Annotated in this window: 53 protein-coding genes and 1 pseudogene (1 of these 54 only partly in view); 37 read left to right on the top strand and 17 right to left on the bottom strand. The window is 56.8% G+C overall.

All coding sequences use genetic code 11. The features are described from left to right. From OKC28_RS09995 to OKC28_RS09985, 3 genes are all read right to left on the bottom strand, one after another. A protein-coding gene (locus OKC28_RS09995) for a putative selenate ABC transporter substrate-binding protein (RefSeq protein ID WP_059111909.1) crosses the window boundary here: on the bottom strand, positions 1-378 show its start. Its footprint begins 468 nt before the window's first position; 378 of the gene's 846 nt are visible here — the first part of the coding sequence; it begins with the start codon at positions 376-378; its stop codon lies off the left edge, out of view. Positions 379-502: 124 nt separating this feature from the next. Beyond that, a complete protein-coding gene (gene pncB / locus OKC28_RS09990) occupies positions 503-1,681 on the bottom strand; it encodes a nicotinate phosphoribosyltransferase (RefSeq protein ID WP_021138499.1) in 1,179 nt (392 codons plus the stop codon). Between the two features lie 101 nt (positions 1,682-1,782). Then, positions 1,783-2,418 (bottom strand): nicotinamidase, encoded by a 636-nt coding sequence (locus tag OKC28_RS09985; protein WP_256686541.1) that lies wholly within the window; start codon positions 2,416-2,418, stop codon positions 1,783-1,785. A gap of 74 nt (positions 2,419-2,492) precedes the next feature. On the opposite strand from OKC28_RS09985, the gene OKC28_RS09980 reads away from it, so the two are divergent. Both OKC28_RS09980 and OKC28_RS09975 read left to right on the top strand, forming a co-directional pair. Next, positions 2,493-3,143 (top strand): NUDIX hydrolase, encoded by a 651-nt coding sequence (locus tag OKC28_RS09980; RefSeq protein ID WP_256686543.1) that lies wholly within the window; start codon positions 2,493-2,495, stop codon positions 3,141-3,143. Next, positions 3,140-3,637, top strand: a complete 498-nt coding sequence (locus tag OKC28_RS09975; protein ID WP_256686545.1) for a DUF523 domain-containing protein — start codon at positions 3,140-3,142, stop codon at positions 3,635-3,637. The genes OKC28_RS09980 and OKC28_RS09975 overlap by 4 nt, the downstream gene beginning before the upstream one ends. Positions 3,638-3,795: 158 nt before the next feature. Here the strand turns inward: OKC28_RS09975 and OKC28_RS09970 are convergent, their stop codons facing one another. Both OKC28_RS09970 and OKC28_RS09965 read right to left on the bottom strand, forming a co-directional pair. Then, positions 3,796-4,695, bottom strand: coding sequence for an acyltransferase (locus tag OKC28_RS09970; protein WP_256686547.1), 900 nt, complete (start codon positions 4,693-4,695; stop codon positions 3,796-3,798). A 136-nt stretch (positions 4,696-4,831) separates the two neighbouring features. Further along, the gene (locus OKC28_RS09965; RefSeq protein ID WP_256686549.1) at positions 4,832-6,346 is read right to left on the bottom strand and encodes a YifB family Mg chelatase-like AAA ATPase; all 1,515 of its coding nucleotides are present in this window, start codon (positions 6,344-6,346) and stop codon (positions 4,832-4,834) included. 383 nt (positions 6,347-6,729) lie between these two features. Here OKC28_RS09965 and ilvG point away from each other — a divergent pair, with 383 nt between their 5' ends. The 6 genes from ilvG to ompA all read left to right on the top strand — a co-directional run bounded on the left by ilvG (position 6,730) and on the right by ompA (position 14,627). Beyond that, positions 6,730-8,376 carry an acetolactate synthase 2 catalytic subunit gene (gene ilvG / locus OKC28_RS09960; RefSeq protein WP_270689059.1) on the top strand — a complete coding sequence of 549 codons (1,647 nt, stop codon included), beginning with the start codon at positions 6,730-6,732 and terminating at the stop codon, positions 8,374-8,376. Beyond that, a complete protein-coding gene (gene ilvM, locus OKC28_RS09955) occupies positions 8,373-8,663 on the top strand; it encodes an acetolactate synthase 2 small subunit (RefSeq protein ID WP_005318216.1) in 291 nt (96 codons plus the stop codon). Before ilvG ends, ilvM begins: the two co-directional genes overlap by 4 nt. A gap of 12 nt (positions 8,664-8,675) precedes the next feature. Continuing rightward, a complete protein-coding gene (locus OKC28_RS09950) occupies positions 8,676-9,617 on the top strand; it encodes a branched-chain amino acid transaminase (RefSeq protein WP_059111903.1) in 942 nt (313 codons plus the stop codon). Between the two features lie 149 nt (positions 9,618-9,766). Then, complete coding sequence (ilvD, locus tag OKC28_RS09945; protein ID WP_270689056.1) at positions 9,767-11,608, top strand: dihydroxy-acid dehydratase; 1,842 nt, start codon at positions 9,767-9,769, stop codon at positions 11,606-11,608. A gap of 77 nt (positions 11,609-11,685) precedes the next feature. Further along, positions 11,686-13,206 (top strand): threonine ammonia-lyase, biosynthetic, encoded by a 1,521-nt coding sequence (gene ilvA / locus OKC28_RS09940; protein ID WP_005318222.1) that lies wholly within the window; start codon positions 11,686-11,688, stop codon positions 13,204-13,206. 314 nt (positions 13,207-13,520) lie between these two features. Beyond that, the gene (gene ompA, locus OKC28_RS09935) at positions 13,521-14,627 is read left to right on the top strand and encodes a porin OmpA (protein ID WP_155602369.1); all 1,107 of its coding nucleotides are present in this window, start codon (positions 13,521-13,523) and stop codon (positions 14,625-14,627) included. Positions 14,628-14,683: 56 nt separating this feature from the next. Here the strand turns inward: ompA and OKC28_RS09930 are convergent, their stop codons facing one another. Then, the gene (locus OKC28_RS09930; protein WP_155602370.1) at positions 14,684-15,136 is read right to left on the bottom strand and encodes an HPP family protein; all 453 of its coding nucleotides are present in this window, start codon (positions 15,134-15,136) and stop codon (positions 14,684-14,686) included. A 76-nt stretch (positions 15,137-15,212) separates the two neighbouring features. Here OKC28_RS09930 and OKC28_RS09925 point away from each other — a divergent pair, with 76 nt between their 5' ends. Both OKC28_RS09925 and OKC28_RS09920 read left to right on the top strand, forming a co-directional pair. Next, positions 15,213-15,767, top strand: coding sequence for a TetR/AcrR family transcriptional regulator (locus OKC28_RS09925; protein WP_270689053.1), 555 nt, complete (start codon positions 15,213-15,215; stop codon positions 15,765-15,767). Positions 15,768-15,819: 52 nt separating this feature from the next. Further along, the gene (locus OKC28_RS09920; RefSeq protein ID WP_270689051.1) at positions 15,820-16,935 is read left to right on the top strand and encodes a hypothetical protein; all 1,116 of its coding nucleotides are present in this window, start codon (positions 15,820-15,822) and stop codon (positions 16,933-16,935) included. A gap of 87 nt (positions 16,936-17,022) precedes the next feature. On the opposite strand, the gene priA is transcribed toward OKC28_RS09920, so the two are convergent. Then, positions 17,023-19,230, bottom strand: a complete 2,208-nt coding sequence (priA, locus tag OKC28_RS09915) for a primosomal protein N' (RefSeq protein ID WP_270689049.1) — start codon at positions 19,228-19,230, stop codon at positions 17,023-17,025. A gap of 147 nt (positions 19,231-19,377) precedes the next feature. Here priA and rpmE point away from each other — a divergent pair, with 147 nt between their 5' ends. The 3 genes from rpmE to OKC28_RS09900 all read left to right on the top strand — a co-directional run bounded on the left by rpmE (position 19,378) and on the right by OKC28_RS09900 (position 22,620). Continuing rightward, on the top strand, positions 19,378-19,593 hold the full coding sequence (gene rpmE, locus OKC28_RS09910) for a 50S ribosomal protein L31 (RefSeq protein WP_005318234.1): 216 nt from the start codon (positions 19,378-19,380) through the stop codon (positions 19,591-19,593). Between the two features lie 169 nt (positions 19,594-19,762). Continuing rightward, on the top strand, positions 19,763-21,196 hold the full coding sequence (locus OKC28_RS09905) for a DUF2867 domain-containing protein (protein ID WP_166541512.1): 1,434 nt from the start codon (positions 19,763-19,765) through the stop codon (positions 21,194-21,196). A gap of 179 nt (positions 21,197-21,375) precedes the next feature. Continuing rightward, positions 21,376-22,620, top strand: coding sequence for a malic enzyme-like NAD(P)-binding protein (locus tag OKC28_RS09900; RefSeq protein WP_155602373.1), 1,245 nt, complete (start codon positions 21,376-21,378; stop codon positions 22,618-22,620). A gap of 79 nt (positions 22,621-22,699) precedes the next feature. Here the strand turns inward: OKC28_RS09900 and OKC28_RS09895 are convergent, their stop codons facing one another. The 4 genes from OKC28_RS09895 to trmA all read right to left on the bottom strand — a co-directional run bounded on the left by OKC28_RS09895 (position 22,700) and on the right by trmA (position 26,278). Then, positions 22,700-22,882 carry a hypothetical protein gene (locus OKC28_RS09895; RefSeq protein ID WP_166541505.1) on the bottom strand — a complete coding sequence of 61 codons (183 nt, stop codon included), beginning with the start codon at positions 22,880-22,882 and terminating at the stop codon, positions 22,700-22,702. Between the two features lie 54 nt (positions 22,883-22,936). Next, a complete protein-coding gene (gene rstB / locus OKC28_RS09890) occupies positions 22,937-24,262 on the bottom strand; it encodes a two-component system sensor histidine kinase RstB (protein WP_155602375.1) in 1,326 nt (441 codons plus the stop codon). Positions 24,263-24,300: 38 nt separating this feature from the next. Beyond that, positions 24,301-25,008, bottom strand: coding sequence for a two-component system response regulator RstA (rstA, locus tag OKC28_RS09885; RefSeq protein WP_005318245.1), 708 nt, complete (start codon positions 25,006-25,008; stop codon positions 24,301-24,303). A 136-nt stretch (positions 25,009-25,144) separates the two neighbouring features. Beyond that, a complete protein-coding gene (gene trmA / locus OKC28_RS09880) occupies positions 25,145-26,278 on the bottom strand; it encodes a tRNA (uridine(54)-C5)-methyltransferase TrmA (protein ID WP_155602376.1) in 1,134 nt (377 codons plus the stop codon). A 172-nt stretch (positions 26,279-26,450) separates the two neighbouring features. On the opposite strand from trmA, the gene OKC28_RS09875 reads away from it, so the two are divergent. The 8 genes and pseudogenes from OKC28_RS09875 to OKC28_RS09840 form a co-directional block, all read left to right on the top strand. After that, complete coding sequence (locus OKC28_RS09875) at positions 26,451-27,593, top strand: DUF5610 domain-containing protein (RefSeq protein WP_021138479.1); 1,143 nt, start codon at positions 26,451-26,453, stop codon at positions 27,591-27,593. Between the two features lie 90 nt (positions 27,594-27,683). Further along, complete coding sequence (locus OKC28_RS09870) at positions 27,684-28,223, top strand: ATP--cob(I)alamin adenosyltransferase (protein WP_270689043.1); 540 nt, start codon at positions 27,684-27,686, stop codon at positions 28,221-28,223. A 99-nt stretch (positions 28,224-28,322) separates the two neighbouring features. Continuing rightward, positions 28,323-30,005 carry an HAD-IIIC family phosphatase gene (locus tag OKC28_RS09865; RefSeq protein WP_270689041.1) on the top strand — a complete coding sequence of 561 codons (1,683 nt, stop codon included), beginning with the start codon at positions 28,323-28,325 and terminating at the stop codon, positions 30,003-30,005. Next, the gene (locus tag OKC28_RS09860) at positions 29,998-30,228 is read left to right on the top strand and encodes an acyl carrier protein (protein ID WP_043142890.1); all 231 of its coding nucleotides are present in this window, start codon (positions 29,998-30,000) and stop codon (positions 30,226-30,228) included. The genes OKC28_RS09865 and OKC28_RS09860 overlap by 8 nt, the downstream gene beginning before the upstream one ends. Beyond that, complete coding sequence (locus OKC28_RS09855) at positions 30,225-30,974, top strand: AAC(3) family N-acetyltransferase (RefSeq protein ID WP_270689037.1); 750 nt, start codon at positions 30,225-30,227, stop codon at positions 30,972-30,974. The genes OKC28_RS09860 and OKC28_RS09855 overlap by 4 nt, the downstream gene beginning before the upstream one ends. Before the next feature lie 61 nt (positions 30,975-31,035). Continuing rightward, complete coding sequence (locus OKC28_RS09850) at positions 31,036-32,391, top strand: DUF4910 domain-containing protein (protein WP_270689035.1); 1,356 nt, start codon at positions 31,036-31,038, stop codon at positions 32,389-32,391. Positions 32,392-32,523: 132 nt separating this feature from the next. Further along, on the top strand, positions 32,524-33,639 hold the full coding sequence (locus OKC28_RS09845) for a class I SAM-dependent methyltransferase (RefSeq protein ID WP_249217800.1): 1,116 nt from the start codon (positions 32,524-32,526) through the stop codon (positions 33,637-33,639). Between the two features lie 120 nt (positions 33,640-33,759). Further along, positions 33,760-33,897 (top strand): annotated as a pseudogene (locus OKC28_RS09840) (IS1595 family transposase); the annotation flags it as partial. 150 nt (positions 33,898-34,047) lie between these two features. Here the strand turns inward: OKC28_RS09840 and OKC28_RS09835 are convergent. The 5 genes from OKC28_RS09835 to pseF are packed head-to-tail and all read right to left on the bottom strand — an operon-like array spanning position 34,048 to position 38,590. Further along, on the bottom strand, positions 34,048-34,311 hold the full coding sequence (locus tag OKC28_RS09835) for a hypothetical protein (protein ID WP_270689032.1): 264 nt from the start codon (positions 34,309-34,311) through the stop codon (positions 34,048-34,050). Further along, the gene (locus OKC28_RS09830; RefSeq protein WP_270689030.1) at positions 34,308-35,603 is read right to left on the bottom strand and encodes a motility associated factor glycosyltransferase family protein; all 1,296 of its coding nucleotides are present in this window, start codon (positions 35,601-35,603) and stop codon (positions 34,308-34,310) included. Before OKC28_RS09830 ends, OKC28_RS09835 begins: the two co-directional genes overlap by 4 nt. Next, on the bottom strand, positions 35,596-36,642 hold the full coding sequence (gene pseI / locus OKC28_RS09825; protein ID WP_265457747.1) for a pseudaminic acid synthase: 1,047 nt from the start codon (positions 36,640-36,642) through the stop codon (positions 35,596-35,598). Before pseI ends, OKC28_RS09830 begins: the two co-directional genes overlap by 8 nt. Before the next feature lie 6 nt (positions 36,643-36,648). Continuing rightward, entirely contained in the window at positions 36,649-37,905 is a 1,257-nt protein-coding gene (pseG, locus tag OKC28_RS09820) for a UDP-2,4-diacetamido-2,4,6-trideoxy-beta-L-altropyranose hydrolase (RefSeq protein ID WP_270689027.1), read from the bottom strand. Beyond that, entirely contained in the window at positions 37,895-38,590 is a 696-nt protein-coding gene (gene pseF, locus OKC28_RS09815) for a pseudaminic acid cytidylyltransferase (RefSeq protein ID WP_270689025.1), read from the bottom strand. The genes pseG and pseF overlap by 11 nt, the downstream gene beginning before the upstream one ends. 165 nt (positions 38,591-38,755) lie before the next feature. Here pseF and OKC28_RS09810 point away from each other — a divergent pair, with 165 nt between their 5' ends. The 14 genes from OKC28_RS09810 to OKC28_RS09745 all read left to right on the top strand — a co-directional run bounded on the left by OKC28_RS09810 (position 38,756) and on the right by OKC28_RS09745 (position 53,114). After that, positions 38,756-39,292: a GNAT family N-acetyltransferase gene (locus tag OKC28_RS09810; RefSeq protein ID WP_270689023.1), complete on the top strand. Its 537-nt coding sequence runs from the start codon at positions 38,756-38,758 to the stop codon at positions 39,290-39,292. Further along, on the top strand, positions 39,289-39,522 hold the full coding sequence (locus OKC28_RS09805; RefSeq protein ID WP_005318271.1) for an acyl carrier protein: 234 nt from the start codon (positions 39,289-39,291) through the stop codon (positions 39,520-39,522). The genes OKC28_RS09810 and OKC28_RS09805 overlap by 4 nt, the downstream gene beginning before the upstream one ends. After that, on the top strand, positions 39,522-40,271 hold the full coding sequence (locus OKC28_RS09800; RefSeq protein ID WP_270689019.1) for an SDR family NAD(P)-dependent oxidoreductase: 750 nt from the start codon (positions 39,522-39,524) through the stop codon (positions 40,269-40,271). Before OKC28_RS09805 ends, OKC28_RS09800 begins: the two co-directional genes overlap by 1 nt. Next, positions 40,271-41,641 carry an AMP-binding protein gene (locus tag OKC28_RS09795; protein ID WP_270689017.1) on the top strand — a complete coding sequence of 457 codons (1,371 nt, stop codon included), beginning with the start codon at positions 40,271-40,273 and terminating at the stop codon, positions 41,639-41,641. The genes OKC28_RS09800 and OKC28_RS09795 overlap by 1 nt, the downstream gene beginning before the upstream one ends. Continuing rightward, positions 41,641-42,699, top strand: a complete 1,059-nt coding sequence (locus OKC28_RS09790) for a LuxE/PaaK family acyltransferase (RefSeq protein WP_270689015.1) — start codon at positions 41,641-41,643, stop codon at positions 42,697-42,699. The genes OKC28_RS09795 and OKC28_RS09790 overlap by 1 nt, the downstream gene beginning before the upstream one ends. Beyond that, on the top strand, positions 42,678-43,883 hold the full coding sequence (locus OKC28_RS09785) for an acyl-CoA reductase (RefSeq protein ID WP_270689013.1): 1,206 nt from the start codon (positions 42,678-42,680) through the stop codon (positions 43,881-43,883). The genes OKC28_RS09790 and OKC28_RS09785 overlap by 22 nt, the downstream gene beginning before the upstream one ends. Positions 43,884-44,054: 171 nt before the next feature. Continuing rightward, positions 44,055-44,999: a glycosyltransferase family 2 protein gene (locus OKC28_RS09780; RefSeq protein WP_212540831.1), complete on the top strand. Its 945-nt coding sequence runs from the start codon at positions 44,055-44,057 to the stop codon at positions 44,997-44,999. A gap of 37 nt (positions 45,000-45,036) precedes the next feature. Continuing rightward, a complete protein-coding gene (locus OKC28_RS09775; RefSeq protein WP_270689010.1) occupies positions 45,037-46,140 on the top strand; it encodes a glycosyltransferase family 8 protein in 1,104 nt (367 codons plus the stop codon). A 47-nt stretch (positions 46,141-46,187) separates the two neighbouring features. Further along, positions 46,188-47,165, top strand: coding sequence for a class I SAM-dependent methyltransferase (locus OKC28_RS09770; RefSeq protein WP_270689008.1), 978 nt, complete (start codon positions 46,188-46,190; stop codon positions 47,163-47,165). 133 nt (positions 47,166-47,298) lie between these two features. Then, positions 47,299-48,609 carry a glycosyltransferase family A protein gene (locus OKC28_RS09765; protein WP_270689006.1) on the top strand — a complete coding sequence of 437 codons (1,311 nt, stop codon included), beginning with the start codon at positions 47,299-47,301 and terminating at the stop codon, positions 48,607-48,609. A gap of 77 nt (positions 48,610-48,686) precedes the next feature. Further along, a complete protein-coding gene (locus tag OKC28_RS09760; protein WP_270689004.1) occupies positions 48,687-50,021 on the top strand; it encodes a glycosyltransferase family 2 protein in 1,335 nt (444 codons plus the stop codon). A gap of 11 nt (positions 50,022-50,032) precedes the next feature. After that, positions 50,033-51,142 carry a DegT/DnrJ/EryC1/StrS family aminotransferase gene (locus tag OKC28_RS09755; RefSeq protein WP_212540826.1) on the top strand — a complete coding sequence of 370 codons (1,110 nt, stop codon included), beginning with the start codon at positions 50,033-50,035 and terminating at the stop codon, positions 51,140-51,142. Positions 51,143-51,193: 51 nt separating this feature from the next. Further along, entirely contained in the window at positions 51,194-52,351 is a 1,158-nt protein-coding gene (locus OKC28_RS09750; protein ID WP_270689002.1) for a hypothetical protein, read from the top strand. 4 nt (positions 52,352-52,355) lie between these two features. Further along, positions 52,356-53,114 (top strand): class I SAM-dependent methyltransferase, encoded by a 759-nt coding sequence (locus tag OKC28_RS09745; protein ID WP_270689000.1) that lies wholly within the window; start codon positions 52,356-52,358, stop codon positions 53,112-53,114. A gap of 521 nt (positions 53,115-53,635) precedes the next feature. Here OKC28_RS09745 and OKC28_RS09740 read toward each other — a convergent pair. Next, positions 53,636-53,917 carry a hypothetical protein gene (locus OKC28_RS09740; protein ID WP_270688998.1) on the bottom strand — a complete coding sequence of 94 codons (282 nt, stop codon included), beginning with the start codon at positions 53,915-53,917 and terminating at the stop codon, positions 53,636-53,638. Between the two features lie 259 nt (positions 53,918-54,176). Between OKC28_RS09740 and OKC28_RS09735 the strand changes: the two genes are divergently transcribed. Together OKC28_RS09735 and OKC28_RS09730 are read left to right on the top strand one after the other, a co-directional pair. Beyond that, positions 54,177-55,445, top strand: a complete 1,269-nt coding sequence (locus tag OKC28_RS09735) for an IS4-like element ISApu1 family transposase (protein ID WP_270688996.1) — start codon at positions 54,177-54,179, stop codon at positions 55,443-55,445. Positions 55,446-55,455: 10 nt separating this feature from the next. After that, the gene (locus OKC28_RS09730; RefSeq protein ID WP_270688994.1) at positions 55,456-56,280 is read left to right on the top strand and encodes a methyltransferase domain-containing protein; all 825 of its coding nucleotides are present in this window, start codon (positions 55,456-55,458) and stop codon (positions 56,278-56,280) included. Positions 56,281-56,568: the final 288 nt, after the last annotated feature.

Genomic DNA, 56,568 nt, shown 5'->3' with positions numbered 1-56,568 from the left:
GGTGTCGGCCAGGGTCTTGATGCCGCTGTCGGCATTGGCGATGAATTTGGAGGTGAACTGGGCATCCTCCTGGCGTTGGACCAGCGGCACTACCTTGTCGGCCCTACGATGGGCCTGCACATAAGTGAAACCCCCGAGCCAGGCCATGTCGAGTTTGCCGGCAGCCAGCGCCTCGACCACGGCGGCGTAATCGTTGACCGGTACGAACACCACCTCGCGCCCCGTCTTCTCGGCCAGATATTCTCCCAGCGGGGCGAACTTGCGCTGCAACTCGGTGGGGGCTTCGTCCGGGATGGCGGATACCCGCAGAGGTTCGGCGGCAGTGGCGCCCAGGCTGGCCAGCAGTGTGGTGAGGGCAAATATCCATTTAGAGGTCATGGGCAGTTCCTTGTGGTCTGTCGTTCGGGCAAGAGAAAGGCCCGACACCAGTCGGACCTTTCAAGAGGGTCATGGTAGGGGGCCACCGGTGCTCTGCGCAAGATGGGCTCCTCAAAAAGGCGTGTTACACCCCGACGTGGAAGGCCTGCTTGAGGTTGCGGATGAAGTCCGCATCCCGGCACAGTGTCTTGCCCGGGCTGTCGGAGATCTTGGCGACCGGGCCGCCGTTGCACTCCATCAGCTTGAAGACGATGTTCATGGGGCTGACACCGGGCAGATCGCAGGTGAGCTTGGTGCCGATGCCGAAGCTGGTGTTGATGCGGCCACGGAAGTGGCGGAACAGCTGCACCGCCTTGTCGAGGTTGAGCCCATCGGAGAAGACCAGGGTCTTGTCGGTGGGGTCTATGCCGAGGCGCTGGTAGTGGCTGATGGCCTTCTCGCCCCACACAACAGGGTCGCCGGAGTCGTGGCGCAGACCCTGATAACGGCTGGCCAGCTCAAAGTCAAAATCACGCAGGAAGGCGTCCATGGTGATGCAGTCGGTCAGGGCAATGCCGAGGTGGTTGGTGAATTCGTCCAGCCAGCTGGTGAGGGCGGCGCGCTGGCTGTGCTCGAGCGGGAAGCCGAGCTGCTGGTGAGCCTGAAACCACTCGTGGGCCTGGGTGCCCACGGCAGGTAGTTGGTACTTTTGGGCCAGCAGGTAGTTGCTGGTGCCGCGAAATGCCGGCAGCCGCTCCTTGAGACGGCCCACGACCGCATCCTGCACCGCATGGGAGAAGCGGCGACGGGTACCGAAGTCGATGAGGTTGAACTCGCTCATCTCTTCCGGGCTGAGGTCCTGTTCCAGCTTGTCGATCTTCTGATCGAGCCGATCCAGCGCCTGGCTGACGCCAAACTGGGGATAGCGGAAGCGGTTGCGCATCTCGCTGATGATGGCGAGCACCGGGATTTCCCACAGGATCACATCCTGCCAGGGTCCCTCGACCCGCACATTGATGCGGCCATCCTGCTCGAATACCTGTAGCAGGGAGGCATCGAGGGGCTTTCGGCGCAGGTGATCCAGGTAATCGGCGGTGAAGAAGGGGCGCTCGGCCAGAAAATTCAGTTCCGGCCTGGTCAGCCGCAGGGAGCCGGCGAGACGCAGTTGCTCCTCGATCTGGCCCATCATGGGCAGCAGATCTTCTTCGTTGCGGCTGTGGAATTCGGCCACCACTTCGGCATCCGGATAGCGATGGAATACCGCCTGCTGCATATGCAGCTTGTAGGCGTCGGTGTCGAGCAGGCTGGTGAGAATCGGTGGCATATCAGGCTCCCCGCAGGCTGGTGAGCGCGATGACGCGCTCCTGCTGCATAGGTAATGTGCAGGCGCCGGTATCGGCTTGGCGGGTGAGGATCGGCGGCATATCAGGCATCCAGCAGGCGTTGTACATCGATCAGGGTCTGGGCCAGCTCGGCCCCGGCTTGGATCATCTGGGAGTGAGCGCTGGCAACCGTATCCGGGGCTATGCCACGGCAGGCATCGAGATGGACGATCACCCGAAAACCGGCGTGGCGCAGTTGCAACACACTGGTCTTGACGCAGTAGTCGGTGGCGAGGCCGCCGACCAGCACAGTGTCGACATGGCGGGCTTGCAGGAATTCGATGAGCCCTGTGCTGCGCCGTTCGGCCAGATCGTGGAAGCAGGTGCCGTAGGGATGCAGGTCCGGCTCGACCCCCTTCCAGACGAAGAAGTCGTAATCTATGGGGGCGGGCAGGCCATCCAGCAGCTCGAAGCCTTGGGTGCCGGGCACGCAGTGTACCGGCCAGGTGAGATCGGCATTGGGCAAATCCAGCGGCAACAGCATGCCGGCGGGGTCACTGACGGCCCAGGCTGCGTTGGCGGGATGGGAGTCTTTACTGCCAATACGCAGGGTGGCGAGGGTGGCCTGAGCGTTGAGCGCAGCCACAATATCATCCCCGCCCACGACAGGCAGTTCGTTCGGGCAGAGGGGAGTAAATCCCTTCTGCGCATCAATATCCAGGCTGGCGACGGTTCCCATGATTGGCTCCTTCACATACTATTCGTGTGATATTATCTACCAAACATTAATGGAAGGCGAGCAGGGCGATCGACATGCTGAGAATGAGTCTGGATATGGTGGTGCTGCGGTTGTACGAGGAGCGGCTCGAGCTGTTGCTCGAAACCCGCGATCACTCCCCCTTTGCCAACTGCTGGCAACTGCCGGCACTGCGCATCGACGAGACTCGGGATCGGGACCTAGACACAGCCCGCCATCGCCTGCTGGCGGGGTGGGGGCTCGGCCACTGCTACAGCGAACAGGTCTGCACTCTCGGCAATCTGGAGCGGGATCCCCGTGGCTGGTCCACTGCGCTGGTCTACCTCTGTCTGGTCGATCCGGAAGTCGAAGCCGTGCACGGTTGCTGGCATCCACTCTCGGCCCTGCCCGGCCTTAGCCTCGCCTTCGATCATACCCAGCTTATCGCCAGAGGACTGGAGCGACTGCGGATCAAGAGTCGCTACAGCACCTTGCCGCTGCAACTGCTGGGGCCCGAGTTCACTCTCTCCGAGGTGCAGCGCGCCTTTGAAATTATCCTGCAAACTCCCATGAATACAGCGGCATTTCGCAAGCGGATCCATCGTGCCGACATTCTGGTGGATACCGGCCGCAAGCGGACCGGCAAGCAGCGCCCTGCCATCCTCTACCGGTTGGAGAGCCCTTGCTGCGTCATGTTCGATCAGGTGATGCACGGGGCAGAAGCGTGAGTGCGCTCCCTGTTCGTGTGCTGGTGAGCGCTTGCCTGCTGGGTCAGCCAGTACGTTACGATGGCCAGAGCAAGGGGATTGTCAGCGACTGGCTGAATGAGCTTGGTGCCGAGGGGCGAACGCACTCTTTCTGCCCCGAAGTAGCCGGCGGACTGCCGACTCCGCGCCCCCCTGCCGAGCGGCAGGGCGAACGGGTGGTAACGGCGAGCGGGCTGGATGTGACCGACGAGTTTGATCGCGGCGCTGATCTGGCCCTTGCGCTCTGTCTGGCGCAGGGCATTCGCTTCGCGCTGCTCAAGGAGGGGAGCCCTTCTTGCGGTAGTAGCCGCATCTACAATGGCCGCTTCGAAGGTGTGTCAGTGGCGGGTGAGGGCAAGACCACGGCCCTGCTGCGTCGCAATGGCATCGCAGTGTTCAGCGAGGATCAGTTGCCAGAACTGGCCTTGGCACTTGCTTCGGCAACTGCCAATGGGGTGGACTCAACGCCTGACTGACCCACAGCATCGGCCTGTATCACTTGTGCCCGCACGACGTCAGTTTCCTGCCAACGCGCATTCAGCCACTCCTGAAAACCACTCTCAAACTGCTGCCATGGTCACCAACCTGAAGACCCGCCCTGCTGCCTGGTAGAGCTGGATTGGCGAGGGGTCTTTTACTGCGCCTTGTCTGCCAGCAGTTGGCTAAGGGTCTGGTCCTTTTCGTGCCAGATCCCGTTCAACCACTGTTGAAACGTCTGTTGGAACTCGGGGTTATTGAAGTAATCCCCTACCAGCTTGCGTTCAATCGGCAGAAAGCGGACCTGAACCTTGATCTCCTTCACCCGACCGCACATGAAGTCCCAGTAACTGGGGATACCACCCGGATAGGCGATGGTCACATCCACCAGTTGATGCAGCTGGTCGCCCATGGCCGCCAGGGTGAAGGCGATGCCGCCTGCCCTCGGGTGCAACAGATGGCGATAAGGCGCTGCCTGTTTGTCGTGCTTGTGGGCGGTGAAGCGGGTGCCCTCCACGAAGTTCATCACACTCACCGGAATGTGGCGAAACCTGGCACAGGCCTTTCGGGTTGTTTCTATGTCTTTTCCCTTCAGATGTGGCCGTTTTTCCAGAAATTTACGGGAATAGCGCCGCATGAAGGGGAAGTCCAGCGCCCACCAGGCCAGACCGAGAAAAGGTACCCAAATCAGCTCTTTCTTGAGGAAAAACTTCAGGAAGGGGATTTTTTGATTAAAAACCCGCTGCAGTACCAGTATGTCGACCCAGGATTGATGGTTGGCAATCACCATGTACCACTCATCACGGCTTCCTTTGTCCGCGCCGACCACCTCGAAAGAGGTCCCTATGATGGTTTTCTGGATCAGGTTGTTGACACCGATCCAGCAGCTTGCGCAGCCATCCAGCAGAGCGTTGCAGAGGGTACGCCAGCCTTTGAGCGGCAACAGCAGCTTGAAAATGCCCAGCAAGAAGATGGGGATAAACCAGAAGAGGGTGTTGAAAAAATAGAGCAGGGTCGAGAGGCTGCCGCGCAGCCGCTCTATCAGCTTGTTGTGCATGAGTCGGGTCCGTCTCGTTGTCTGTGGGTGGCAACCAAGTGGTCAGATCTGTGGCCATAATATCAGCCGATGAGTCGCTAGACCATGCACGGGACCATCACGCATGTGGGACTCACTATCTCTCTATCCCAGCCATTCAGCCGCTGCGCAGCCGCGACAGCAATCTGTCCATGGCCCTGTAGCCGAGAGCCTCGATCAGATGATCCTTCTCGATCGCAGGTCGCCCCGCCAGATCGGCTATGGTGCGTGACACCCGCAGTATGCGGTGCCAGGCCCGGATGCTGAGTCCCAGCTTCTGGATGGCATTCTCCAAAAACTCGGCATCTTGCGGTGATAATCGGCAAACATCTTCGATTTCACGACTATTCAGCAGATTGTTGAGCTTGCCATTGCGGCTCAGCATTCGCTCCCGCGCCGCCAGTACCCGATCGCGGATCTGCTGGCTCGACTCCCCCCGCTCCACCTTGCCGGTGAGACTCCCCTTGGGCAGCAGCGGCACCTCCACCGTCAGGTCGAAGCGATCGAGGAAGGGGCCGGAGAGCTTGCCAAGATAGCGAAGTATCTGATCCGGGCTGGAGCGGGTCTGACCGTCACCATAGTGGCCGCAGGGGCTGGGGTTCATGGCGCCCACCAGCTGGAAGCGGGCGGGAAAATCCACCTGACGGGCGGCGCGGCTGATGGTGATGTGGCCCGTCTCCAGCGGTTCGCGCAGAGAGTCGAGTACCTTGCGCTCGAACTCCGGCAGCTCGTCGAGAAAGAGCACACCATTGTGGGCCAAGGATATTTCGCCGGGTCTGGGATGGCTGCCACCACCCACCAGAGCCACGGCGGAGGCACTGTGATGGGGTGTGCGATAGGGTCTGTGGTGCCAGTGACCGGCGCGCGGGGTCAGGCCGCCGATGGAGTGGATGGCGGCGGTCTGCTGCGCCTCCTGCTCGCTCAGGGGTGGCAAGATGCCGGGCAAACGGCTGGCCAGCATGCTCTTGCCGGTACCGGGCGGGCCTATGAACAGCAGATTGTGGCTGCCGGCGGCAGCGATCTCCAATGCCCGCTTAGCCTGTGACTGGCCGATCACATCCTGCAGATCCGGCACATCGGGCAGGGAGTCCGTGGTCTGGGGCTCCGGCAGGGGCAGCTCATATTGGCCTGCCAGCCAGGCGGTGACGGCCAGCAGCTGGTGGGCGGTACGCACCTCCGCATCCTGAATGAGGGAGGCTTCGGGGCCATTTTCTCTCGGTACCAGCAGGGTGCGCCCCGCATCGCGGCAGGCGAGCACGGCGGGCAGCACCCCGAGCACGGGACGGATCTCGCCTGTCAGGGCCAACTCCCCTAAAAATTCGTGATCGAGCAGGTATTTTGCTGGTATCTGCTTGGAAGCGGCGAGAATGCCGATGGCGATGGCCAGATCGAAACGGCCCCCCTCCTTGGGCAGGTCGGCGGGGGCCAGGTTGACCGTGATGTGTTTGCTCGGGAACTCGAAATTGCCGTTTAGCAGGGCACTGCGCACCCGATCCCGGGATTCCTTCACCGAGGTTTCCGGCAATCCCACCATGTTGAAGGCGGGCAGACCGTTGGAGAGGTGAACTTCCACCGTGACTTGCGGCGCCGCTATCCCCAGGCTAGCACGGCTATAAACCACAGCTAATGACATAAATCCCGTCCTTGGTTTGATGTATGTGCTGGTTAACCGTTTTTTATTGGTTTTTTGTTCCAGCCGTAAGGCTGCTGCTTAGTCAAAATCAGAGTCTTGTCAGGTAAAAAAGGCTTGCCCAATAAAAATCACCGTGCTAGTTCTAATAGCCATTCGCGGTGCAAACCGCCTCAATTTCACAGGATTTCCGGTTGTAACTATGAACATGGCCTCCCGTTTCGTCAGCATTATTGTGGTCCTAGTGGTGATTATTATCTCACCGCTCGGGGCTCGTTTAGCTGCACGGAACAAGGGATAGACCCACCACCGGACAGAACGAAACAAGCGACCCCCGAGCCTCACAGCTCGGGGGTTTTTTTCGACTACAGGACAGGATTTTCCACATGAACGGCGCGCAGTTTTTGGTACAGGCTCTCAAGAAACAGGGTGTGACCCAGGTGTTTGGTTACCCGGGCGGAGCCATCATGCCGGTCTACGACGCCCTGTATGACGGGGGGCTTGCCCATCAGCTCTGCCGCCACGAGCAGGGGGCCGCCATGGCTGCGGTGGGCTATGCCCGCGCCTCCGGCCAGGTGGGGGTCTGTATCGCCACCTCGGGTCCGGGCGCCACCAATCTGGTGACCGGGCTGGCGGAGGCGCTGCTCGACTCCGTGCCTCTGGTGGCCATCAGCGGTCAGGTGCCCTGTTCCGCCATAGGTACAGATGCGTTTCAGGAGGTCGACGTGCTCGGCATGTCCCTCTCCTGTACCAAGCACTCCTTCATGGTGACCGATGTGGCGGATCTGGGGCGTGTGCTGGAAGAGGCCTTCGCCATCGCCACCGAAGGTCGTCCCGGTCCTGTGCTCATCGATTTTCCCAAGGATGTGCAGCTGGCCGCCGTGCCAGCGCAGAATCTGTTGTTTGCGGTGGAGGAGCCTGAGGCCCTCAACCCCTCAGACTTGACCGCTGCCCGCACCCTGATCGCCGCCGCCGAGCGCCCCGTGCTCTACGTCGGTGGCGGCGTGGGCATGGCCAATGCCGAAGCCCAGCTGCGCGAGTTTGCCGCCGTCACCGGCATGCCGGCGGTCACCACCCTCAAAGGGATTGGCGCGCTGGATCCTGACAGCCCTGTCTATCTGGGCATGCTCGGCATGCACGGTACCAAGTCGGCCAACTATGCGGTGCAGCAGTGCGATCTGCTGGTGGTAGTGGGTGCCCGGTTCGATGACAGGGTGACCGGCAAGCTGGAAGAGTTTGCCCCCGACGCCAAGGTGATCCATCTGGATGTGGATGCCGCCGAGTTCGGCAAGCGCCGCGCCGCCGAAGTGGGCATCACCACGGATCTCAAGCGGGTGTTGCCCGCCCTGGCCATGGCACTGGCTATCGATCCCTGGCGTGAGCACTGCGCTAACATGGCCCGCGAGTATGCGTTTCGCTACGACCACCCCGGCCAGCCCATCTATGCCCCGGCCCTGCTCAAGCAACTCTCGGCCCGCCTGCCGGAGAGCAGTGTGGTGGCCTGCGACGTGGGCCAGCACCAGATGTGGGTGGCCCAGCACATGCGTTTCACCAGTCCGCGCAATCATCTCTCCAGTGCCGGCCTCGGTACCATGGGGTTTGGTCTGCCCGCCGCCATCGGCGCCAAGATGTCGCGCCCCGATGATGAAGTGGTGCTGGTGAGCGGTGATGGCTCCTTCATGATGAACGTGCAGGAACTGGGTACCATACGCCGCGCCCAGCTCAAGGTAAAAATGGTGCTGATCGACAACCAGCGTCTCGGCATGGTGCGCCAGTGGCAGGAGCTGTTCTTCGATGGTCGCTACAGCGAGACCATCCTCTCCGACAACCCCGATTTCGTCGCTCTGGCCGCCGCCTTTGGCATCCCGGGTGAGACCATCACATGCAAGGATCAAATCGCAGCAGCCCTCGACCGCCTGCTGGGGAGCGAAGGCGCCTATCTGCTGCATGTGGCCATTTCAGAGGAAGAAAACGTCTGGCCCCTGGTTCCGCCGGGAGTCGCCAACCACAAGATGATGGAGCAACGCCCATGAACCCGCACACCTTTGCGCAGCCAGCATTTGCACAACACACCTTGCACATTCACGCCCAGCCCAGACCCGAAGTGATGGAGCGGGTATTGAGAGTGGTGCGCCACCGCGGCTTCAATCTCTGTGCCCTCAGCATGGAGATGGGGGCGGAGCAGGATTGCCAACAGCTGCGGATCACGGTTACTGTCGAGTCGGTGCGTCCCATCCAGCATTTATGGAGCCAGCTGGTCAAGCTGGTGGACGTCTCCCGGGTCGATGCACTGGAACAGCAACCCCGGATCAGAGCTTAAGGAGCAACAGCAATGTCACAGCCTTCCCAACCCCAGCCGCAATATATCTGGTTCAACGGCCACATGGTTCCCTGGCAAGATGCCCAGGTGCACGTCATGAGCCACGCCTTGCACTATGGCTCCTCTGTGTTCGAGGGTGTGCGTGCCTATGACACCCCCAAGGGGACCTGCATCTTCCGTCTGCAGGAGCACACCCGCCGCCTGTTCGACTCCGCCAAAATCTACTGGATGGAGGTGCCCTACAGCGAGGCCGAGGTGAATGAAGCCTGCCGCGCCGTGGTGCGCGAGAACGGCCTCAAGAGCGGTTATCTGCGTCCGCTGGCCTTTATCGGTAATGTGGGGCTGGGACTGCATCCACCGCTGGATGCCAAGGCCGAGCTCATGGTCGCTGCCCTGCCGTGGGGTGCCTATCTGGGGGAAGAGGGTCTGAAAAACGGGGTGGATGTGTGCGTCACCTCCTGGAACCGGCTGGCCCCCAACACGATTCCGACCGGCGCCAAAGCCGGTGGCAACTACCTCTCATCCCAACTCATCAGCCGGGAAGCCAAGCGCAACGGCTACGCCGAAGGGCTGGCGCTGGATGTGAACGGCTACCTGAGCGAAGGCGCGGGTGAGAACCTGTTCCTGGTGAAAAACGGCGTGCTCTTCACCCCGCCTGCCACCGCCGCCATCCTGCCCGGCATTACCCGCGACACCATCATGACCCTGGCCCGGGATCTGGGTTATGAGGTGCGCGAGCAGGCGCTGCCCCGCGAGGCCTTATACGTTGCGGACGAGATCTTTATGACGGGCACTGCCGCCGAAGTGACGCCTGTGCGTTCGGTGGATCGGATGAAGGTAGGTGCCGGTTGCCGTGGCCCAGTGACCGAGCAGTTGCAGAACGCCTTCTTCGGGTTGTTCAACGGCCAGACAAAGGACAAATGGAACTGGCTGACCCCGGTCGATGACAAGTAACGGCTGACGAGCACGGGGAGGTGCCATGCCTCCCCGAGTCGCTTCCGGTCAGGGCATCCGTGTTGTGCCCTGACCAGGATCGATTCCCGATCCGCGAGTCACACATTCAAGAAATAATGCGCCCCATGGGCATTCAGGGAGTAGAGACAATGCCGAAGTTGAGATCCGCCACCACCACCCACGGACGTAACATGGCCGGGGCCCGCGCCCTCTGGCGCGCCACTGGCATGACAGACGAGGATTTCGGCAAGCCCATCATAGCCGTGGTCAACTCCTTCACCCAGTTCGTACCGGGTCACGTCCACCTCAAGGATCTGGGCCAGCTGGTGGCCCGCGAGATCGAAGCCGCCGGCGGCGTGGCCAAAGAGTTCAATACCATAGCCGTGGATGACGGCATCGCCATGGGCCACGGCGGCATGCTCTATTCGCTGCCGTCTCGCGAGCTTATCGCCGACTCGGTGGAGTACATGGTCAACGCCCACTGCGCCGATGCCATGGTCTGCATCTCCAACTGTGACAAGATCACACCGGGGATGCTGATGGCCGCCCTGCGCATCAACATACCCGTGATCTTCGTCTCCGGCGGCCCCATGGAAGCGGGCAAGACCAAGCTGTCCGATCAGATCATCAAACTGGATCTGGTGGATGCCATGATCCAGGGCGCCGACCCCAAGGTCTCCGATGCCCAGAGCGAACAGGTGGAGCGCAGCGCCTGCCCTACCTGCGGCTCCTGTTCCGGCATGTTTACTGCCAACTCCATGAACTGCCTGACCGAGGCGCTGGGGCTTTCCCAACCGGGCAACGGCTCCATGCTGGCGACCCATGCCGATCGCGAGCAGCTGTTCAAGCTGGCAGGCCAGCGCATCGTCACCCTGGCCAAGCGTTATTACCAGCAGGATGACGAGAGCGCCCTGCCACGCAACATCGCTACCAAGGCGGCGTTCGAGAATGCCATGGCGCTGGATATCGCCATGGGCGGTTCCACCAATACAGTGCTGCACCTGCTGGCGGCGGCCCAGGAGGCCGGGGTGGACTTCACCATGGCCGATATCGACCGCATGTCTCGCAAGGTGCCCCAGCTGTGCAAGGTGGCCCCCTCTACCCAGAAGTACCATATGGAAGATGTGCACCGTGCCGGTGGCGTAGTCGCCATTTTGGGTCAGCTGGAGAAGGCGGGTCTGGTGCACGGTGACACCCGTACCGTACTGGGCGGCTCCCTGGCCGAGCTGCTCAACGAATACGACGTCAGCCGCCAGCCGAGCCAGGAGGTGGTGGACTTCTACCGCGCCGGGCCAGCTGGCATCCGCACCACCAAGGCGTTCAGTCAGGATTGCCGCTGGCCCGAGCTGGATGTGGACAGAGCCGGGGGGTGCATCCGCTCGCTGGAGCATGCCTACAGCCTGGAGGGAGGCCTCGCCGTGCTTTCCGGCAACCTGGCTCTTGATGGCGCCATCGTAAAAACGGCCGGTGTGGATGACGAGAACCTCTGCTTCCGTGGCCCGGCCAGGGTATTCGAGAGCCAGGACACGGCGGTTGCCGGCATTCTGGATGGCACGGTCAAGGCCGGTGAAGTGGTAGTGATCCGCTACGAAGGCCCCAAGGGCGGCCCCGGCATGCAGGAGATGCTCTATCCCACCACCTATCTCAAGTCCATGGGATTGGGCAAACAGTGCGCCCTGATCACTGATGGCCGCTTCTCCGGCGGTACTTCGGGTCTCTCCATCGGTCATGTCTCGCCTGAGGCTGCCTCCGGCGGCACCATAGGTCTGGTGGAGGATGGAGACATCATCAACATCAATATTCCGGCCCGCAGCATGGTGCTGGAGGTGGCCGACAGCGTGCTGGCTGCCCGCCGTGTTGCCGTGGAAGCCCGTGGCTGGAAACCGCTGGATCGTCAGCGTCAGGTCTCCTTTGCCCTGCGCGCCTACGCCATGCTCGCCACCAGCGCCGACAAGGGCGCTGTGCGTGATCGCAGCAAGCTGGAGGAGTGATGATGAGCCTTGATCGTTTGCTCCGTGATGAGTCGGGCGCAGTATGCGCCCATCAATGCGAGACGGAGGAATAACTCATGGTCTCTGCGGCTGATTATCTACGCAAGGTGTTGCTCTCCCCCGTCTATGAGGCGGCGCGGGTGACTCCCTTGCAGACCCTTAAAAAATTGTCTGAACGGCTTGGCAACCATGTGGCGCTCAAGCGTGAAGACTTGCAACCCGTGCACTCCTTCAAGCTGCGTGGTGCCTATCACAAGATCGCCACCCTGACCCAGGAGCAGAAGGATCACGGCGTCATCGCCGCCTCTGCCGGCAACCATGCCCAGGGGGTCGCCCTGTCGGCGGCCAAGCTCGGCATCAAGGCCATCATAGTGATGCCCAAGACCACGCCGGACATCAAGATCGATGCGGTACGCCGCCAGGGCGGCAATGTCATGCTGTTTGGCAACAGTTTCGATGAGGCCTATGCCGAAAGCCGCCGCCTCTCCGAACTGGAGGGCTACACCCTGATACCGCCGTTTGACGACGTCGAGGTGATCGCGGGCCAGGGCACTATCGGCAAGGAGTTGCTGGAGCAGGATACCCACCTCACCCACGTCTTCGTGCCTGTGGGTGGCGGTGGCCTGGCTGCAGGTGTGGCGGTTTATATCAAGCAGCTGCTGCCGGACGTCAAGGTGATCGGGGTGGAAGCGGAGGGGTCCGCCTGCCTCAAGGCTGCCATGGAGGCCGGCGAACCTGTCAATCTGGAGCGGGTCTCCCTGTTTGCTGACGGTGTAGCGGTCAAGCGCATCGGCACCGAGACCTTCCGCCTGTGCAACCAGTATCTGGACGAGGTGGTGACCGTCTCCAACGACCAGATCTGCGCCGCGCTGAAAGACATCTTCGACGATTGCCGTGCCATCGCCGAGCCGTCGGGGGCCTTGTCGCTGGCCGGTCTCAAGGCCTACAGCGAGCGGGAGCAGGTCAAGGGCGGGCGGATGGCGGCCATCCTTTCCGGTGCCAACGTCAACTTCCACAGCCTGCGCTATGTGTCGGAGCGCTGCGAGATCGGCGAGAAGCGCGAGGGCATGCTGGCGGTGACCATACCCGAGCGCAAGGGGGCCTTCCTCGACTTCTGCCGTCAGCTCGGCCCGCGCATGGTGACCGAGTTCAACTACCGCTACTCGGATGCGGCTCAGGCCTCCTTGTTCGTCTCGGTGCGCCTGACCGGTGGCGACGAGGAGCTGGGCCAGATCATCGACCAACTCGGCGGCAACGGCTATCCAGTGGTCAATATGACAGAGAGCGAGCTGGCCAAGAACCACGTGCGCTACATGATTGGCGGCCGCCCGGCCCGGCCCCTCGGTGAACGTCTCTACAGCTTCAAGTTTCCGGAGCAACCGGGCGCCCTGATGCGCTTTCTGGAGACCCTGGGCTGTCGCTGGAACATCAGCCTGTTCCACTACCGCAACCACGGCGCCGACTACGGCCGTGTGCTCTGCGCTTTCGAGCTGCCGGATGAGGACGTGGCCGCCTTCCACGACTACCTGCGCGAGATTGGCTACGGCTGGAAGGAGGTGAGTGACGACCCCGCCTACCGGCTGTTTCTGGCCAGCTGATACAGAGCGAAAAGCAGGAGGGAGGCGTTATGTCTCCCTCTTCTTTTTGGGCCTGTTCTTGGGTCTTAGGTGGCGACAGCGACATATTGGCCACCGGAAGAGCCAAGTTTATGCAGCGCTTTCAACGCTCTATGACAATCCTCATGCACAGGGTCGTTTTCCCGTCTGGAATGTCGCCAGCTTCACACTCTTGAGTCCCTGGTCATTTGAGGCTGACAAGAGATGGGATAACCTGAGTGACGGGGCCAGCTTGGCCCCATCAGGGAAGAGAGCGCATTGCGCGCCCACAACGACTTATTGCAGAGGCTTTCACCATGAATAAATCGATACTTGCCGCTCTGGTCAGCGGCCTGCTTGCGACGGGGGCCGTGCAGGCTGCCGCCCAGGACAATACCTGGTATGCCGGGGGCAAGGCCGGTTGGTCCAAGTACTTCGACGTCGACCAGAAGCAAGTGGTTTCGAATACCCTGGGGGCGCTGCAAAATACCGGCACCAGCAAGGATGCTCTCGGACTGGGTGCGTTTGCCGGTTATCAGCTCAACCCCAACCTGGGTTTCGAGTTCGGCTATGACTGGCTCGGCAAGTACACCTCGTCCGGTGAGCTGAGCGGGGTCAGGGTGGAGGGAGAAGCCAAGAGCCAGATGATCCAGGCCACCATGAAAATAGGGTTTCCGGTCAATGATGCGCTGGATCTCTATGGCCGGATTGGTGGTGGCTACGCCTGGACAGACAGCGAGCTGTCAGCCCGGACGGCGACCGATTTCATCAAGGAGACCGGCGACAAGCATGGCGCAGTTTTTGTCGGGGCCCTGGGCGCCGAATACGCTATCGACCGTGACTGGGCCGCCCGTCTCGAATATCAGTACACAACCCCGCTGGGAGATGCCTCCCTCGATCGTTCCGGCATAGAGATGGATAACGGCCTGCTCTCGGTGGGCATGCTCTATCGCTTCGGCCAGCACGGGAACGAGGTGGTGGCCCCTGCTCCGGCCCCTGCCGTGGAACCCGCACCTGCCGTTGTGGTGGCCCCCAAGACGTTCAGCCTGAGTTCGGATGTGCTGTTCGAGTTCAACAAGGCCACCCTCAAGCCGGCTGCCAGTCAGGCGCTCGATACCCTGTTCAGCCAGATAGTGGCCGCCAATCCCAAGGACGGTGCCGCGACTGTGGTGGGGCATACCGACCGTATCGGCTCCGATGCTTACAACCAGGCATTGTCGGAACAACGTGCCCGCACAGTGGCCGACTATCTGATCGCCAAGGGACTGTTTGCCGACAAAGTGCGAGTCGAGGGGCGTGGCAAATATTCCCCCGTAACCGGCAACAACTGCAGCACTGGCTCCAGGCCCGCACTCATCGCCTGTCTGGCCCCGGATCGCCGGGTCGAGATCCACCTGGAAGGGGTCTCCCAGCCAGTCCAGTAACGGCATGGACGGGATAGCGAGATAACAAAGAGGGAGGCGCTGCCTCCCTCTTTGCTTTATGTGGTTTTGAGCGGCCACAGCTTCAGCCGTTGAAAACCTTGGCCCAGCAGGATCAGCAGCAAGGCGCCCGGCAGCACTGTCTGCCACAGGAAGGGCCACTCCTGCCCCGTCATCAACACCAGCAAGGGGTTGGCGCCAGCGGGGGGATGGATGAGATCCAGGCCCTGCATCAGCGCTATGGCCAGACCCACTCCCAATGCCAGCTGCAACTCCAGCGGCAAGGGGAGCCACTGCACCAGCAGTCCGACGCTGGCGGTCAGCAGATGGCCTCCGAGCACCTTGGACGGACGAGCCAGCGGGCTTGCCGGCAGTGAAAACAGCAGCACACAGCTTGCCCCGAAAGGCGCCATGATCAGGGCCGTGTGCCAACTGACGTTCAACCAGCCCAGTATCCCGATCGCCAAGGCGGCCCCCAGCCCTGCCCAGAACGGGCCATACCATTTTTTCATCACGTTTCTCTCTTGGTTTGTCTGACGTGATTAGGCACATTAGGTAGACAGATCGGTGTACTTCAAGGGATAAATCGTGAGTGAAAAGCGCCAGCAGCTGATGGCAACCGCCTATCGCCTGTTCAATCGCCATGGTTTTCACGCAACCGGCATAGATCGCATCTGGGCGGAGGCGGGTAGTACCAAGCGAACCCTCTACCGCCATTTTCCGACCAAGGATGCCTTGATCGAGGCTGTACTGCTCTCCCGCGAGCAGGAGTTCTTCGCCCTGCTCGAGGGGAAGCTGGCAGGTCTGGAGGAGAGGGAGAGTCGATTGCAGGCTCTGCTCGACGGATTCGGGGAGTGGTTTGGTCGCAGTGATTTCTACGGTTGCAACTTCATCAATGCCAGCGCCGAATTTGCCGATCCGCGTCATCCGGTGCGCAAGCTGGTGGTGGCGCACAAACAGGCGCTGTTGAACTGGGTCAGGATGCAGCTTGGGTGCAGCATCCCGCAAGCTACCGGACTTTGTCTCTTGCTGGAGGGCGCCGTTGTGATGGCCCACAGCTATCAGCAGCCGCTGGCACTGGTGCAGGCCAGATCGCTGGCCCTGGCCTTGTTATGTGCCGATGATGATGCAACCGTGAACTGATATAGCCAATCGGTGTTAAGCCCCCAGTTGCAGCTGGTCGATAACTGACCAGATGTATAGCGCCGAGGGCGATCAGATGCGCATCGATCACTACGACCTCCAGGGGGAGGTGCAACACCAGTATCAGCAGCTACAGACTCGCAAGGTACGTAATCTGGGGCCTGTCGCCCCGGTTGTGCCCGGGAATACGACAGCCGGTGAGGCCACCCCTGCTGCAGGTCCGGCTGCGGATCCTGTTGTGGAACGCGTGGTGGCGGAGTTGATGCGCTCAGCCAGAACGATCTCGACGCAAGGGGGGGCGGGTCAGCAAGGTGTCATGGGGACTGAGGGGGTACCCTCTCTGGTCAATCCGGAAGCCGAGGAGACCAATCCAAATGACGGCCTGGATAACCGGCTGCGGCTGATCAAGCTGATGATAGAGGCCATGCTCGGCCACGAGATAGAGCTGCCCAAACCCATCAAGTCATCTGAAGGGGAGATGGAGGGCGTGGCCCAGGGAGAGGCCGCCCCTCAGGCAGCGGAGCCGGATCAGGCGGTGGAGGTGACCGACACTCTGCTGGAACAGGAGCAGCTCAATGTAGTGGCATCGGCCAGCGTGCAGACCAGTGACGGCCAGACCCTGCAGCTCGATCTCGGCTTTGTACTCGACTGGCGGCAGCTTGAAGTGAGTCAGCGCCGCACCACCCTCAATGCCCTGAAAGACCCGCTGGTGCTCAGTCTGGATGGCAAGATAGCCGATCTGACCGAGGCAAGGGTCAACTTCGATATCGATCAGGATGGCAAGGATGACAGCCTGCCGGGTTTGAGCGAAGGCAGCGGTTTCGTGGCGCTGGATCGCAATGGCAACGGCGCCATAGACGATGGTGGCGAGCTGTTCGGTGCCCGTTCCGGCAACGGTTTTGGTGAGCTGGCGGCGCTGGATGAAGATGGCAACGGCGTACTGGATGAACGAGACAGCCACTTCTCTGCCCTGCAGTTCTGGCACCCGGATCATGCCCCCATCGCCCTGGTGGAGCTTGGGATAGGTGCCATACTGCTGCGCCCCCTCGATACGCCCTTCAACCATCTGGGGGAGAGCGGCAATCAGGGGGTCTTGCGCCAATCCGGCCTCTACCTCACCGAGCAGGGCAAGGGGGGCTGGGTGCAGCAGATCGATCTGCGGGTCTGAACCCGGACCCAGGCTGGCGAATCGCGGGATCGCGAGCCACCACTTCTGGCGAGTCGCCGTCAGCGCTTGAGCAATATACGAATTGGTTCAGTTCAGCTCGGTGGGGTCTATATCCAGACTCCAGCGCACCTTCTTGGTCTCGGGCCAGCCGTCCAGCTCCTTGACCGCCCAATCCATCAGTTGTGCCAGCGGGGCCCGGTTCGGCCCCTGCACCAGCAACTGCATCCGGAACTTGCCCGCCTTGCGTTCCATGAAGCCGCTGATGGGCCCCAGTACCTGCACGTGGGGGTAACGGGCGCTGCGCAGCGTATCTGCGAGGCGAGCGAGAAACAGCTGTACCTCGTCACGGCCATTGGCCTCGGCCCGAAACAGCCCCTGATAGCTGAACGGTGGCAACCCCAGCAGGTGACGCTCTTTCAGCGCTGTGTCGGCGAAGTGGCCGTAGCCGTTCTGGGTCAGATCCTGCAACAGGGCATGTTCCGGGTGGTGGCTCTGCAACACCACCAGACCGGGCTTGCTGGCACGACCTGCGCGACCCGCCACCTGGGTGTAGAGCTGGGCCAGCTTCTCGGCGGCGCGAAAATCGGCGCTGAACAGGGCACCATCCACATCCAGCAGGCCCACTAGCGTCACATCCGGGAAGTGGTGGCCCTTGGCCAGCATCTGGGTGCCGATCAGGATCTTGTACTTGCCCGCCTTGATGTCGCCGAGATGGGTCTCCAGCTCCCCTTTACGGCGGGTGTTGTCTCTGTCGATGCGCACTACGGGGTATTGGGGGAAAACCGTGGTGAGCAGCTGCTCAAGCTGTTCTGTGCCCACCCCTGAGCCTATCAGCTCGTTGCTGCCGCACTCGGGGCAGCTGTGGGGCAGGGGGCGCACGCTGTCGCAGTGGTGGCAGTGCAGGCGACGCCCTGCCTGATGCCAGGTGTACCAGGCGTCACAGCGCTCGCAGGCGGCGCTCCAGCCACACTGGTGGCAGATCAGCGACGGGGCATAGCCGCGCCGGTTGAGAAACAGCATCACCTGATTGCCTGCCGCCAGGTGCTCCGCCATCAATTGCTCCAGCTGGGGGGAGAGCCCGGCCTGCAGTCGAACGCTCTTGATGTCCAGGATCACCTGACGGGCAGTCTGGGCGTTGCCGGCGCGGCGGGTCAGGCTGAGGTGGTGATACTTGCCGGTTCTGGCGTTGTGCAACGTCTCCAGCGACGGGGTGGCCGAGCCGAGCAGGATGGGAATGCCGGCGCGATGGGCCCGCATCACGGCGAGATCCCGAGCGTGGTAGCGAAAGCCGTCCTGCTGCTTGAAGGAGCCGTCGTGTTCCTCGTCGATGATGATGATGCCGAGGTTCTTGAACGGGGTGAAGACGGCGGAACGGGTCCCTATCAGGATGGCGGCGCCGCCATCGCGGCAGGCGAGCCAGGCATCGAGCCGCTCCCTGTCATTCATGGCGGAGTTCATCGCCACCACAGGCACCTTGAAGCGGCGGCGGAAGCGGTTGATGGTCTGGGGGGTCAAGCCAATCTCCGGCACCATCACCAGCGCCTGCTTGCCCGCCTTGAGCAGGGGTTCGAGAATGCTGAGGTAAACCTCTGTCTTGCCTGACCCCGTGATGCCGTCCAGCAGGAAGGCGCCGAACTGGTCGCTCTGGCTGGTGACGGCGGATACCGCCAGCGCCTGCTCGCCGTTGAGGCGCAGCCCTTCTCCCGCGTCAAAGTGCGTCGCCCAGTCACTATCGTGACTCGGCTCCAGGCTGCGTTTCTCCAGCAGGCCCTTCTTCTCCAGCGCCGTGAGCGCCGCGCTCTGAATCTCCTCCTGCTTGAGGGCGGACGGGGTTTGCGGCCCCTTGCGCAGCAGTGCGAGGGTCTGTTGCTGCTTGGCAGCCCGCTTTAGCTCATTGAGGTCCATATCCATCCCGGCTTGCGTGGCAAACCAGAACTCCAGCTCCCGATAGGCGGCTGGCTCCCCCTTGCGTACCAGCACCGGCAGAGCGTGGGGCAGCACCTCTCCCAGCGGATGCTGGTAGTAGTTTGCGCTCCAGTTCATCAGCGCCAGTATGTCCGGCCCCAGCACTGGCGTGCTGTCGAGCACCCTTTTCAAGGGTTTCAACTTGGCTCTGGGCACCTGGCTCTCGGCCGGATGGTCGACCACCAGCCCGACCAGCGTCTGGGGACCGAAGGGGATCTCGACCCGACAGCCGGGCTCAGGCAGGGGCAAGGGAGAGAGATAGTCGAAGTGACGGCGTAACGGTACCGGGACAGCGACACGAACCAGATCCAGCGTTTGGGAAGAATTCACCAGGGATTGCCTATTTTTTCTGCGAAGCCACTTGCCTGATCTCAGGCATTTCCTATATTATTCGCAGCCTTTGAAACTGTGTTCAACAATCGTGTGGTGTCCGACAGAAGATCGGATAGCGACACGGCCTGATAATTGAGGTTGTCCATGAAAGCTGGTATCCATCCCGAGTACGTAGCCATCACCGCCAAGTGCTCTTGCGGTAACGTCATCAACACTTTCTCTACCATGGGTAAAGATCTGAACCTGGACGTGTGCTCCGCATGCCACCCGTTCTATACCGGCAAGCAGAAAGAAGTTTCTAGCGGCGGCCGTGTAGACAAGTTCAACAAGCGTTTCGGTGGCTTGACTGCCAAGAAGTAATCTTACTTCTGAAGAATTCTGAAAAAGGCGCCCATCGGGCGCCTTTTTCATTGGTCGACGTTTTGTATTGAACCGGTTTGCCCTATGGTGTTGGCTCAATCAAGGGAGATGCATGTCTGTCGATGACAGCACCTTCATGGTGAGCATGAACAATACGGGAGGAGTGCCAATGCGAAATTGTCTGGTGATGGGAGCCGCGGGTTATATCGGTTCCTATCTGGTCCCTCACCTGCAAGGGCTGGGTTATCGGGTGATCGCTGGCGCTCGTCGCCCCTGCCGCCTGCCGCAGGGCGTGGAGTTTCGCTTTGCCGACAGTCTCAAGCCCATCACACTGCTGCCTGCGCTGGCGAACATAGACACCGTCTTCTATCTGGTCCACGCCATGGGGGCTGGCGCCGATTTTCACCGGCTGGAGCAGCAGGGAGTGAAGAACTTTGCCGCCGCCGCCCGCGCCGCCGGGGTGCGCCGCATCATCTATCTGGGTGCCATTCAGCCCGAGCAGTGCAACAGTCGTCATCTCAACTCCCGCCGCTATTGTGGTGAACTATTTCGTGACTCGGGTGTACCGACGGTGGAGTTGCGCTCCGGCATCATCATAGGGCCGGGCTCGGCTGCCTTCGAGGTGATGCGGGATCTGGTGTTCAACCTGCCCATGATGGTGACCCCCAAGTGGGTGCGCTCTCGCACGCCTCCCATCGCCCTCTCCAATCTGTTGCACTATCTGGGCGGGCTGGTGGAAGTTGAGGGGGTGGATGGCCAGGTGCTCAATGCCGTTGGCCCCGAGCTGCTCAGCTACCAGCAGCAGTTGCAGAAGTTTGCCGCCCATATCGGCAAGCGCTGCCCCATTATTCCCATCCCCTTCCTGAGCCCCAAGCTTTCTGCCTGGTGGCTGCAATTCGTCACTTCTGTGCCGCAGCCGGTGGCCAAGGCGCTGGTGGGTGGCCTCAAGCACGATATCCCTGCCGATGATGGCCCGCTGCGGGCCTTGCTGCCCCAGACACTGCTCAGTTTTGACGAGGCGCTGGCGGAGAGTCTGGCGCTGGAGCAGAAGCTCGGTGCCGAGCAGCAGGGGGAGGAGACGCCGCTGGGCTTGCGCTGGCGCCATCCCGAGTACGGCTTCTATGACCGTACCGCCAGCGGGGAGGCCATTTGTCTCGCCTCGCCAGAGGTGGTGTGGCAGGTATTGCAGCAGTTGGGGGGGGAGCAACGCTACTTCTACATGAACGAACTGTGGGTGGTGCGCGAGTGGATGGATCACCTGATCGGCGGCCCGGCCCGTACTCGTGGTCGCACCAACCCGGATCGCTTCGTGAAGGGGGACATGCTGGACTCCTGGCAGATCCTGGGGGTGGACGAAGGGCGCAGGCTGGATCTGCTGTTCAACATGAAGGCGCCCGGGGTGGGGCGACTGGCATTCAATATCCTGCCGGAGGAGTCCGGTCTGACCCGGATCAGGGTCACTGCCCACTGGCATCCCCAGGGGGCCTGGGGACTGGCCTACTGGCTTGCCATGCTGCCGTTTCATCTCTTCATCTTTCAGGGGATGACGGAGGCCATCGCCAGACAGGCAGAAGCCAAAGCAGGCCTCCCTGTGATGGGATGAAACCATATCTATAACTAAATGGGTACTTCAAGTTAGCATGACGTGCTAATTACTGAATTGTCATTGGCTGCCGACGATACTTTCCTCTGTGAAAGGCCGGCGGTTTTCTTTATGATCTCCAGCCCTCGCCTGTCGCGAGCCAATGCACCACATCATTCACTTCCGTATCGGGGTCCCCCATGTCCGATCTGCGTCAAGAAGCACTCGATTACCACGCTCAGCCCGTGCCGGGCAAAATTGCCATCGCCCTCACCAAGCCCGCCGAGACAGCCCACGATCTGGCGCTGGCCTACAGCCCGGGTGTGGCCGAGCCGGTGCGCGAGATCGCCGCCAATCCCGATGATGCCTACCGCTACACCGGCAAGGGCAACCTGGTGGCCGTCATCTCCAACGGTACCGCCATACTGGGGCTGGGCAATCTGGGCCCGCTGGCTTCCAAGCCGGTGATGGAGGGCAAGGCCCTGCTGTTCAAGCGCTTTGCCGGCATAGATGCCATCGACATAGAGGTGAAGCACGAGACCAGCCAGCAGTTCATCGACACTGTGGCGGCCATCGCCGACACCTTCGGTGGCATCAATCTGGAAGACATCAAGGCGCCGGAGTGCTTCGAGATCGAAGAGGCGCTGATCGCGCGCTGCGATATTCCCGTGTTCCATGATGACCAGCACGGTACCGCCATCGTTACCGCCGCCGGTCTGCTCAATGCGCTGGAAGTGCAGGGCAAGCGCATCGAACAGAGTCGCATCGTCTGCATGGGGGCGGGGGCTGCGGCCACTGCCTGCATGGATCTGCTGATCAAGTGCGGCGCCGCGCCACACAACATCTTCATGCTCGACCGCCAGGGAGTGATCCACACGGGCCGCAGCGATCTGAACCAGTACAAGCAGCGCTTTGCCAACGATACGCCGCTGCGCACCCTGATGGATGTGATTGAAGGGGCGGATGTGTTTGTCGGTGTGTCCGGTCCGGATGTGCTGCCCGCCGAAGCGGTGGCACTGATGGCCCCCAATCCGGTCATCTTTGCCTGCTCCAACCCGGATCCCGAGATCAAGCCGTCCCTGGCCCACTCGGTGCGTGATGACCTCATCATGGGCACGGGCCGCTCCGATTATCCGAACCAGATCAACAATGTGCTCTGCTTCCCCTTCATCTTCCGCGGCGCGCTGGACGCCCGCGCCAGTCGCATCAACGATGCCATGAAGATAGCCGCGGTCGAGGCGATCCGCGGTCTGGTGAAGGAGCCTGTACCGGCCGAGGTGCTGACCGCAGCAGGGGTGAGCGCGCTTTCCTTCGGCAAGGATTACGTCATTCCCAAGCCGATGGATGCCCGTCTGCTGCCACGGGTGGCCCGTGCCGTGGCGCTGGCGGCGGTAACCTCCGGCGTGGCGCGCGTCGCTCTGCCGGCAGACTACATGCTGGAATAAGTCTGCGGCACCATGCCGACCACGACAGAAGGGGCCCCATGATGGGGCCCCTTTTTGTTACGGGAAGCTTGATGCGTCGTTATTTGGTCTTGGGAGCGACCTTGGCGGCCGGTGCCTTGGCATGAGTGGCCTTGTGATGCTTTTTCACCACCTTGGTCTGGGTCGCCTGAGGGGCGGCTGCCTTGGTGGGGGTTGCTGCCATGGTGAAGCCGGAGGTCAGGGCGAAGACAGCGGCCAGGCTCAGGGGGATCAGCTTGTTCATATTCCAGTTCCTCATTCGGGTTGATGACATGGAGCTTTTCTCCATGACTTCATCCTAGGGCTGTTCCGCTGGCGGTTCAGTGAGCGACTGGTGACGGTTTGTATCCAAATGTACAGGCAGCCTGAGGCAGAAGCGGGCGCCGACTGCACTGGGCAGCAACTGCACCTCACCACAGTGGTGGCGGGCTATGCTGCGCACTATGGCGAGGCCGAGACCGGCGCCGCCGGTACGGCGATCCCGGCTCTGATCCAGCCGCACGAAGGGCTCAAAGATCTGGGGCGCCAGCGCCGGATCTATGCCGGGGCCGTCGTCGGTCACCTCCAGCAGATAGTGATCCTGCTGCTGGCTCATGGCGAGGGTCACCCGGCAGGTGGCGTGGCGCAGGGCGTTGCCGATGAGGTTCTCCAGCGCCCGATCCAGCAGGCGGGGATCGCCGCGCCAGGGCAGGGGATGGGTGGGACACACCAAGTCGAGTCGTTTTTCTGGCAGCAGCGCCTGCCAGTCCGGTAGGCGGCTGCCGGCCCAGCTGGCCAGATCCAGCTCGCTGCATTGCAACGGCAGCTCGGGACGATCCAGCCTGGCGTAGGTGAGCATCTCCTCGATGAGGGCGTCCAGTGCCCCCAGATCGCGCTCCAGCCCCTGTTGTTCCGCTGCCGATGGTTGCGGGTCCAGCATGGCGAGCCGGTAGCGCAGCCTGACCAGCGGGGTGCGCAGTTCGTGGGCGATGGCATCGGTCAGCTGTTTGCGACTGGCCAGCATGGCTTGCAGCTGCTCCGTCATCTGATCGAAAGTGCGTCCCACCCGGCCCAGGCTGCTGCCGGGCGGCAGGCCGGTGCGGCTGGAGAGATCCCCGTCACCAACCCGGCGGGCGGTTTGTTCGAGCCGTTGCAGGCCACGCCAGTGCGGGCGCAGCCAGAGCAGGATCGGCAGACCGAGGGAGAGACCTATGGCCAGCAGCAGCCCCACATCGACCCAGTGCAGCTCGTGCAGATAGGAGAGATAGGGCACTGGGCCGACGATCAGCACTTGATCGGTGCCCGGGATGCGCTGCAGGAAGGTGTCATCCCCTTCGACGATGACTATGTTGCCCGCCTCGAGAAAGGCCTGATCCTCCTTGGCCAGCGGCTGGTTGGCGAGGGCGCCGATCTGCAGCGGCAGGGTGAGCTGGCGACTCTGCTCCGCCATGCGCACGGGCCAGCGCTCTGGCGGCAATCGCGCCAGTTCGCCGGTGAGCAGACCGAGGGAGCCTTGCATCATCCGCTCCAGATAGCGGTCGCCCGCCCGCTCGGCGCTGACCTGATAGACAAGGCCGACCAGCAGTATGGCCAGGGTGAAACAGCCGATCAGCAGCAGGTAGAACTGGATAAACAGACGGCGCATTGGGTGTGCTCTCCCGTGGTCAGTGGCGGATGGCCCTATTATTCCCAGGCGTGGGGCACCAGCAGATAGCCTTTCTGGCGCACCGTCTTGATGCGGGTCGGGTTGTTGCTGTCATCCCCCAGCTTGCGGCGCAGGCGGGAGATGGCCACATCCATGCTGCGATCCTGGCCGTCGTAGTCGCGGCCACGCAGGCTGCGAAACAGCGCCTCCCGTCCCAGGATCTGGCCCGCATGGCAGGCCAGCTCCCACAAGAGGTCGAAGTCGGCGGTGGAGAGGGGGATGCTGTCGCCATCGAGCCGAACGTCCCGGCCCGGCCCGTCGATCCGCAAGCGGCCGAACTGCAGGCGCTGGGGCGGCGTATTGGCCACGGCTGCTTGCGGTGCCTGTCCCTGCTGGCGGAACTGGACCCGCAGCCGGGCCAGCAGCACAGGGGGCGGCGTTGTCTTGAGGATGTAGTCGTTGGCTCCCAGCTCCAGACTCAGGATCTGGTTCATGTCGCTGTCGAGGGAGGTGAGCATGACGATGGGGCCCTTGAAGCGCGGCCGCAGATCCCGGCACAGGGAGAGGCCATCCTGTCCAGGCAGCATGATGTCGAGCAGCACCAAGTCTGGTTGCTCGGCTTCGATTCTGGCAAGTGCCATGTCGCCTCTGGGCTCCAGCAGCACGTCAATGTCGTGGCGGGCAAGCCAGCTGCTGATGAGCTGGCCTATTTCGGGATCATCTTCAACAAAAAGAATGCGTTGCATTGTGGCGTGACACCCTGGCAGTGGCGCGGATGCGCGCCTGCCAGCATACCGGCTCCCCGCGTGGCGTGCACCGGGATAACTAATCAAACAGGGCCCTTGGGCCCTGTTGTCACGCCGGTCCTGGAGACCCGTCGAATCAGCCTGCCTTGCGCTTCAGGTAGACCCCGGCTTCCATGTGATGGGTCCAGGGGAACTGGTCAAACAGGGCGAAGCGGGCGACTTCGTGGGTCTCGCCCAGCACCGCCATGTTGGCCTGCAGTGTCTCCGGGTTGCAGGAGATGTAGAGGATGTTGTCGTACTCCTGCACCAGTTTGACAGTGGTATCGTCGAGACCGGCGCGGGGCGGATCGACGAAGATGGTGTTGCACTGGTAACTCTTGAGATCGACTCCCTTGAGGCGGTTGAACTCCCGCTCGCCGCGCATCGCCATGGTGAACTCTTCGGCCGACATGCGCAGTATGATCAGGTTGTCGATGCCGTTGGCGGCGATGTTGAACTGGGCGGAGTCGACGCTCGGCTTGGCGATCTCGGTGGCCAGCACCTTGCGGAAATTCTGGGCCAGGGCGATGGAGAAGTTGCCGTTGCCGCAGTAGAGCTCCAGCAAGTCGCCTTCGCTCCCCCTGGTCACATCCAGCGCCCAGCCCAGCATCTGCTCATTGATGGCGGCGTTGGGCTGGGTGAAGCTGTTCTCCACCTGCTTGTAGGTGAGCTGGCGGCCGGCCACGTTGAGCTGCTCGATGACGAAGTCATCGCCCAGACAGATCTTCTGCTTGTGGGCACGGCCAATCAGCCGCAGGTCGAACCCCTGAGCCCGCAGATCGGCTTGCAGCGTCTCGGCGGCTTGCTGCCATTCGGCTTCGAGTTTGCGATGGTAGAGCAGGCTCACGATGATCTGGCCGGATTGGGTCGAGAGGTAATCGATCTGGAACAGCTTGCGACGCAGCACGAAGTGCGGGCGCAGCCCTGCCAGCAGCACCGGCATCAGCTGGTTGATCAGAAGGCTGGCGGTGGGGAAGTGATCGACCCGGATGATCTCCTTGGTGGCCTGGGCATACATGCAATGGAAGAGGTCATCCCCTTCGTGCCAGATGCGAAATTCGGCGCGCATCCGGTAATGCTCGGCGGGTGAGGCATGCACCTCCAGCGCGGGAGGATTGAAGCCGGCAAACAGTTGGGTGAGTCGCTCGCGCTTTTCGTCGAGCTGGGCCTGATAGTCGGCGGGGGTCCGCAGGGCCTGGGAGTCGGCGCCAGCTTGCTGGATTTGGGTCATGATATACCTCACATGCACACCGGCAGGGCCGGGTCGAAATCGGGGGGAAGGCAGCAGGCCACCCAAAGGGGCCCGATTTTAAAAGCCAGCCGCAGATTGTCCAGTATTTTGTGGTCAAGAAGTGTTCAATCAGGCCGATACCTGATCTACAGGCATGGTGGGAGGACACATTATGCAAATCGACGGCGTGGGCTCAGCCCAACCCAAGGGAGTGGGCGTTTCGCCCAAGGCACCCCAACAGGCACAAGAGAAGCAGGCCAGCAGCGGGGAAGAAGTCTCCTTGCACCAACCGCCCAAGTGGGCGCAGGTACTGGTACAGCAGGCGTTGCAGTTTGCGCTGGAGATCAACGGTCAGCGCTATCAGGCGCCCAAGGCAAAAGAGCCGGAGGTGGTCACCCCCGAGACCCTGTTCGACTTCCAGTCGGTGGCAGACAATGTGTTGCAGTTCATCACAGGACGGCTTGGCGCCGCCCGTGCGGACGGCAAGTCCGATGATGACCTGACCGAAATGATGGAACAGGCCCGCAAGGGCGTGGACATGGGATTTGGTGCCGCCAGGGAGCAGCTGGGTGACTGGGCCACCGAGAACGAAGACATCAAGACCGGCATCGATCAGAGCTACAAGCTGATTCAGGACGGGCTTGAGGAGTTCGAGAAAGAGTTCTTTGGCAAGGTCTCCACCACCGAGATGGGAGCGGCCGAGATGGCCAGCCGTCAGCAGGGATACCTGGAGATCCAGACCAAGGATGGGGACAAGGTGGTACTGCGCTTCAACGACAGCTGGCAGGTCAAATCCGAGAACAGCGAGAGTGGCAGTCAGTTCAGCCTCAAGTCGAGCCAGAGCTTCAGCTTCTCGCTGGAGGGGGATCTCAGCAGCGACGAGATGGATTCCATCGGCAAGCTGATCAAGGGAATCGACGATCTGGCGGGAAACTTCTTCTCCGGCAATTTCGAGGACCTGTTGAAGAAGGCGGGCGAGCTGAAGCTGGATGACAGCCAGCTGGCCTCCTACTCCCTCAAGCTCAAGCAGAGCGTCAAGCTGAGCCAGACCTACCAGGGGGCCAGCTCCCTGCAGGATCTCCTCAAGCCGCTGGCGGATTACCTGCCCAAGCTGAATCAGGTACAGCAACAGGCGGATACCCTGTTGCCGGAATCGCAACAGCAGGCACTGACCCCTGCGGTGCTGGCGGCCCGTGGCCAGAACGAACCGGCTCAGGTCAACAGCTTTACCAGCTTCAACCAGCGGATGCTGGAGGCGCTGCGAATGATAGGCCAGTTCCAGCCTGCGACCGAGCCCGCCAGCAAGAGCGTCTGAGCCGCCATCGCCAGGTTCAAGCCATAAGCTGCCGTTTGCCAGCTCCTCCGGGGGCTGGCAAACTGGCTCTTTTCCCAATCCGGTCAGCCCATGAACCCGAATCCCAAGAAGCCAAGAGACAAGCGCGAGCTCTGCTACCCCTTCATCTTCGAAACCCAGTTCCAGTGTGATTACGAGATAGCCACCGACGAGCTTTGCTGTCAGGTGGGGGCCGTGCTCGCCCAGCAGCCTCCGGAAGAAGAGACCCGCGAGATGGTGGCCGACCTGGGGGCCCTGCAGCGACTCATCTACAACCTCAACGGTTCGGTACGGGGCAAGCTCGGTATTTTTGAAGAGGATCTGGCGTGGTTGAAAACGCGGTATGACCACTACAACGAGGCGAGCCGCGGTCGGGTCACGGGTTTTGTCTTGCCTCGTGGCCCGCAGCCCATCCCCACCCTGCACCTGTGCCGCTGCGGCAGCAAGAAGGTGGTTCGCCTGCTGGTGCGCCTCGAAGAGAGCGGCGTCCGCTTCGATCCCATCCTCTATCGCTTCGCCAACCTGCTGGCCAACTTCTTCTTCGTGCTGACCGTCTACCTCAAGCAGTTGTGGCAGGTGGAAGAGGTGCCCTACGTCAGCATCAATTACTGACCAAGTGGCTGAAAAGGCTTTTATTTTTTGGGAAGATCAAAGACGATCCAGCCATGCCATTGCAATCTGGATGGCGCCGATAGCGGAGCGGGGGAAGTCATGACGACGATTCATCTCAGTGGCAGTTCATTCTTGATGCCGGGCAATCTGGCCTGGCGGTCGCTGGCTGTCCATGGCGAGGTGCAGGTCGCGCCCCATGGGCAGTGGCTGCAAACCCTGATGAATCCATCTGAAGCGGTTGCCCCCCAGACTCACATCATCATCTGGCTGTGGGAAGATCTGGTGCCGGCACAGACGCTGGTAGCGTGGAGCGGTTTGGCACAAGAGGCGCAACAGCTGGCTGTGGCCGCCTTCGTCGAATCACTCTGTCAGCCCCTGCAACAGCGTTTGCAGCGTCGACAGCAGGATCACCTGCTGGTCGGGGTCTGCAGTCGTTCCCCTGTCTCCGTATTTGGGGCTGCGCCCTCAGCGCTTGCCTGTCTGGCCCATGAATGTGAGCGTCAGCTTGCCCATTTGCGGCAGCAGTATCCCGGCCTGGATGACTTGCACCTGCCGCTCTGGTTGCAACAGCAGGGTCGCCACCACTGTTTCGACAACCGCAATCACTATCTGATGTCCTGTCCCTTCTCGATGGCCGGGTTGGCCAGTCTGGCTCAGTGGATTGCTCCCTTGCTGCAGCGGCTGCACAGGCCAGCTCACAAGGTGCTGGTGCTCGATTGCGACAATACCCTCTGGGGTGGCGTGGTCGGCGAAGATGGCGTGGGTGGCGTCCTGCTGGGGCAGGATGGGGTGGGGCGCCTCTATCAAGCCTTCCAGCAGGCGGCCATTTACTGGCATGGGCAGGGCGTCATATTGGCGCTCTGCTCCAAGAATCTGGCCGACGATGTGTGGCGGCTGTTCGATCAGCACCAGGGCATGGTGCTTGAGCGCCGGCACATAGCCGCGGCCGAGATTGGCTGGGAGTCCAAGTCAGCCGGCCTGCGGCGCCTGGCCGCGCGGCTCAATGTGGGGCTGGACAGTCTGGTGTTCTGGGATGACAGCGAGCTGGAGCGTGCCGAGGTGCGTGCCAATTGCCCCGAGGTCACCGTCATCACGCCCCCCGCCGAGATCTGGGGTTGGCCCGATGCGCTGATGACGCTCGCCGAGCTGCAAAGCCGCCACCAGAGCCGGGATGACGGCTTGCGCCAAGGCTCCTATCAGGCACAGGCAGAGGCGAATGCAGTGCGCCAGCAACTGGGCGACGAACAAGCCTTCTTGCAACAGTTGGGGCTGCGGGCGAGCTGGCAGCCACTCTCCCAAAGCAACCAGCTGCGGGCCGAGCAGCTGAGCCAGAAGACCAACCAGTTCAATCTCTCCGCCCGGCGTTATCAGGCGGGTGAGCTGGCACAGCTTGCCAGTACGCAGGGCGAGGTCTGGCTGGCCTCGCTGCAGGACAAGTTTGCCGATCACGGCATGACGGCCCTGCTGGTGCTACGCCCCCTCAATGAGGGGGCCGTGCTGCTCGATACCCTGGCCATCAGCTGTCGGGTGCTGGGGCGAGGCTTCGAACACTGGCTGCTTGCACAGCTGGCTGCCCGACTGATGGCAAAAGGCGTTGACCAACTGGTGATAAGTCTGGTGCCCACGGATCGCAACCAGCCGGCGCGGGATTTTCTGGCGACCCTGCCGACCCGGCCGATAACCACTCCAGCGGGATTGACGCCGCTGGTGGACGAGATGTTCCTCTGCCTGGATCTCCCCTCTCTTTCTCTCCCGTTTCTGGAGTTTTATGCCAATGAATGACCTCATCGCGCTGGTTCGCCAGCAATTTCCCCAGGCCAGCATCAACGAGCAGGCCGCCCTCGGCCTCGGCAGCTTTCCCGAGTGGGACTCCCTGGGACACTTCAATCTGCTGCTGCTCATCGAGCAGCACTTTGCCGTGCGGTTCGAACCGCAGGAGCTGGCCGAGCTGAAGAGCCTGGCCGATATCAGACAGGCTCTGCTGCGCAAAGGGGTTGCCGAGTGAAACAGGCCATCGAACAGGCGCTGAGCGAGCTGGGGATCCCCAAGGGGAGCGCCCTCATGGTGCACTCGGATGCCATGGTCGTGGCCCAGTTTCCCGGTATGGGCAATGCCCAGGGGATAGCCGCTTTCTGGATGCACCTGGAGCAGTGGCTGGGGGGGGATCTGCTGGTGCCGACCTTCACCTACAGCCCAATGGCGGGCGAGTGTTTCGACCCGGCAGCCACCCCGAGCAAGGTGGGACTGATGACGGAGGTGTTCAGGCAGCGTGACGGGGTGGTCCGCACACTGGATCCCATCTTCAGCTTTGCCATCAGTGGCCCCCACGGGGCCGAGCTTGCGGCCCGTGAGTGTCACGACTGCTTCGGTCAGGAGAGCCCGTTTGGCTGGCTGGCGGAGCAGGATGGCTGGTTGCTGGGATTGGGCTGTTATCCTGTTCGAGTAACTTTCGCCCATTATCTCGAGCAGCAGCTGGGTGTAAAATATAGATACTTCAAAGAATTTGAAGGAGATATCGTCATTGGCTCATCACCTGAAAGATGGTCTGGCCGATATTTTGTCCGCGACTTGGCAATAAGAAGTGACAGTGATTTGACCCGTTTGGTCACTCTGTTGGAGACGCGGGGCCAGTGGCACCAAACACTGTGTGGCCGGATTCCAGTCTGGGCTATGTCATGTAAAGACTTTATGGCGGCAGCCCGTGATCTGCTGGCCCATGATGCCTATGCATTAATAACGGCTGGCAAGTAATGCCCACTTGGTTATTTCAAGGGGAGTCTGGTAAACCAGAAATCCTTCAGTCTGGAAGATTATGACAGCATCATGTTTTGAGTTACCAGAGGACTGGCACAATAGCCCGCTCGTTGGGGAGTGTATCTATCGATTGATGGAGGTGTTGTTCCCCCTCAACCGCAGCCTGACAGGTGATGGCGTGCGCCAGACTCTGGCCCTGATCCGCCAGCACTGCCTGCCTGATCTGCAGATCCGGGAGGTGGCCAGCGGCACCGAATGTTTCGACTGGACAGTGCCCGATGAGTGGAACGTACAGCAGGCCTACATAGTGGGGCCGGACGGTCGCAAGGTGGTGGATTTCAAGGATCACAACCTGCATCTGGTGGGCTACTCGGAGCCGGTGCGCTGCACCCTTTCCCTAGCCGAACTGCAGCCTCATCTGCACTCCTTGCCCGACATGCCGGATGCCATCCCTTATGTCACCTCCTACTACAAGCGTCGCTGGGGCTTCTGCCTGCCGCACAAGGTGCGTGAGGCGCTGCCGGAGGGGGATTATGAGGTGGTGATCGACGCCAGCCTGGCGCCGGGCTCGCTCACTTATGGCGAGTGGGTGCTGCCGGGAGAGAGCGAGCAGGAGATACTGCTGTCCAGCTACACCTGCCACCCCTCCATGGCCAACAACGAGCTGTCAGGCCCCTGTGTCGGTGTCTTCCTGATGGCCTGGCTCGCCTCCCTGCCAAAGCGCCGTTACAGCTATCGATTGATGCTGGTGCCTGAAACCCTGGGGGCCATCGTCTATCTCTCCCGCCATCTGGACCACCTCAAGCAGCACACCCTGGCCGGTTTCAACCTGACCTGCCTGGGAGATGAGCGCAGCTACTCCTTCCTGCCCTCACGCCAGGGCAACACGCTGGCCGATCGCATCGGCCGTCATGTGCTGGGCCACCTGGCGCCGGGTTACAAGGCTTACAGCTTCCTGGAGCGAGGCTCCAACGAGCGCCAGCTGTGCGCCCCCGGCATCGACCTGCCGGTCACTACCCTGATGCGCAGCAAATATGGCTGCTATGCCGAGTACCACACTTCGCTCGATGATCTCTCGCTGGTGACCCCTGCCGGTCTGGCGGGCGGTTTCCTGGCGCTGCGCCGGGCTATCGAGTGTCTGGAACTGGATGAGCGTTGCGAGGTGACAGTGCTGGGAGAGCCCCAGCTGGGCAAACGGGGTCTCTATCCGGATCTGTCGACCCGCTATTCCGGTTGGCAGGTGAGGGAGATGATGAATCTGCTGGCCTACAGCGATGGCCAGCTGACCCTGTTCGAGATCGCCGAGACCATCAAGGTGCCTTTCTGGCGGGTGGTGCCACTCGCTAGATCACTTCTTGACGCGGGGTTGCTACGTCAACATAGCCCCGTTCTTGAAAATGCACTTACAAAATAATAATTACTTGGAGTGTATGGGGTTGGTAAATACGATAGTGTTCATACCTCAACTCCTTATCGAATATCACATGTCTTGTATGACAGAAAAATGCCACTTTATCTACCTTGGTCATGCTTTAAGGAAAGAATTATGAAGTGCCCATATTGTCACAGTGATAACACATTGATTTTTCTTGAGCGAAAAATGCCAACAGTCCTATCTGCATATTCTGGCAGTTTTCCTGTGAAAGTGGCAGATATGCAGATTAGTGCTTGCAAGGATTGCCTAGTCGGCTTTGCGTCGAAGAAATTATCCTCGGAAGAGTTAACTGAGATATATGATAACTATTCATATATTTCCCCGCTAAATAATATTGGCGTTACTAAATATGATGGAATGATTAATACTATCAGAAAGAATTTTAGTGTAAATGATGAAATAATAGAAATTGGTTGTTCGGAAGGGTATCTTTTGAAAAAACTCAGAGATGTTGGCTTTTCGAATGTGACGGGAATTGAGCCAGGCCCTCAGGCTGATAGTGCGAAGGCATTGGGACTCAATGTCATAAAAGGTTATTTTGATGCCAGTCATGCTAAGAATAAAATCGATGGCTATTATCTTATGCATGTGTTCGAGCATTTTGAAGACCCATTCTCAATTTTTAGATTAATGTCTGAAACATTGAATAAGACAGGGAAAATCGTAATTGAGGTACCAAACTTTGGTGGTTTTCACATTCAACACTTATTCTATTATAATATTTATTTCATGCAAGTTTTGTCTCGAGCCAATTATTTAAAAATAATAGATTATTTCATTGAAAATGGCAATCTAAGAGTTGTTTTCACTAAGAGTGAAAACGTACGATATCGCGAAATTAATCTCGTGTTCGACAAGAGAAAATATATAGAAAATCTTACGGGGATTAAAAATAGCTATGAATCATATCGTGAGAGAGTTAATGACTTTCTTAGAGGTAAAGATACTGTTTTTTGGTGGGGAGCAGGATCCGCATCTGTAATTCTTCTGAATGAAATAGAGCGAAATGTGTTGGGTAATACCAAAATAGTTGTTGTTGACGGAGATAGGAATAAGTCTAATCTTACTATCCCAGGTGTAAATTTGAAAGTTGACCATTATAGCATTCTTAACGGCACACATATCAGTAACTTGGTGATCGCATCCAGCTTCTATAAAGAGATATTCGATTCAATAGAGCTCAGTGGCATAACGTATGACCATGTGGAGGTTTTTAGTTATGCCTAAAGCCATCAGGCTGCAGGTCATTACCGTCAGAGCGAGAGCTGTACACGAGAGCTGAAAATACGGTTGGCAATATGGTGTAAATATGTTGCCTGTGATTTTTATAATGGATGTAACGACATCCATGGCGTGGTGACCCATTACCTCTGGAATTATCTGGGTTGGCGCAGGATGCTGGAACGTTACGGAAGGGGGATGAATATCAAAGCGTGTTTTCATGAGGCGCTGGGGCACCCCATGCAACACGTAATGGGGACATAGCCAAAATAAATCCCTGATCAGGTGCGGAATGTCGGGTAGAGGCACTGGTTGTTCTGCAGCTCAGCTGCGGGCAGTGGGTTGGAGATCAAAATTAGCTGAACGCTTGGCGGCGTGACAGTTCCTTGCGAGATGAATTGGATGTGGCCTTGATCATGAAACATCTCCTGCTGTGGTGGGGGCGGAAGGGGCCGTCAGGGTATGCACCAGCTCATATTCGAGGTAATCGGCCAGCCCGAGCCAGTCTTGCCGCTCCTGGCTGCGGAGCAGGGCGGCTATCAGCTCGGGGGGCAAGGAGCCTCGTTCTGTGAGAGCCTCCTGCAGCAAAACGGGCAGGGTTTGACTCGCCGCGACCGATTGTCCCAGCCGAAACTGGTGTGCCAGCGCCCTGATGCGGGTTGTCAGGCTATCCCTCATAACAGGTACTCCTGGTGGTAGCTGCAACCCGCTATCTCGGCCCCTTCACGGCTGCTGTTCCAGAAATGTACCTCGGGATGGCGCGCTATGTATCGTTCAAGTTCGATGCGATAGGCGGAGAAGTTCGGATTGGTCTTGACCCGCCGCCCGTGTCCATCGAGGGTCCAGCTGAGCGCCTGGCTGGCTCTGGGGCCGAGCGCCCCATCCGCCCATCCGGAGTGGGTTAGCTCGCCGGGGAAGGCAAAATCCGTTCCCAGCAGAATGACCTGCTGGCAGCCCATCTGCACGGCGAGGTCGACGGCGGGATGGATGACGCTGCCGCCCGAGTGCAGCGTTCCCTTGGGGATCTCCTGCCTCAGCGTCTGGTACATGGGACTGCGGGAGTAGGCTGCCTTGCGCGGCCCCTGCCAGGCCAGCAGGGCTGCCGTAGGGACCATGGGATAGTAGACCAGGGTGGTTTGGGCCGACTGGGCGGCAGGCAGCCTGTCGCCGTAGATGGCCTCATCGATGGTGACCACTATGTCGGGTCGGATGCCGTGGCGCAGCAAAAAAGCCAGCGCAGTATCGACGCTGATCAGCAGGTAGTCCTGCCGACGGCTCTGCAACTGCTTCTGCAGGGTGGCCAGGTTGTGCTGCAGGGTCGGGCCGCTTGCCACGACAAGGGCCTGCTTGCCCCGGGCCAGACCGAACAGGGTCGCCACATCACCATCACCGGCCAGCAGCTCGCGGTTTTCGGCTAGCCGCCTAGTAATGTCGGGGTGCTCGGCATCGAACCTGGCCAGGACGAACGGCAACTCTATTTCACTCACCAGCCGGTCCCGGATACGGGCTGCGGCGTCTTCCACCAGCTGCAGCTCGGGCGGCAGGGCGAAGAAGGGCAGACGGATCTCGCTCTCGTCCCCCGCCATCATCAGTTCGACCCTGGTATCTGCCAGCCAATCCTGCTGGTCCAGCAGCCGCAGCACCAGGGCAAACAGGGCGCCATTCATGATCTTCACTTCCAGCCGCTTGAGGCCGGTGCGGCCCAGCAGGGCGCGCGGCAGATCGCCGAGCCCGGTACCGTAGAGGTGCAGCACGGCGACCTCGGGCAGGCTGGCCGCCTGCAGCTCGGCCTCTTTCACCCTGTCATGACGACTGGTGAGCTGGATGCCGTCGATGCTGAGGGTCGAGCCCAGCCCTTCGGTCAGCTCGGCCTGGATGCTCTCCACGTCCTGCGCCAGCAGGCGGGGCCAGAGGGCTGGCCAGCGCTGGCGGATAAGCCTGCCGTGCTGGGCGAACAGTTCATCACTCATCTTTGTCTATCCACTCCCAGCTCAGCGGCTGATTGGCTGCCATGTCGCGACTGACCCGCTTGCCGATGAGTCGATCGTAATCGGCGGGAGGCAGGCCGAGGGCAGGACGCACCGACTTGATGTGGGAGGCGGTGAGCGCCTCTCCGGCCGTAATATCTTTGACCAGATAGAGGGAGCGGCGAAAGGCGCGGTTGCCCTGCTCGCTCTGGGTGAGCTGGTAGTCGGCCACTCCGAGCGCCGCATGGGCGGTGTTGACCGAGGCAATGAGCTCGGTGAGTTCGGCAGGCTCCATGGAGAAGGCGCAATCCGGACCGCCGTCGGCGCGGGCCAGGGTGAAGTGTTTCTCGATGAGGGTCGCCCCGAGCGCGGTGGCGGCGATGGCGGTGGCCGAACCCAGAGTGTGATCGGAGAGCCCGACCTCGACGCCAAAGCGCTGGCGCAGCATGGGGATGGTGCGCAGGTTGTATTCGGCCGCGGGCGCCGGATAGCCGCTGACGCAGTGCAGCAGCGCCAGCTGGCCGCTGCCATGCTTGAGCGCCATCTCGACGGCGGCGGCGATCTCGGCCTCGTTGGCCATGCCGGTGGACATGATGAGCGGCTTGCCGGTCTGGGCGGCGTAGCGGATCAGGGGCAGGTCTACCAGCTCGAAGGAGGCAATCTTGTAGGCCGGGCAGTCGAGGGATTCCAGCAGATCCACGGCGCTGAAATCGAACGGGCTGCTGAACACCGTCAACCCCAGCTCGCGTCCCTTGGCAAACAGGGCCTGATGCCACTCCCACGGCGTGTGCGCCCACTCATAGAGGTCATACAGGCTGTGACCATCCCAAAGACCGCCGTGGATCTGGAACTCGGGCCTGTCGCTTTTGAGGGTGATGGTGTCGGGTCGGTAGGTCTGCAGCTTGACCGCACTGGCTCCGGCTGCCTTGGCGGCGGTCATGATGGCCAGCGCGCGTTCCAAGTTGCCATTGTGGTTGGCCGAGAGTTCGGCGATCACATAGGGCGCCTGCGCCGGGCCTATGGATTGATGGGCGATCTGCATCTGTGGTCAGGCTCCTGTGCCAAGTTGCCAGCCTTGCGGCGCCGGCTGCCAGGGGGCAGGGGGCGCTATCTTGGGTGGCTCGGCAAGATAGAGGGGAAATTGGGAGAAAATTGTTTGCAAGTGATGTGCCAGCTCTTGCCACTCCTGTGCCAGAAGTGGTTGCCGGGCCTGCCATACCAGCTGCGGGCCGCACAGGGTCAGGGTGAGCAGATGCTTGTCATCCTGCTGGAACCGCCACTGCTGGTCGTCAGGTATCAGTTGATAATCGGCTTGGGGCAGCAGCCAGGCGGTGAGACGATCCAGCCCCAGGCCATCCACCTGTTGCTGGCCGCGCTGGCGATAGCCATCAGCCTGTCGCTCCAGTTGCTGCAAGGCCTGCAGGAGCCGTGCCGGCTCGGCCAGCTCGTCCAGCGTCAGCCGTTCGGCCAGCTGGAAGCGGGCTATCACTTCGTCGTTGAACTGCTGGTTGTCGACTATGGGCACCGCCAGGGTCGGCAAGCCGAGACAGGCCCGCTCCCAGGTCATGCCGCCGGCAGCGCCGATGGCGAAGTCGTGCTGATTCATCAACTGCGCCATCTGATCGCTCTGGCGCAGCAGCGCGATCTTGAGCTCGGACAGCTCGGCCACCCTCTGCTCCAGCTCGGGCCAGAAGGGGTTGGCGCCGCCTGCTACCAGGGTCCAGCTAATGGTTCGCGCCCAGGGCAAGCGGGCCAGACTGTTGAGGGTAGTGAGGCAGGCACCGGCCGGGTCGGCGCCGCCGAAGCAGATGAGGCCTCGCTGCCACTGGCTGGTTTGTTGTCGTGCCAGCAGGCGACAGGCGGGCCGCAGCAGGGCATAGTCGGTGCCAAGCAATAGTCGGCAATCGGCCGGGATCAGCGGTTGGTAATCGGCGGCTGTGCGCAGTGGTCCCTGATCCAGCAGCAACTGGCAGTGGTGCGGGCGATCGGCCAGATCGTCGATCACCAGCAACTGATCACAGTGGACCGCCAATTTTTGTTCGACCACGTGGTCAATTTGGTAGTGATCGAACACCAGCCAATCGGGCTGCAGTTGGGACAGGGGGCCGGCATCGTCCAGCGCGCTCAGGGGATGATGGTGATGGGGCCGCAGCAGCGGCAGCAGATGTGCGGGCAGGTCGTGGCAGAGAAAGTGGCACTCGGCCCCTGCCGCCCGCAGCCGATCGGCGATAGCCAGGCAGCGCATCAGGTGGCCCAGCCCGATTTCGGCTCCGGCATCGAGCCGGAAGGCGACGTTAAACGCCATCCTGGCTCAGCACCCGATAGAGCAGTTCGGCCAGGTGCCAGTCTTCCGGCGTATCTATGTCGACTACCCTGTGCCTTGGCAGAATATGGCCGATCCCTTCCCCGCCCACCGGGCTGATACCCCCCAGCCAGGCTGTGCGGCTGCCCCAGTAGAACTGGCCGGCATCCTGGTAGGCGGGTTCCAGATCCTGAGAGCGTTTCGCCATCTGCTCCGGCCAGAAGGGACTGACTCTGCCCTGTGCGTCCATGCGCACCGCCCGCTGGATGGGGAAGCCGAATTCGGCCACCGTGTAGACGAAGGGCGCCTGGCTGGCGAGCAGGCGGTCGTGGGCGGCGCTCAGATCGCTGGCCTGAATGAGAGGCACTGTGGCATAGATGCAGCAGTAGTATTCCGCCTGCATGCCGAGATCGTCGAGTCGCCGGATGGCATCGATCACCACTGGGGTGGTGCCGGTATGATCGTCGGCCAGGCTGGCGGGGCGCAGGAAGGGCACCTCGGCGCCGAGTTGGCGGGCCAGGTCGGCGATCTCCTCATCATCGGTGGAGACCACAATTTGGCTGAAGCAGCCTGCTGCACTGGCCGCCTGAATGGCGTAGGCGAGCATGGGCTGGCCGCAGAAGGGGCGGATATTCTTGCGGGGAATGCGCTTGCTGTCGCCCCGGGCTGGAATGATGGCGATGGCCATGGTGCTCTCTCCCTGAGGGACGGGATCTGGCATCCCCGCCCGGATAATTGCTGACAACTCTTTGATTATTTTTGAGATTATACCGAGTTTTCATCTTATATTATTGAGCTTTGCTACGGAATCGCCCTGCTATGGTCGATAACATGGGCAAGTGATGGGAAGTGGGTGGTATTGAGCATGAGTTATGGTGTCGAGCTGCGCCCGGTTCAGCCGTGGGACTTGCCCACACTGAGGCGCTGGCGCAATCAGGATGAGGTACGGCTGCAGATGGTCGAACAGGCGCTCATCTCCCCCCGCCAGCAGCGGCAGTGGTTTGTCAGCAGCCGTGAGCGGCCGGATCAGCAACACTGGGTGCTCTGGTGTCGGGGTCAGCGGGCAGGCTACGTCAATCTGAAAGGGGAAGCGCACCAGCCATTGCAAGGTCAGCCGGTGGCCGATGCGGGCCTCTATCTGGGCACCTCCAGCGTGCGTCACCCCATGCTGGCCGTTGCCGCCGCCCTGTCCCAGCTCGATCAGGGTTTCGATACCTTCGAGCTCGGCTGCATCCGCACCCTGGTGCGCGCGGGCAACTGCGCCGCCCTGCGCCTGAACGAGCAGCTGGGTTATCGCCAACATGGGCAGGAGGGCGACTTTCTCGCCCTTGAACTGCAACCCGCCGATTATTATGCCGCCCGTGAACGGCTACGGAGATTTTTCAGATGACTACAGCGTTGGAACAGGTTTTCGCCGATGCCCTCGGCATAGACGTCGGCACCGTCAGCGACGGACTGGCCTACAACAGCATTCCCCAGTGGGACTCCGTCGCCCACATGGGCCTGATAGCCCAGCTGGAGGATTGCTACGGCGTCTTGCTCGATACCGATGACATCATCGACATGAGCTCGGTCGCCAAGGCGCGGGAGATCCTGGCTAAATACGGGGTCGCCCTCTGATGCAGGGGCTGCTGCAGGGCAAGCGAGCGCTGATCACGGGCGCCGGGCGCGGCATTGGCCTCGCCATCGCCCGCCAGTTTGCCGCGCAGGGGGCCGAGCTCTGGCTGGGGGGCCGCGATGAAGCTGCCATGAGTCAGCTGGCGGCCGCCCTTGGCGCCGAATTCGGTGTCCCCTGCCAGCCGCTCTGTTTCGACGTGGCCGAGCCGCAGGCGGTCAAGCAGGCCTTTCAGCAGCTGTTTGCCCAGACTCGTCAGCTGGATGTGCTGGTCAACAATGCCGGTGTGCTGGAAGAGGCACTGCTCGGCATGGTCAATCAGGCCCAGCTGGAGAAGACTTTCAGTCACAACAGCTTCAGCGTTGTCTATTGCAGCCAGTATGCCGCCCGCCTGATGCAGCGCAGCGGTGGCGGCAGCATCATCAATCTCGCTTCCCTGATGGGACGGGTGGGCGCCGCCGGGCTGAGCAGCTATGCCGGCAGCAAGGCGGCGGTGATCGGCATCACCCAGTCGCTGGCCAAGGAGCTGGCCACCAGCCAGATCCGGGTCAACGCCATCGCCCCCGGCTTCATCGATACCGAGATGGCGCGTGCCATCCCTGACCAGAAGTTCGCCGAGCGTCTCGCCAGCATCGCCATGGGGCGGATCGGCACGCCGGACGAGGTGGCCAAGGTAGCGCTGTTCCTCGCCTCCGACCTGTCGAGTTACGTGACCGGTCAGGTCATAGGCGTGGATGGAGGCATGTTGGTCTGATGAAGCAACTCCATCCTCTACTCGCTCATCTGCATGAGGATAACCCGGCGCCGGCCTGGCTGGATCCGCTGGATGGCTGGCTCTCCTACGGCGAGCTGGCACATCGGGTGACACAAGTGGCGGCGACTTACCCGAGTGAGCGCAGCCTCGTCTATCTGCCCTTCTTCACCCGTACCACCCATCTGCTGCATTATCTGGCCGCCCTCAGGCTGGGACATGCGGTAATGCTGGCGGACCCTGCTCTCCCTTCGAGCCAGCACGATGCCAGCTGCCAGCAGTTCGCAGTGACCTGCCGGGTAAATGAAGAAGGGGAGTTGATCCGTCTCAGGGATACCAGCCCACTGTTGCACCCCGAGCTGGCGGTGCTGTTGCCGACCTCGGGCAGCACGGGCAGTGCCAAGTGGGTGCGCCTCTCGGGCCGCAATCTTGCGGCCAACGCGGCCTCCATCGCCGACTATCTGGCGCTGACGACGACTGAACGAGCCATCACCAGCCTGCCGCTGTTCTACTCCTATGGCCTCTCGGTGCTCAACAGCCATCTGCTGGTGGGGGCCTCCCTGGTGCAAAGCGAGGGGAGCGTGCTGGATCGCACCTTCTGGCAGCAGGTCGAGCAGCACGGCGTGAGCAGTTTTGCCGGGGTGCCCTTTACCTATCAGATGCTGGCCCGGCTGCGCTTTGACTGGGCCCGGTATCCTTCTTTGCAGACCCTGACCCAGGCGGGGGGACGACTCGAACCCGCGCTGGCGCAGCAGTTTGCCGAACAGGCGCTGCGGCTGGGGCGGCGCTTCTTCGTCATGTATGGCCAGACAGAGGCGACGGCGCGCATGGCCTGGCTGGCGGCGCACGAGGTGGTCACTCACCCGGATGCCATCGGCCGCGCCATTCCCGGCGGCCACTTCTCCCTGCGCGAGCTGGAGGGGGGCAACCCCGGGGAGGGTGAGCTGGTCTATCGCGGTGACAACGTCATGCTGGGCTATGCCAGTGCCGCCGAGGATTTGGCGCAGGGAGCCCTGTTGCAAGAGCTGGCCACCGGCGATCTGGCTCGCAGTGACGAGGCGGGCCGTTACTACATCTGCGGTCGTCTCAGTCGTTTTCTCAAGTTGTTTGGCAAGCGTGTCAGTCTGGCGGAGGTCGAGAGCCAGCTTCATCGCTGGGGCTGGTCGGGGGCGTGCGGCGGGCGTGATGACTGCCTGCTGGTGGTCGTCGAACCCCATGGCGAACTGACGGCCGACGGCTTGCAGCGCGAGCTGGCGCAGTGGCTGCAGGCGCCGCCACGGGCGGTGCGGGTGATGCAGGTTGCACGACTGCCGCGCACCGTCAACCACAAGATTGACTATGCTGCCCTGGCCAGACTGGCGGAGGAGGCGTGATGGAAAGCTTGCTGGCCGCCCCCATCTTCGACCTGCCCCAGACCGCCAAACAGGCGCTGTTGCTGGCGCGGCTCAATGCCCTGACCCGTCACCATGTCGAGCACTGCGCCCCTTATGCCAATGTGCTGCATGCCTTCGGCTGGACGGCAGAGGCTGCCGATTATGGCGAGCTCCCCTATCTGGCGGCCCGGCTGTTCAAGCTGGCCCAGTGGCAGAGCGTGCCCGAGGCCGAGGTGTTCAAGGTGCTCACCTCGTCGGGAACCACGGGGGCGCCATCACGGATAGTGCTGGATCGGGAGACCGCAGCTTTGCAGAGCAAGGTGCTGGTGAAGATACTGCAGGAGTTTGTCGGCAAGCAGCGTCTGCCCATGTTGCTGGTGGAGCAGCCCGCCCTCATCCAGAACCGCAACGGCTTTTCGGCGCGCGGCGCAGGCGCCCTGGGGCTCTCCTTCCTCGGCCGTGACCACACCTATGCCCTCGACGAGCAGATGCGGCCCAGCTGGCCGGTGATAGAGGCGTTTTGTGACAAATACGCCGGTCAGCCTGTGTTGCTGTTCGGCTTTACCTTCATGGTCTGGCAATGCCTGCTGGAGCCCCTGCGCGAGCGCGGACTGCACCTGCCCTTTGAGCAGGGTATTTTGTTTCACAGCGGTGGTTGGAAGAAGCTGCAGCATCTGGCGGTGGACAATCCCGCCTTCAAGGCGCGCTGCCGCGAGCAGTTTGGGCTGGGTCGGGTACACAACTTCTATGGCATGGTGGAGCAGGTGGGATCCATCTTCGTCGAGTGCGAGCAGGGGCATCTGCATGCCCCCGTGTTTGCCGATCTGCAGGTGCGCGATCCGCTCACCCATCAGCCACTCGGGGTCGGTCAGCCCGGTTTGTTGCAGGTGCTCTCCGCCATTCCCGGCAGTTATCCGGGCCACAGCCTGCTGACCGAGGATCTCGGCGTGCTGCTGGGGGAGGATGACTGCCCCTGTGGCCGCCATGGCCGTTATTTTCAGGTATCAGGGCGCCAGCAAGGCGCCGAGGTGAGGGGATGCAGCGACACCTTCCAGTGACGCCGCCGCAGGCGGCAGAGGGGTTTTGGTTGACGGGGCCCGACGTCAGCTTCGTGGCACCGGCTGCCAGCTGGCAGACCTTCTGCCCGCAGCCGCTACCCTGTTTTGCTCCCGTCATCTGCGACTTCGTGGCGGCCCTGTCGGCACGTCTGCAACAGGAGGGACTGCGTCATCCCGATCTGGCTGCGTTCGGCTTCTGGCTGCGGCCGCGCCAGCTGGCCAGAGAGCGGCAACGGCTGCAGGGGCGGGGGCCGGTGGGGGTCACGTTTCACCTGGTGCCCTCCAATGTACCGACCGTGGCCTTCTACTCCTGGCTGATGGCCCTGCTGATGGGCAATCCCTGCGTGGTGCGGCTGTCATCGCGCCGCGATCCGGTGCAGGATGCCATGTTGGCCATACTGAACGACCTCTTCAGCCAGGTTGAGTGGCAGGGGATCGCCATGCGCACCCGCTTCATTCGCTATGGCCACGACGAAGGCACCACAGGCTGGTTGTCGGCCAGCTGCCGGCTGCGCATCATCTGGGGCGGCGACGAGACCATCCGCCAGGTGCGGGCCATTCCTCTCTCCCCAAGTGCACAGGAAGTGGTATTTCCGGATCGCCGCTCCATGGCGGTGCTAGACAGCCACTGGCTGGCCGGGCTGGATGCTGTGGGCTGGCAACAGACCCTGGGGGCCCTGCAGCAGGACTGTACCCGTTTCAATCAGCAGGCTTGCGCCTCCCCCACCACCCTCTGCTGGCTGGGCGAGCCCGACGAAGCGTTGCGCCGCCGTCTGCTGGTGGCCCTGTTCGCTCCCTTTGCCGACGATCCCGCTCTGGTGATGGAGCGGCTCATCCACAGTCAACAAAATGCCGCCCTGGACGGTGAGATGCAGCTGAGCACATTCCCGGGTGTCACCTTATTGACTCCGGCCGCCTCCCTGCGGCTCGCACACGTCGGAGGAGGTACAGTCGCCGAGTTTGTGGCCGATACCCTGGATGAGCTGCTGTTGCAGCCGTGGGATATGCAGACCTGTGTCTGGGTCGGCGCACACAAGGCGCAGCTTGAGGATGCCTTGCCGAATGCGCCCGCCTGCCGCATAGATCGGGTGGTGGCGCCGGGACAGGCACTGGCATTCGAGTGGCACTGGGATGGCATCGACATGCTGCAAGTTTGCAGCCGTGGCCTCGCCCAGCATGAATAATCGGGTGTGGCTCACATAAATCCCGCAGCTTCAATGGATTAGCTTGGTCAGGCATATCTCTTGCAGTAAAACCTGACAGAGAGGGGGGAAGGGTTGACAGGGACCGTGCGGTAGCCTTGCCCATTTTCTCCCATCCGCTTCTTTTCTACTCATCTTCTCTTGGATTTCCCTATGAAAGTCAGCGTATTGGTGCCTGTCTACAATCTGGCGCGCTTCATCGAACCCTGCCTGCTCAGCCTGCTCGAGCAGCAAACGGATTTCGAGTTCGAGGTGATCGCCATCGATGACGGCTCGAGTGATGACTCCTGGGCTATCTTGCAGCGGCTGGCGCGGCAGTGGCCGGGATTGCGTGTCTTGCAAAACAAAAAAAACATAGGGGTGTGCCTGACAATACGTGCTTTGCTGGAACAAGCTCGGGGAACGTATATGGTTTATGTCGATGGAGATGATTTGGCTCTACCCGGCAAGCTGCAGGCGCTGACCAATCATCTGGATAGGCATCCCGATTGTGGTTTCGTATATCACGAGGCAGAAGTATTTGATAGCGACTCAAATCGTACCACCTCGCTATTCAGCAGGGATTATTACAACGCCAAATATATCCCTGATCGAGCGGGTCCGGAACATCTGGTCCAGTATGGGCTCTTTTTCAATACCAGTTCCTGTGCTTTCCGCCGGCATGAAAGAATGTTGGATGCAGTGAATCTTGATTGCCATGTAGTGAACGACTACTCCTGGCATATTATCAATTCATCTTATCTGGGGGGAAATATAGACCGTATTCCACAGGTATATGGGCGTTATAGAGTCCATGGTGGCAGCATTTGTGGAACTATTCGTGCTTCAGATGAATGTCGTAAGCTTGCCTTGCAAGATATGCTGGCCGCGTGTGACTTAGCGCTTGACGCAGGAATGGATGAGCTGTTGGTGAAAAGGGGGAAAAGCCATCTTTGGTTTTCCACTGCTCTGTATTTTTTGCGTGCCAGAAACTGGGCGTTGTTTGATCATTTCATTACTGATTCCGTTCAGTATCAGTGGTTTTTTGATGATCGCCATGAGTTTGCATGGCAACATAAAAATGAGCCAGAGCGAGTGCTTGAGAAAATTTTTGGCTGATCGAATATGTATTTCATTAACTGAGTCAAGTAACCACATGAAAAAAATAATTCATGCTGCTTTCTGTATTGATGATTCCTTTTCCGTTCATTTGGCAGCCCTGATACATAGCTTGGGGAAATATCTCAATCAGGACTTCCAACTGAAATGTCATATTCTAGCTCGACTTAATGGAGAGAATATACTTAAGCTATCGAAGTTGAATTCTGAAAACATAGTAATCAAGTTTCATGATAACTTACCAAGTTATAAAAACATCCCTATCAGCAGCCTCTATAATAATAGATTGAATGAGGTCACCTATTATAGGTTTGCTATCTCACATGTCTTGCAAAATATTGATAAGGTTTTGTTTATCGATGCTGACATGATTGCTGTGGGGGATGTCAGCTCGCTTTGGTCGATTGAGATGGGGGGGGCAGTCGTCGCCGTGGTCTCTGATCATATATTGGGATATGATAAAGAGAAACAACAGGAACGAGGAATATCCTCCGGAAAGTATTTCAACGCAGGTTTTATGCTGATGGACCTAGATAAATGGCGAGAAACAAATATCAGTGAACAAGCATTGGGCTTACTCATTGATAATAATGGTTTTGAGCACAATGACCAAGATGCTTTAAACATTATATTGGAGAAAAAAACATTCTATCTCGATACTAAATGGAATGCTCAACCTAATCATCTTGCGCAACAGGATGTGCCTATGCCTGTCTTGGTACATTTCTGTGGTCAGGAAAAACCTTGGCATGCATATTGTGTCCATCCTTTCAAGGATCATTACCTAGAAAGTCGAGCTGAAACTGAATATGCATGTGAGCCGCTACAGACATATCTTGATCAAGATGATATGGAAATATTGTCCCGCTTGAAAATGAAATTTCCTAATGGTGCGCGCGTTGTCGTTTGGGGGGCAGGTCAGAGAGGTCGGCGCTTATGCTATGAAATGATAAATAATATGAGTCAGTATTCAATAGTTCATTTTGTCGATAAAAATATAAATGGCGAATTTATGGGTATAAAGATAAGTAACCACCTTTTGGATATAAAAGCGATTGATGCCATAATAATTGCATCCATCCCTTACCGGGCCGAGATTATAGATGAAATAGGGGCGAATGCTGGTCTTGCTTATATATAAAATGCTTGCTTTTGTTTTATTCTATAATCGTTTATCAGGATAATATAATGAATGTTATAATGTTTCCCTTTGACAGGGTTAAAAAGGGGGCGACAGTTGCTATATATTGCGCTGGTGAGATAAGTGAGAGCTTCCTAAACCAATTAAGTGCAGTCAACTATTGCCAAGTTTCTTGGTTAGTAGACCGAAAGTTCCAGTCAAAAGAACTCCAGGAAAATTTGGCTTGTCTACCCCCAAATTTAATGGATTGGCAGCAGCCTGATCAGATTATTATTGCATCACAGGCATTCAAGAATGAGATAAGTGAATATTTATTGAAGCAGGGAGTTCCTGCATCAAAATTGATCACGATAGGGAATGAGCAAAAAATTGATGTGCTAGATCTCATCCAGGCCAGATTGAGTGCGACTCCGTCAGGTTATGACTGGGGGGCTTATTATAAGTCAGCTGAACTTGCTACCCTAGCTCAATATAACAAGTTTATAAAACCAATTCTTGAACAGTGGGAAAGAGAACTGGACTATAGCAATGTATTGGACTTTGCTTGTGGAGAGGGACGTATAGCAGAACTAATGCTGGAGCGTTGCCAACATTTACAGCTGATCGATGCCAGTGCCAAGGCGGTTGATTTTTGCCGTGAACGCTTTGCCAAATCCCCCCATGTACAAGTTCAGTGCAATGCGGCTGGTGCACTACCACAAGCTGACGGTTCTCTGAGTCTGGTCTATTCGTGGGATGCCATGGTGCACTTTTCATACAAGAGTCTTGATTTCTATCTCAGTGAATTTAGTAGGGTATTGCGACCTCGTGGGTATGTGCTCATGCATCATTCCAACTTGGCGACCTTGGCTGATCAGATGAGAGTCTTGGATCTGTGGAGTTTGAATGTTGGTGGGAGAAGCAATGTATCAAGGAATGATATTACTTTTATAGCCAAGCATCATCGTTTTGAGGTGATCAGCCAGACGGTTATGGATTGGGGTGTAAGAGATATGGACTGTATAAGTGTGTTAAGAAAAATATAACATTACTCTTAATTAATTATAGTTAAGAAAATACAGAATAAGATATGTAACCTATGTCAGAAAGATATATCATCTCGATAGTAGTGATGGGTTGGCTTGCAAAAAATAATGTTATTTTGGGGCGAAATAATCTATGTTGATCTCCATAATTATTCCATGTTATCAACAAGAAATATATCTTGAGAGGGCCCTCGATTCTATTCAACTACAGAATTATCATCCCCTAGAAGTGATCATCGTTGATGATGGCTCGGTCACGCCAGTCACTTATCCTGAAAAAGAGTATTCCTTCCCTATAAATTTAATTAGAAAATCAAACAACGGATTATCTGCAGCAAGAAATACTGGAATAGACAATGCAGCAGGAGAATTAATAAAGTTTCTTGATGCCGATGATACACTTCTACCTGGATGTCTGACTGCACAAGCTGCATGTATCGGCAAGTCACCAAGAAGCATCAGTGTTATTGGTTATAAAGATATTGATGAGGATAGTGAAATATCGCGAGATATATACCCTGCCTTTGGAGATGTCATCCCTGCGTTAATGATCGATAATTTGGCTCCGGTGCATTCCTTTTTATTTCGCAAGCAGGATCTGATAGATGCGCATGGTTTTGATGTAACCACAAGGACTAGTGGTGGGTGTGAAGACTATGACTTGATCTTTAGAATGGCACTTAATAAAGCCAGTTTTATAAGTCTGCATGAGGTGGGCGTTGTATATCATCGGCGTAGTGGCTCTATGTCTACCAATGTAGAAAATATGAAAAAAGCAATGTTGGATGTATGGTTGTATAATGTATCCATATTACTAAAGTCTGATGAGAAGATGCGATCTTCATATCTGATACCTATATTGTCAGGGCTGTCGTTGAGGTTAGATAAGAGACCAATATTGATACCCCATGAGTTTGATGATCTGATTATTGAACTTGTCAAAAAATTGAATCAATTAGGGAGCTATCTTAGCCCTGGAGAGTCACAGCTCTTGCTTGGATTTATATATAAGCATGCGGATTTGTTTTCACTTTATCAACCTCTTAGAGCAATTTCAGGGTCAGCAAGTTCGTCTATTTCGATAAAGACTCAAGAGTTACTTGATTATAGAGTGTATCTGCTAGGTACTGGATACCGCTTTGATGACCAGCGGTTAAATAAAATATTATCACTTGGTAGAAAGCATAATAACCGATTCGCCATATATGGTGCAGGTGAAATTGGTAACAGGATTTACAAACTGCTACAGTCTGCAGGTATTGTCCCAGCATGCCTATTTGACAAAAATCCAGCAAGATCTAACCATAAGTATAACATACCAATATTACTGCCTAGTGAAATACACTCTGCTAATATTGATGCAGTCGTTATTGCTTCAGATGCTTACTATCAAGAAATATATGAGTTGTTGATGTCAGCCTGTCCTGATATTGAGGTGGTGTGATGATGCTAGCAGGTCAGATTTTAATAAATTCAAATTGGGCTATTTCTCCCAAATCGTTCTGTGATTGGGATTGATACATGACTAAAAAAAATCATGTAACTGGTGTTTCGAAACCTGATGTTCTGGTTTCAGTATTATTAATCTCATTCAATCATGAGCGGTACCTGAGGTGTGCTCTAGATTCTGTCGTTATGCAGGATACCAATTTTAAATATGAGGTTTTAGTGCATGATGATGCATCTCAAGATAACTCTCAGAGTATAATTGATGAATATGAAGATAAGTATCCCAATCTCATTATAAGTTTGAAAAGAACAGAGAATGTTTATTCAAAAGGAGATCGGCTTTCTATATGGCGTTTCTTTGTAGAGCAATCTCAAGGGGAGTATATCGCATTTTGTGAAGGAGACGACTATTGGTCATCAAAGAATAAACTTAAAAAGCAAGTTTCAGGATTAATGAATGAATTGAATTGTAATATCTCATTTCATCCAACAATTAGATTAAATGTTGAAACTGGATCATTTTGTGGTTCATATGGGGATTATTCTGATTTTGATTCAAACGATACCTTATTCATTCCGTTTGTGTCAGCAAGTAATTTCTTTATGACAAATACAGTTCATATATCTTCCATTATGATACGACGCAGTTCATTTCTGTCATTTTATCACTTTTTTGAAAAATATCCATGGCTTGATGCAAGTGATCATTTTATTAAATTGATAGGAGTTTCTGCAGGTGCACTATATCTAAGAGATGCAATGTCAGTTTATAGAGAGTGTGTGCCAGGTTCTTGGACTAGTGTAAGAGAAAGCAATATTAACTTGAAAGTTTTACATTGTATTAAAATGATTTCTCTCTCTCAGGGCATATCCAATCTCTCTGTGAATGGATATAGTGATATTGGTCGCAGTCACTTACTCAGGTATACTCTCGAGTTACATTCATTACTTCATTCTATCAGTGCTCTTGCTTACCTGAATGAGTTTTATTCACTTATTGAGAATGAAATAAGAAAGACTTTAATTTTATACCCTTCGCACGAAATAATATATTTCGGTGCAGGTACTATATTTGATGCTCTTATTGGTGATGACCGAAATATAATTAGCGTTATTGATAGAGGGCGGTTTTATAAGCTTAAAAAAAGACATGTATTATCTAGTTGTGAGCTAGAAGAATATTCTTTTAAGAAAAATGATGTAATTGTCATAACTCCAATTTTTAGGGGGCATTCGATACGCGCTAGCTTATCTAATGCGTTGGGTTTAGACTGTCATTTTGTAATTGTCGATGACTTATTGACTTTAGACTTAATTAGTAAAAGTATACTTTCTTCAGCGCAAAGATTTTTGGTTGAGCGCGGATTATCTGAAGATGATGTTTATCTGAATACCAGTATGAACTAGGGGATTTTAGAATGAGGATTATTCCTGTTACAAAGCCATATCTCCCACCTTTAGATGAATTTATTCCATATTTGGAAGAGATCTGGAAAAATCATCAATTAACAAATAATGGGCCTTTTCATCAGCAGCTGGAGCAAGCCTTATGCTCATATTTAGGTGTTGAGCATTTGTCCTTATTTTCCAATGGCACTTTGGCTTTGGTTACGGCTCTGCAGGCATTAAGAATAAAGGGTGAGGTTATTACGACCCCTTATTCATTCGTTGCAACCAGTCATGCTCTGATATGGAATAATCTTACCCCGGTATTTGTTGATGTTAAACCTGGGTCATTTAATATAGATGCTACAAAAATCGAAGAGGCTATTACACCGAATACGACAGCTATCCTACCAGTGCATTGCTACTCAACACCCTGTGAGGTTGAAGAGATTCAGCGGATTGCCGATAATTATGGCCTACGGGTTATATATGATGCAGCTCATGCATTTGGAACTAAATACAAAGACGAAAGTATTTTGAATAATGGTGACATGTCAGTACTTAGTTTTCATGCAACAAAGGTTTTTAATACATTCGAGGGTGGGGCGATAATCTCAAGTTCGGCCAAGTTAAAGCAGCGGGTTGATTACCTAAAAAATTTCGGTTTTGCCAATGAAGTGACTATTGTTGCTCCTGGAATTAATGCCAAAATGAGTGAGGTGAATGCTGCGTTTGGGTTATTGCAACTCAAGTATGTTAATGATGCTATCTCACAAAGAAAAGTTATTTTTGATAGATATTGCTATGAGTTATCAGGTGTGGCAGGGATTGATCTTCCTCTGATGAAGCTTGACGGGATTATAAATTACTCCTATTTTCCTATCCTAGTTAACGATGACTATATAATGAATCGTGATATGCTTTATAATAAGCTAAAGTCTGAAGGTATTTTTGCAAGACGATATTTTTATCCATTAATTAGTAATATACCTATGTATAATAAAATTCCCTCTTCATCCCCCCACAATCTCATCAATGCCAATAGCTTATCAAGTAGTGTAATTTGTTTACCTTTATATCCAGGTCTGGATTCTGACTCTATAACTAGAATAATAGCATTGATCAAAAATATTCATTGCTGATGTTATGCTCTATATTTTTAATCTCAAAAGCCTATTTTTGGTAGGTTCCAAATGAAAGCTAATGCTATACCATTATCAAAAAATGGAAAGAAAAGTGACTCAGGAGTTTTGATATTTTCAGGATATAATCCAAGGGCTGTCATTGCATTTATAAGAACTTTAATTATTACGGAGATTAAATTTGCAATTATTGCTGCATCTGCAGAGGATTGTATTTTGTCGACAGACTATAAGAGTCACGTTGCGGCTATTCGTAGTGTAAAGTCACTAGATAAAGATGACCTGAAACGTTGTATTACTTTATCGCAGGCTATGTTGAGCTGTGAAGCAATGGTTGTTGCGCCATCGTCAGAGTTTCTGAATAGATATTTATTAAGCGAGTATGAGTTTTTCGAAGATTTAGGAGTTACAATCCCTCTCGTTAATCATAATCTTTATGAGATGATTTCTGATAAGAAGTCATTTAGTCAAATATGTTCTGAACATGAACTACTTGTTCCTCGTGAAATCTTAAATCCGGAAGAAAAAAATCTTCCATTCGTAGCGAAACCAATAAAGTATCAGTCGAAGCTAGGTGAAATTCATAGTCCTGTTATACTAAAGAATAACTATGACTTAGAGTGTTTTTTTGCTAGGGCTGATTGTGATGATTTTTATTTTCAGGAATACGTGTCTGGTGAGACCTACTATCTTCTTTATTACTTCGAACGTTCAGGTTTAGTAGAAAAGCTCTCAATGCGGAATTTAATTCAACAACCCAATGGAAAGTCAGTTATTGCGTCTGTATTAAGTGATATCCACAGTTCATCTATATCAGATAGTTATGAAAAATTACTATCCAGCATGAATTTTTTTGGGTTAGTTATGATTGAACTGAAAAAATATAAAGACAAGTACTATATGATAGAGGCAAATCCCAGGTTCTGGGGGCCATCCCAACTTTTTGTTGATGCACAGCATAATCTATTTATTAACTTTTTAAATGATTGGCTAGGAGTCTCTTATTCTGTTAAAACTGGGATTTTTAATAAGAATGCTAAATATTTTTGGATGGGTGGATTTATTGAGAGCATATCTTCCTCGCTTTGTACTTGTCACTTAGAAGATACAGATGCGGTGGCGATGCTTGGTGGTTTGGGGACGTTTATGTCGAACGATATATATATGCGCTCAGATACTATCCAAATTGGATTGAAATATTGGAGCTAACATAATGAATAGTGAACTACTTGAAAAGCTTTATTATAAAATGAGTAAGCATGCTCATTATCAAAAACTGAATCCTCTCGTAGAGAATTTATTTTATAATTGCAAGATTAAACCTAGTGTTAATCGCTTTGAGTATGAGCGTTTTTTTGCTATTGAGTCATATATTGAGCTTGTTGACTTAACCATATTAGATGTTGGTGGTAATACGGGATATTTCTCTTTTGAAAGTATTCAAAGAGGTTGTAGTCTGGTTCACTACTATGAGGGTAATCCCGAACATTGTGAGTTTGTAAAGTTGGCTGCCAATATGATAGGTATATCTGACAGGCTGAAAGTCTACAGTAAATATTTTCAGCCTTCAGAAGAAGTACAAAAGGTTGACCTGATATATTTGCTTAACGTACTTCATCATATTGGTGATGACTTTGGTGTTGTGAGTGATGAGCGCGGTTGCCTCGCGTCTGCCGCAGACATGTTGCGAAAATATTCAAGCTTAGGGTCATATTTAGTATTTCAGATGGGATATAACTGGAAGGGCGACCTTAACAAGCCGTTATTTAACAATGGTACCAAGTCGGAAGTTATTGAGTGGTTGGAGTCGGTTACTACAGGATATTGGGATATTATATCAACTTTAATTGCAGTACAAACATCTACTGGAGTAACATATCTACCTAAAAATGATGAAAACATTGTTCGAAATGATGAGTATGGTGAGTTTTTGAATCGCCCAATATTCATTCTAAAAAGTAAATTACTTTAATAGTGGAGTGATTTACATTGTATCCGAAATTGATACAACTTGAATGAAACTGAGTGAGAATATGCTTAGCAACCCTCTCATATGAGCAGGTTTGATCTGGTCGTTGTTCCTGAAACCTATTGGTGGCTTCTTTATACTTATTTCAAGTATTCAGACATGGGTAAACCAACGTTGATAACGGACCTTTCTTCGCATTTCTTCGCTTCCCTGCTGAGCTGACTCCCCCGCAATTGGAGCCTGCCCAGGAGCATATCCACGATCACTACGGTGCAACCTGCAGCATCAGGCCCTGGCCGAGCAGCTGGCTGGCGGTGCGACTGGATTGTTCCCATTTGTCATGCCACCGGGGCCATTCATTGGGGCCAAACTCATAGTCAGCAACGCTATCGCGGTTGGCCTGTGGCAAGACATTCAAGCAGCTACACAAGAGCACGCAGGCCAGGCTACACCATAAGCCCAAGTGGACTACGACTGACTACGCTAGGGACTTTCGTTGAAAAAGGCGGCCAAGGTGTGTGGCATCAATCTGAAAACCGCTTTTTTATCAGGACCAACTTTTCTGCTTGTTCAGCCGGTTGGTGCTTACGCGGGATATTTTCATTAACGAATTGTTGTTCTCGCTCGCCTGTATTCACGCCCTGCCGGGCCTTGGTGCGCCAAGCATAGAGTTGGGGTTCTTTGAGGTTCCACTGGGCTGCAGTCCTACTCATCCCTACTCGCTCGACCGATGCCAAGGCTTCATCCTGGTACTGCCGCGAGTAACGAGTACGGCTCTTTTTCTGTTCCGTTGTTGCTTTGCTCATGATTCACCTCTGTCAGTGATTTTACTCACTTAACGAGGTGTCCATCCATCGACAGTGGGTTAGATCAGTTACTTACGGGGATTGTTGATGAGCAAACAGAAAATCACATTTTGAGAACACAGTCTAAGCAAGTGTTCGGATGTAGTTAACTACTACACATGTACAGGATCTTTAGCGGCAACCAATTGAAATAGATATAAAAAAGGCTTCGTTTGTGATCTGATTTTATCGCCAAACAAAATCAACACGCGCGAAGTCTATGACTATTATCAACGCTAATTACTATCTGGAGCAACTCTTGGCTCCCGCCGCACTCGAGCGCATTGCTCGGCTCTGCAAATTTTGTCTGCGTCAGCGCGCCATTACCCCTGCCATGCTCGTCCCTGCACTGCTGCGGGCCATGGGAGGCGACCAGGTCAATGACATTGCCGGTTTACACCGCCATTTCAATGCCTTGCAACTGGTGAACACCCATCAGGTTTCTTACAAACCGTTTCACAATCAGCTGCGCAAAGAGAGCTTTGCCCTGTTTATGAAAGCCCTGGTCGAGCGGGCCATCGCCTTGCGTATCGACCATCAACTCAAAGCGGCTTCCCTCGGCGCGTTCAAGCAGGTGTTACTGCACGATGGCACCTCCTTTGTGGTGCATCGGCGCCTTGCTGCTGATTTTCCCGGCCGGTTCAAGACCATCAGTCCGGCAGCTATCGAGTGCCATATGACCATGTCGCTGTCGGAGCAGAGCCCGTTGTGCATGAGTGTGTCTGCCGATACCGCAGGGGAACGGCAATTTCTGCCTGAAGCCCACACGCTGACCAACTGCCTGCTGCTGGCTGACGCAGGTTACATTGACAAGGCTTGGTTTGAGCAGGTGAACGACGCTGGCGGATTTTATCTGGTGCGCGGCACGAAAAGCCTGAACCCCAAGATAATCCAAGCCTGGCGCGGTGATGGACGGGAAGTACCCAAGCTGGCGGGACTGTCTCTGAAAGAGGCCGGACGGCGACGCTGTCCGGCCGAGGTACTGGATATGGTGGTGAAGTCCGGCCAGGTCGAGTACCGGTTGATCCGGCGCTGGTTTGCCGAGGAAAAGCGGTTCTGTCTGTGGATGACGAACCTACCGCGAGCCGCATGGTCAGCAGAGCAGGTGATGAGCCTGTATCGCTGCCGTTGGCAGGTGGAGTTGTTATTTAAAGAGTGGAAATCGCACAACCGGCTCAAGGGGGTTGTGACGGGCGAGAAAGCGATTGCCGAGGGGTTGGTGTGGACGAGCCTGCTGTCGCTGGTGATGAAGAGACGGGTCGCGCAGAGTGTGATGAGTGGGGCGCTATCGATGCTGAAAGCGTCGAAGAACAGTGCGACGTGGTGGCTACCGCTATTGGAAGCAGTGGCCTATAGGGCGCTGACAGAAATAAGGGAAAGATTGGAATGGTCTGCCGATTATTTGGCCAAGAACGCCTGCCGAACCAAGCAGAGAAAGTCGATACAGAACAGGACCTTGGAAGGCGTTTTAAATGGACTCGCCGCTTAAGGTCCTGTACATGAACTACTACAGGAAGGAGATAATTAATATTATGAAATGCATCATCTGTGGTTCTCTCATGAGCTATTTTTTTACAAAAGAATTCAATGAGTTCAACTTAACTCATGTTGATTATTGGAAATGTTCTTATTGTGGATTTTGTGCATCCAAAACTCATTTTGAAATGTCAGAAAAAGAATGGGGTGGTTTAAATGACGCATTTCATTCTAAAACTCATTTCACCGAGGGTAACCCATACAATCGTAATCAACGTTATTTTAATCAGTCTTTAATGCTCTCACTCATGGCTAAACAAAAACTCATTAATGTAGGTAAATGGTTAGACTGGGGCTGTGGAGTTGGAGCTATAGCTATTTTACTTAAAGATTACTTTGATTTTCAGTTATTGACTTACGATAAATTTTTTACCCCAAATGTTAATTCTGTAAATATAAGTGATCTTAAACAAAGGTCATTTGACCTAGTGGTTAATACGGCAGTTTTTGAACATGTTAGAAATCGAGATACTTTAGAAGAAATAGAATCTTATGTGAGTGATACTGGGTGTTTGGCAATACATACTCTTATCCCTGCAACGGTGCCGAAGGATCCGAATTGGATGTATTTACTACCTGTACACTGTGCTTTTCATACGAATCAAAGCATGGGGTTATTGATGAGGAGTTGGGGTTATAAATGCTCTGTTTATAACGAGCATTCAAAAATGTGGGTATTGTTCCGAGAAAATGCTGATGCTGTTTGGCCAAGAGTAGAAAAACTGAACAAGTCGTTGGGGTGGAGATATCTTCATTTTAAGGATGGTTTTATGGATTATTGGAAATAACCATAGTTAAGCCTCATGTACAGGACCTTAAGAAAAAACGTCAATTCAAATCCCTCCCAAGATCCTGTTTTATGTATATTTTATCTGTTTTGTTCGGCGAGAGCTTTTTGACAGAAAATCTACAGCCCATTCCAGCCTCTCTCTTATTTCACTGATGGCTCGGTGCGATGCAGGGAACAGCGCCCTGCTCTTGGTTGACAAAAATCAGCTCTAAATAACTGATCCCAATAGTGCTACACCTTCGCTGTACCATAGCCATTCCCCGGGAAAGGAGACACGGTATCCATG

This window comes from Aeromonas sp. D3 (assembly GCF_027705025.1).
GTDB lineage: Bacteria > Pseudomonadota > Gammaproteobacteria > Enterobacterales > Aeromonadaceae > Aeromonas > Aeromonas salmonicida.
Note: the sequence above shows the minus strand (reverse complement) of the source record. Positions and strands in the feature narration are given on the sequence as shown.

What these genes read in the sequence shown, in the direction of transcription:
- pncB (WP_021138499.1), bottom strand. Translation starts at nt 1,681, where the DNA reads ATGCCACCGATTCTCACCAGCCTGCTCGACACCGACGCCTACAAGCTG.
- OKC28_RS09985 (WP_256686541.1), bottom strand. Translation starts at nt 2,418, where the DNA reads ATGGGAACCGTCGCCAGCCTGGATATTGATGCGCAGAAGGGATTTACT.
- OKC28_RS09980 (WP_256686543.1), top strand. Translation starts at nt 2,493, where the DNA reads ATGCTGAGAATGAGTCTGGATATGGTGGTGCTGCGGTTGTACGAGGAG.
- OKC28_RS09970 (WP_256686547.1), bottom strand. Translation starts at nt 4,695, where the DNA reads ATGCACAACAAGCTGATAGAGCGGCTGCGCGGCAGCCTCTCGACCCTG.
- OKC28_RS09965 (WP_256686549.1), bottom strand. Translation starts at nt 6,346, where the DNA reads ATGTCATTAGCTGTGGTTTATAGCCGTGCTAGCCTGGGGATAGCGGCG.
- ilvG (WP_270689059.1), top strand. Translation starts at nt 6,730, where the DNA reads ATGAACGGCGCGCAGTTTTTGGTACAGGCTCTCAAGAAACAGGGTGTG.
- ilvM (WP_005318216.1), top strand. Translation starts at nt 8,373, where the DNA reads ATGAACCCGCACACCTTTGCGCAGCCAGCATTTGCACAACACACCTTG.
- OKC28_RS09950 (WP_059111903.1), top strand. Translation starts at nt 8,676, where the DNA reads ATGTCACAGCCTTCCCAACCCCAGCCGCAATATATCTGGTTCAACGGC.
- ilvD (WP_270689056.1), top strand. Translation starts at nt 9,767, where the DNA reads ATGCCGAAGTTGAGATCCGCCACCACCACCCACGGACGTAACATGGCC.
- ilvA (WP_005318222.1), top strand. Translation starts at nt 11,686, where the DNA reads ATGGTCTCTGCGGCTGATTATCTACGCAAGGTGTTGCTCTCCCCCGTC.
- ompA (WP_155602369.1), top strand. Translation starts at nt 13,521, where the DNA reads ATGAATAAATCGATACTTGCCGCTCTGGTCAGCGGCCTGCTTGCGACG.
- OKC28_RS09930 (WP_155602370.1), bottom strand. Translation starts at nt 15,136, where the DNA reads ATGAAAAAATGGTATGGCCCGTTCTGGGCAGGGCTGGGGGCCGCCTTG.
- OKC28_RS09920 (WP_270689051.1), top strand. Translation starts at nt 15,820, where the DNA reads ATGTATAGCGCCGAGGGCGATCAGATGCGCATCGATCACTACGACCTC.
- rpmE (WP_005318234.1), top strand. Translation starts at nt 19,378, where the DNA reads ATGAAAGCTGGTATCCATCCCGAGTACGTAGCCATCACCGCCAAGTGC.
- OKC28_RS09905 (WP_166541512.1), top strand. Translation starts at nt 19,763, where the DNA reads ATGCGAAATTGTCTGGTGATGGGAGCCGCGGGTTATATCGGTTCCTAT.
- OKC28_RS09900 (WP_155602373.1), top strand. Translation starts at nt 21,376, where the DNA reads ATGTCCGATCTGCGTCAAGAAGCACTCGATTACCACGCTCAGCCCGTG.
- OKC28_RS09895 (WP_166541505.1), bottom strand. Translation starts at nt 22,882, where the DNA reads ATGAACAAGCTGATCCCCCTGAGCCTGGCCGCTGTCTTCGCCCTGACC.
- rstB (WP_155602375.1), bottom strand. Translation starts at nt 24,262, where the DNA reads ATGCGCCGTCTGTTTATCCAGTTCTACCTGCTGCTGATCGGCTGTTTC.
- rstA (WP_005318245.1), bottom strand. Translation starts at nt 25,008, where the DNA reads ATGCAACGCATTCTTTTTGTTGAAGATGATCCCGAAATAGGCCAGCTC.
- trmA (WP_155602376.1), bottom strand. Translation starts at nt 26,278, where the DNA reads ATGACCCAAATCCAGCAAGCTGGCGCCGACTCCCAGGCCCTGCGGACC.
- OKC28_RS09875 (WP_021138479.1), top strand. Translation starts at nt 26,451, where the DNA reads ATGCAAATCGACGGCGTGGGCTCAGCCCAACCCAAGGGAGTGGGCGTT.
- OKC28_RS09870 (WP_270689043.1), top strand. Translation starts at nt 27,684, where the DNA reads ATGAACCCGAATCCCAAGAAGCCAAGAGACAAGCGCGAGCTCTGCTAC.
- OKC28_RS09865 (WP_270689041.1), top strand. Translation starts at nt 28,323, where the DNA reads ATGACGACGATTCATCTCAGTGGCAGTTCATTCTTGATGCCGGGCAAT.
- OKC28_RS09860 (WP_043142890.1), top strand. Translation starts at nt 29,998, where the DNA reads ATGAATGACCTCATCGCGCTGGTTCGCCAGCAATTTCCCCAGGCCAGC.
- OKC28_RS09850 (WP_270689035.1), top strand. Translation starts at nt 31,036, where the DNA reads ATGACAGCATCATGTTTTGAGTTACCAGAGGACTGGCACAATAGCCCG.
- OKC28_RS09845 (WP_249217800.1), top strand. Translation starts at nt 32,524, where the DNA reads ATGAAGTGCCCATATTGTCACAGTGATAACACATTGATTTTTCTTGAG.
- OKC28_RS09835 (WP_270689032.1), bottom strand. Translation starts at nt 34,311, where the DNA reads ATGAGGGATAGCCTGACAACCCGCATCAGGGCGCTGGCACACCAGTTT.
- OKC28_RS09830 (WP_270689030.1), bottom strand. Translation starts at nt 35,603, where the DNA reads ATGAGTGATGAACTGTTCGCCCAGCACGGCAGGCTTATCCGCCAGCGC.
- pseI (WP_265457747.1), bottom strand. Translation starts at nt 36,642, where the DNA reads ATGCAGATCGCCCATCAATCCATAGGCCCGGCGCAGGCGCCCTATGTG.
- pseG (WP_270689027.1), bottom strand. Translation starts at nt 37,905, where the DNA reads ATGGCGTTTAACGTCGCCTTCCGGCTCGATGCCGGAGCCGAAATCGGG.
- pseF (WP_270689025.1), bottom strand. Translation starts at nt 38,590, where the DNA reads ATGGCCATCGCCATCATTCCAGCCCGGGGCGACAGCAAGCGCATTCCC.
- OKC28_RS09805 (WP_005318271.1), top strand. Translation starts at nt 39,289, where the DNA reads ATGACTACAGCGTTGGAACAGGTTTTCGCCGATGCCCTCGGCATAGAC.
- OKC28_RS09800 (WP_270689019.1), top strand. Translation starts at nt 39,522, where the DNA reads ATGCAGGGGCTGCTGCAGGGCAAGCGAGCGCTGATCACGGGCGCCGGG.
- OKC28_RS09795 (WP_270689017.1), top strand. Translation starts at nt 40,271, where the DNA reads ATGAAGCAACTCCATCCTCTACTCGCTCATCTGCATGAGGATAACCCG.
- OKC28_RS09790 (WP_270689015.1), top strand. Translation starts at nt 41,641, where the DNA reads ATGGAAAGCTTGCTGGCCGCCCCCATCTTCGACCTGCCCCAGACCGCC.
- OKC28_RS09785 (WP_270689013.1), top strand. Translation starts at nt 42,678, where the DNA reads ATGCAGCGACACCTTCCAGTGACGCCGCCGCAGGCGGCAGAGGGGTTT.
- OKC28_RS09780 (WP_212540831.1), top strand. Translation starts at nt 44,055, where the DNA reads ATGAAAGTCAGCGTATTGGTGCCTGTCTACAATCTGGCGCGCTTCATC.
- OKC28_RS09775 (WP_270689010.1), top strand. Translation starts at nt 45,037, where the DNA reads ATGAAAAAAATAATTCATGCTGCTTTCTGTATTGATGATTCCTTTTCC.
- OKC28_RS09770 (WP_270689008.1), top strand. Translation starts at nt 46,188, where the DNA reads ATGAATGTTATAATGTTTCCCTTTGACAGGGTTAAAAAGGGGGCGACA.
- OKC28_RS09765 (WP_270689006.1), top strand. Translation starts at nt 47,299, where the DNA reads ATGTTGATCTCCATAATTATTCCATGTTATCAACAAGAAATATATCTT.
- OKC28_RS09760 (WP_270689004.1), top strand. Translation starts at nt 48,687, where the DNA reads ATGACTAAAAAAAATCATGTAACTGGTGTTTCGAAACCTGATGTTCTG.
- OKC28_RS09755 (WP_212540826.1), top strand. Translation starts at nt 50,033, where the DNA reads ATGAGGATTATTCCTGTTACAAAGCCATATCTCCCACCTTTAGATGAA.
- OKC28_RS09750 (WP_270689002.1), top strand. Translation starts at nt 51,194, where the DNA reads ATGAAAGCTAATGCTATACCATTATCAAAAAATGGAAAGAAAAGTGAC.
- OKC28_RS09745 (WP_270689000.1), top strand. Translation starts at nt 52,356, where the DNA reads ATGAATAGTGAACTACTTGAAAAGCTTTATTATAAAATGAGTAAGCAT.
- OKC28_RS09740 (WP_270688998.1), bottom strand. Translation starts at nt 53,917, where the DNA reads ATGAGCAAAGCAACAACGGAACAGAAAAAGAGCCGTACTCGTTACTCG.
- OKC28_RS09735 (WP_270688996.1), top strand. Translation starts at nt 54,177, where the DNA reads ATGACTATTATCAACGCTAATTACTATCTGGAGCAACTCTTGGCTCCC.
- OKC28_RS09730 (WP_270688994.1), top strand. Translation starts at nt 55,456, where the DNA reads ATGAACTACTACAGGAAGGAGATAATTAATATTATGAAATGCATCATC.